Here is a 57,671-nt window from a genome sequence, read left to right on the forward strand (position 1 = left end):
AAATAAAGCGCAATCATTAACCATGATTCTTCAATAGTATCAATCGTTTATTGCCTAAACTTTTATTATAATAACTCTAAGTGCACAATACTAATCCTATAAAAAGAAATCCCAGACTAATCCAAAGTTAATATTATAGTGTATTATCTAAATTCTATTTATTTTATAGAAACTTCACTTTGTCTATTATATATATAGGTTTATCTTTGCAAGCTAAAATTTATAACTTATAATGATTAAAATTACTCTACCTGATGGTTCTGTTAGATCTTACGAAAAAGATATAACACCTTTTGAAGTGGCGAAAGATATTAGTGAAGGATTTGCAAGAAATGTAATATCTGCTAAATTTAATAGCACAACTATAGAAATCACCACACCTTTAACCACTGATGGTAGCTTAACTTTATACACCTTTAGGGATGATGCCGGAAAAAAGGCATTTTGGCACTCTTCTGCACATGTGTTGGCTCAGGCTTTGGAAGAACTATATCCTAATGTAAAATTATGGGTGGGTCCTGCTATAGAAAATGGGTTTTATTATGATGTGGATTTAGAAGATGGTTCAATATCTGAGAAAGATTTCAAAGCTATAGAAAATAAAATGATTGAAATAGCTAGAGGAAAACACGATTTTAAGATGAGAAATGTTTCAAAATCTGAAGCGCTCTCCTATTATGAAGGTAAAAATAATTATAAAGTAGACTTAATTAACAACCTTGAAGATGGCACAATCAGTTTTTGTGACCATTCCACATTTACTGATTTATGTCGTGGAGGCCATATTCCTAATACAGGAATTATAAAAGCTGTTAAAATATTAAGTGTTGCAGGTGCTTATTATAAAGGAGATGAAAACAATAAACAGTTAACTAGAGTTTATGGTATTTCATTTCCAAAACAAAAAGAGTTAACCGAGTATCTCCACTTATTAGAAGAAGCAAAAAAAAGAGACCATAGAAAACTTGGTAAAGAATTAGAACTTTTTACTTTTTCTCAAAGAGTTGGTCAAGGTTTACCTTTATGGTTACCAAAAGGAGCTGCTTTGCGAGAGAGATTAGAAAATTTCTTAAAAGCTGCACAAAAAAAGGCGGGTTATGAAATGGTAGTAACGCCACATATTGGGCAAAAAGAGCTTTATGAAACCTCTGGTCATTATGCTAAATACGGAGAGGATAGTTTTCAGCCTATAACAACTCCAGCTGAAGGAGAAGAATTCTTGTTAAAACCAATGAATTGCCCACATCATTGTGAAATCTATAATAGTAAACCTTTTTCATATAAAGAATTGCCAAAGCGATTTGCAGAATTTGGTACTGTGTATAGATACGAACAAAGTGGAGAATTACATGGTTTAACTAGAGTAAGAGGGTTTACTCAAGATGATGCACATATTTTTTGTACCCCAGAACAATTAGATTCAGAATTTAAAGAGGTAATAGATTTAGTTCTTTATGTTTTTGGCTCTTTAGGCTTTGAGAACTTTACAGCACAAGTTTCATTAAGAGATCCTGAAAACCCGGAAAAATATATAGGTACTGATGAAAACTGGGATAAAGCAGAAAAAGCAATTTTAAATGCAGCAATAGACAAAGGTTTAGATTATGTAGTTGAAACTGGCGAAGCTGCATTTTATGGACCAAAGTTAGACTTTATGGTTAAAGATGCCTTAGGAAGACAATGGCAACTAGGCACCATACAGGTAGATTATAATTTGCCAGAACGTTTTGATCTAACTTACAAAGGTAGTGATAATGAAATGCACAGACCCGTAATGATACACCGTGCACCTTTTGGAAGTTTAGAACGTTTTGTCGCTATATTATTAGAACATACAGGTGGTAATTTCCCACTTTGGCTAATGCCAGAGCAAGCAATTATTATATCAATTAGTGAGAAATATGAAAAATACGCCGAAAAAGTTTTAAATGTGCTAGAAAATCACGAAATTCGCGCCCTTACAGACAATAGAAATGAAACAGTGGGTAAGAAAATTCGCGAAGCAGAAATGCAAAAGTTTCCATTTATGATTATTGTAGGTGAACAAGAAGAAAAGGATGAAACAATAACAGTGCGTGAACATGGAGGAGAAGACCTTGGCACAATTACTGTTGAAGACTTTACCAAAATAGTTAATGATAGAGTAAGTAAAAGTTTAAAAACTTTTAAATAGATAAATAAAGTTTAATTTAAATTACAGAAGCCATAGCAATACGTAGAAACAGAAAGAACTATAATAGACGTGTATCTCAAGAAGATAAGCACCGTATTAATTCTAAAATCAGATCTGAAGAAGTAAGACTAGTCGGAGACAATGTAGAAATAGGAGTTTACCCTATAAAAAAGGCATTGTTAATAGCTGACGAACAAGGTTTAGATCTTGTTGAGATTTCGCCAAATGCGACACCTCCTGTTTGTAAAGTTATGGATTATAAAAAATTCCTTTACGAACAGAAGAAAAGAGAAAAAGCGTTAAAATCTAAAGCAACTAAAGTTGTAGTAAAAGAAATTCGTTTTGGTCCTCAAACAGATGATCACGATTACGAATTTAAAAAGAAACACGCTGAGAAATTCTTAAAAGACGGCGCAAAGTTAAAAGCCTTTGTATTCTTTAAAGGAAGATCCATTGTATTTAAAGAACAAGGACAGATTTTATTATTAAAACTTGCCCAAGATCTTGAAGAATATGGAAAAGTAGAACAAATGCCTAAACTAGAAGGAAAGCGAATGATAATGTTCATTGCACCTAAAAAGAAATAAAATCGCTGAACTAATTATTCAGCAATACGATAATAAGCGAAACGTAATATAAAAGAGGACAAAATGCCTAAAATGAAAACAAAATCGAGTGCTAAGAAACGTTTTAAACTAACTGGCACTGGTAAGATAAAAAGAAAGCATGCTTTTAAGAGTCATATTTTGACAAAAAAATCTAAAAAGCGTAAGCTAGCGTTAACTCATGATGCATTAGTTGATAAAGCAGATGAGAACAATATTAAAACAATGTTACGTTTAAAGTAATAATGTTTTAGTCGGTTAAAACAATTTATAAACCCTGGAGTTAGGCAAAATTATTTAGCAAGTGTCATAAACTGACCGCCTACTACAAAAAAACAATTTAGAAATGCCAAGATCAGTAAATTCAGTAGCAAAGAGAGCCAGAAGAAAAAAGGTTCTTAAGCAAGCAAAAGGTTACTTCGGAAGACGTAAAAACGTTTGGACAGTAGCAAAAAATGCGGTTGACAAAGCGATGCAATACTCGTACAGAGACCGTAGAAATAAAAAGAGAACATTTCGTTCGTTATGGATTATGCGTATTAACGCAGGTGCAAGACAACATGGGATGAGCTATTCAAAATTTATGGGAGGATTAAAAGCTAACAATATTGACTTAAACCGTAAGGTTTTAGCTGATTTAGCAATGAATCACCCAGAAGCTTTTGAAGCTATTATAAACAAAGTTAAATAAGGCTTTTAGCCAAATTAATAACAACATTTCGCTTATAAAATCCGGTTCATTAATTTGAATCGGATTTTTTATTTTAACATATTAGTTTTAAAAGCTCTACATATGAAACATATAAAAATGATAGTTACTGACATGGATGGAACACTATTAAACTCTAATCACAAGGTTAGTAAACGTTTCTTTAAAATATTTGAACATCTACAGCAACATAACATCTTGTTTGTTGCCGCAAGTGGACGACCATATTATAGTATTGTTGAGAAATTAAAATCAATAAAAAAAGATATTACAATAGTTGTTGAAAATGGAGGTTTGATTATAAAGGATGAAAACGTCATTCTCGCTCACACTTTAAATTTTAATACATTACGCCAATTATATAATTTAGTGATTAATATTAATGACACCTACCCTATCTTTTGTTCAAAGGATAAAGCATTTATTCTTAAAACCAATGATAGAATGATTGAAACCTTTTCTGAATACTATTCTGACTACACAATTATAGACTCATTAGACGATATAAATAAAGACATTATTAAAATAGCTTTATATCACAGTTTAAATTCTGAAGAACATATTTTTCCATATGTATCACATTTAAGTCCAGAATTAAGTGTTGTTGTATCAGGTAACAATTGGGTAGATATATCTGAGGCTAAAACAAATAAAGGCTATGCAATTACGTTAATACAGAAGCATTATGGAATATCTCCAGAAGAGACTATGGCTTTTGGCGATTACAATAATGATTTGGAATTATTGAAATGTGCTAAGTATAGTTATGCAATGGCAAATGCCCATTCAAATGTTAAGGCTATTGCTAATTTTGAAACTTTGAGCAATGACAATTTTGGAGTAGAGATGGTATTAGAGAAATTAATTTCCGAACGCAGTTATAACTAAATTTCTTCCTCTAGCGTTATTTCTATGTTCACATAGATAAATACCTTGCCAAATTCCTAAGTTTAATTTACCATTTGTTATTGGAATAATCACGGAATGCCCCATTAATGATGCCTTTATATGTGCTGGCATATCATCTAATCCTTCAAACGTATGTTTATAATAAGGTTGGTTTTCAGGAACCATTTTATTCATGTGACTTTCAAAATCTAATCTTACAGTATAATCAGCGTTCTCGTTTATAGTTAAACCTGCAGATGTGTGTTTAATAAAGACTTGAAATTGCCCTATCTTAAACTTACAAATTTCAGGCATTACACTTAGAACATCATCTGTTATTATATGAAAACCTCTAGAATAAGGCTGAAGTCTAATTTCTTTCTGAAAGAATTCCATATCATTTAAGTTATATTCACTACAATATTACTCTGAAATTTGATTAATTGCTAATAAAAATTCTTCCTAATTAACAAGTTCATCACCATCTTGATCATAACCTTCAATTAGCTTTGAAGACACCTTACCACGAATAAAACCATTAATTTCAGCTTTTTTTTAAAATTTTACGATTTCTTTCTTATTTAAAGTACCATTTCCATCCTTATCAAAAAAGTTAAAGGCGCATTCTGGTGTTTCAAAATGACTAGTAAATAGAATTTGAATTTTACTGACAACAGCTTTTTTAGTAGTCATAAAGTTTTGATTTCAACTCTTAAATTAAGTTTTCTGCTTCTTCTTTTTAGCAGCAGGAAATAATACATTATTTAAGATTAAACGGTAGCCTGGTGATGTTGGGTGAAGGTCTAATTCGGTTTTTGGGTCTCCTACTCTATGTGTATAATCTTCTGGGTCATGACCACCATAAAATGTAAAAAAACCTTTTCCTTTTATGCCATGTATGTATTTTGCCTCACCATTTGTTCTGTTTTCTCCCATTACTAAAACATTAGATTTAATCTCTTCTCTTGTAAAAGATGTGGTTTGTCCCATAAAACCTTTAACTAAAGCTGTGTGGTTTTGAGTTAACATCGTTGGTATTGGATCCCACTTAGCCGAATATTCCATTAAAGAAAAATAATCAGTTGTTTTAGGGATTTTACGTTTTTGAGTCATATCTATCGAAGAAAACTCGTAAACGTTTGGGCTTCTTTCTAATGTAAAATCTTTGAAAGCAAACGTTGGTGAATAATCTATTTTAGATTGATAACCTGGATCGCTAGCATCACCATCAAACATTGGCTCACAAATATCTACACCTTCTGCAGATAATGCTATATCAAAACTATCCGTTGCAGAACACATGGCAAACATAAAACCACCTCCTACTACATAATCTCTAATTTTTAAGGCGACTGCTAATTTCTCTTCGGACACTTTAGAATAACCTAATTTATTTGCTAAGGCTTCCGCATTATTCTTTTCTTCTATATACCAAGCTGCGGAACGGTATGTTCTATAAAATTTACCGTATTGACCTGTAAAGTCTTCATGATGTAAGTGCAACCAATCGTAAAGTAACAATTCATCATTTAAAACCTCTTCATCATAGATAGTTTCATAAGGAATTTCTGCATAAGTTAAAACCATAGTAACTGCATCATCCCAAGGTTGTTTTCCGTTAGGTGTATAAACTGCTATTTTAGGTGCTTTTTCTAATACTACCGCTTCTTGATTAACTGAAGGGCTAGCAATATCTTTTAGTATTTTTTCTACTTGACTATTAGAAATTACTTCAAATGATACACCTCTAATTTGACATTCTCTCTGAATTATTTCTGCATCTGGTAATAAAAAAGAGCCTCCTCTATAATTTAATAGCCATTTTACTTTAAGCTCTCTTTCTAGTGTCCAATAGGTTACACCATACGCTTTTAAATGATTTTTTTGTGTTTCGGCATCCATTGGTATTAGTATATAAGATGCATAAGTCTTTATACTTAACAGCAATAAAAAACTGAATATTATAATTTTTTTCAATTTCATTAATATTTAACGAAATATAACTATTATTTAGTCTATAACTATAGATTTTATCATTCTTTTAAGAGGACAGAAATGAAACTTGTTACAAATTAAATTTCTTAAAACTTTTTATTTCTCTATTTAATCGAATTGAGATTCATTACCAGAGAGTAAGCTTGCGATAAGTTTAGTACCTTCAAACTGTTCTAAAATAATTTTTATAAAAACGGTTATTGGTATTGCCATAATTAAACCTGGAATTCCCCAAAGGAAGCCCCAAAACATCAGCATTACCAATACTGCAATAACATTTATAGAAAATGATTTTCCCATAAAAATTGGTTCTAATATTGCTCCAAATGTTACTTGCACCATTGATATAGCAACAATAAAGAAAAACAAAGTACTTGTTGGGTCTAGTTCTACAAATGCAAAAATTGACAATAATATTACAGAAATAAAGGAACCAACCATTTGAACAAAGTTTATAGCAAATGCAAATAATCCCCAAAATATAGGAAAACTAACATCAAAAAACACACACATTAAACCTGTAAACAAGCCCGTTAATGCACTGACCAAAAACTTCACTTTAATGAATTTAATTAAATCATTCTCTATCTTCATAAACGTTTTTACAGAAGTATGTTTGCGTTTTAATATGGTATTATTTAGTAGTTTATGAACATTAATAGATTCTGCAAGCCAGAGTACTACAAAGAATACTGTCATTAACAAACCCGTAAGAAATGAATTTAAAAAACCTAAGGTAGAACCCAGATTATCCTTAGCAAAAAATTGACCAATAAAGCTATGCTCTTGTTCAAATTCTATTCCAAAATTATCGAATAAATAAACCTTTAAGTCTGCTAATTTTAACTCTGCTTTAGATAAAAACTCAGTGTTATTAGCCAAAATTTGTCTACTAGATAATTGTATTAATTCTACACCTATTTTTAGACCAATTGATACCAAAAGCAACACAATAATTATACTTACTACTTTAGGTATATTTCTTCTACTAAGCCATCTCATAATTGGCAAAAATAGTAGAGCTATAAACATTGAAAAAATCAATGGTATAAAAATAAATGAGAGAATCTTTAGTAAATAAAATACTAAAGGAACCGCTATAATTAGCAATAAAATATTAGTGGTACGTCTTTGATCTAACATGAGACAGATTTGGATTTTAATAAGCTGTCAAAGATAGGTTAAATTACCTATTTATATTCCTTAAAAAGTTGTTAAAAAGGAACTCCATCATCTTCTGGAGCATCAAAAGCATCAGAAGGAGAAATAAAACTATCTGGTGTAAAAGTATTATCATTTGCAGCTTCATTCATTTTAGAATGATATTCTTCTCCAAAAGGCGTGTCGAAATCATCTAAATTATCAAATTTACCTAAATGACCTAAGAACTTTAATCTAATGTTTTCTAAACCACCATTTCTATGTTTTGCTACAATAAATTCACCTTGTCCTGCTGTTGGAGAACGTTCTTCATCATCCCATTCATCAATTTTATAATATTCTGGTCTGTATATGAAGGATACAATATCTGCATCTTGCTCAATTGCCCCAGATTCACGTAAATCAGATAATAAAGGTCTTTTACTACCACCACGGGTTTCTACAGCTCGAGATAACTGTGATAATGCTATAACTGGTACATTTAATTCTTTAGCTAATGCTTTTAAGTTACGCGAAATCATGGATATTTCTTGTTCTCGATTACCTCCTTTTTGACTGCCACCGGCTGTCATTAACTGCAAGTAATCTATCATAATCATTTTTATTCCGTATTGCGATGCTAAACGACGTGCTTTTGCTCTTAAATCGAAAATAGATAACGAAGGTGTATCATCTATAAATAATGGCGCTTTTTCTAAAGTTTTAACTTTTACGTTAAGTTGTTCCCACTCGTGTTTTTCTAATTTTCCTGTTCTTAATTTTTCTGAGGACAAGCCAGTTTCACTAGATATTAAACGTGTAATTAACTGTACCGATGACATTTCTAAGGAGAAAAATGCTACAGGTGTATTAGTGTTAACTGCAATGTTTCTTGCCATTGTAAGGGTAAACGCTGTTTTACCCATACCAGGACGAGCCGCTACAATTACTAAATCTGAAGGCTGCCAACCAGATGTTAATTTATCTAATTTATCAAAACCAGAAGCAATACCGCTCATTCCTTCTTTATTAGAAATCTCTTCAATCTTTTTCTTGGCTTGTATTACTAAACTTTGTGCAGATTCAGTAGATTTCTTTACATTGCCTTGGGTGACCTCATACAATTTAGCCTCAGCTGTGTCTAAAAGGTCAAAAACATCTTTAGTTTCATCATAAGCTTCCTCAATTATTTCGTTTGAAATTTTAATCAAACTTCTTTGAATAAACTTTTGAAGAATTATACGTGCATGAAACTCAATATGCGCAGATGATGATACACGTTGGGTTAATGAAATAAGATAAAAATCACCTCCTATAACATCAAGTTTCTGGTCTTTTTTTAATTGGCTAGATACGGTTAATAAATCTATAGGTTCGCTGTTTTCAAACAACTTAAAAATAGATTCAAAGATAAATTTATGTGCTTCTTTATAAAATGCATCTGGACTTAAAATATCAATAACCTCATCAACACCTTTCTTATCAATCATCATAGCGCCAAGTACAACTTCTTCTAAATCAGTTGCTTGAGGCGGTATCTTACCTTTCTCTAAATTAATTAGAGTACTTTTATCTACTTTATAGCCAGTTAATGGATTGGGTTGTTTCATAAGTAACAAAAATAACTAAATAGTAAAGATGAAATGCTTAAGATGGGTTTACAATCTTAACATGTCATCAACAATTTAACTGTTAATAACTTAAATATATTGTTGATAGTGACAAAAAAAACCGAAGTCTAAACTTCAGTTTTTTTACGTTGCCTATGTTTAGTGTAATTAGTCTTTATAGACTCCCATTGCATCGTATTTTTCCATACGTTGATTCACTAAATCATTTGGTGATAAGTTTTTAAGTTCTTCATAAGACTTTACTATAGCATCAGTTACAGACTTAAAAGTTTTTGTTCTATCTCTATGTGCACCTCCTAATGGTTCTTTAATAATTTGATCCACTAGTTTCATGCGTTTCATATCTTTTGCTGTTAGTCTTAAAGCTTCAGCTGCTTGTTCTTTATACTCCCAACTTCTCCATAAAATAGATGAACAAGATTCTGGAGATATAACAGAATACCAAGTATTCTCTAACATCATTACACGATCACCGACACCTATACCTAAAGCTCCACCAGATGCACCTTCACCAATAATTATAGTGATAATTGGTACTTTAAGACGTGCCATTTCTAATATGTTTCTTGCAATTGCTTCACCTTGCCCACGCTCTTCTGCTTCTAAACCAGGATATGCGCCTGGTGTATCAATAAGAGTAACAACCGGAATTCCGAATTTCTCTGCAGATTTCATTAAACGCAATGCTTTACGGTAACCTTCTGGATTAGACATTCCGAAATTACGATATTGCCTAGTTTTAGTATTAAAACCTTTTTGTTGACCAATAAACATATATGTTTGGTCACCAATTTTGCCTAAACCACCTATCATGGCTTTGTCATCCTTTACATTTCTGTCTCCATGTAATTCTAAAAAAGTATCACCACAAAGTGCTGTAATATAATCTAAGGTATAAGGTCTGTTTGGATGCCTAGACATCTGCACACGTTGCCATGCCGTAAGATTTTTATAAATATCCTTTTTTGTAGCCTCTAATTTTCTTTCAATCTGTTTACAGGTTTCTGAAACATCTACTTCACTTTCCTTTCCAATAATTTCACACTTATCAAGCTGTTCTTCAAGCTCTTTTATTGGTAATTCAAACTCTAAGTATTCCATACAATTTGAAGTTAGTTTTTTTGTTTAGTTAGTTGGTTACAAACCTACGTATTCTTATTCACTTTTAAGAAAAATTATTTTAATAAGTCGGTTCAATTTCTTTGAACATCAAAAATAGGCATTATCACAGACACTATAAAAACTTTAACTTGTAATTTCGTTTGATTTAATTTTTCTGCTTTTATAATTTTTAAAAATGGCATCAAACAAAACAGTGATTAATATAAGGATTGCGCCAAGATAAAATTGTGATGACATTTTTTCTGTTTCTGGAAATAAAACTAAAGCAATGGCTATACCATAAATAGGTTCTAGGTTATAACTTAATATTACAGTAAAAGGACTTATATAGCGCATAACATCTACCGAACCTATAAATGCATATGCTGTGCATACTGATGCCAAAATGAATAAGTACAACCAATCTTCATTGGGTAATGTAAAGAACTCTGCATTAAATCTTTTACCAGATAATACTATAAATATTGTTAAAAACACCACACCACTAACAAACTCATAGAAGGAGATAACTGTTGCTCTATATTGCTCAATAAACCTACCGTTTATTACCGCAAATAATGTAGAGAATAATGCCGAAAATAACCCTAAGATGATTCCGTTTATGTAGCCCATTTCGCTACTTGTTATTAAAAGTACACCCAAAATTACAACTACACCAAAAACAATCTCATAACCTAAGATTCGTCGTTTAAAAAAAAGAGGTTCTATAAACGAAGCAAAGAAAGCTCCTGACGAAAACATTGCTAACGCAATAGAAACGTTGGCCTGATTAATAGCTTCAAAAAAAGTAATCCAATGCAATGCTATAATGACACCTGCTATGGAAAATTGCAATAAAGTTCTTTTAGATACCTTAATATTTAGTTTAATAATCTTTATAAAAATAAACATTATAATACCAGCCATTGCCATTCTATACCACACAAGTTCTAAGGCACCAATGGTAATTTTTTTACCTAATATAGCCGTAAAGCCAGCTATAAGAACTAGAAAATGTAAGTGTAAATAGTACTTTAATTTAACGTTTGGCATTACGCAATAGATAGATTGCTAAAATACCAAATATTAGATTAGGAAACCAAACCGCTATAATTGCTGGGAAGTTAGATTGCTCTGCCATAACCCCAAATACTTTATCGAAAAAGACATAAATCATAGCTATTGCAATACCAAAGGCGAGATTTACACCCATTCCTCCTCGTCGTTTAACGGAAGACACTGCTACCGCAATAATAGAAAGTATATAAATAGAAACAGGTAAACTCCATTTTTTTAATTTAACCACTTCATATCTGCCAATATTTGGTGAGCCCCTTCGTTTTTCTGCCGCAATAAAATCTAGCAATTCACCGTAAGGTTTTGTTTCTGCTGCGTATTCAACTGGAGTTAAATCTTCGAGTTCAAAAGGAAAATCCATATTTCTTTTTCGTTCCTTTTCAACGGTTTCAATACCATTTTCAAACGACCTTTTAATAAAAGTAGTAAGCCTATATGTGCTATCTTCTTCATTATAGCGAATATTATCTGCAAAAATTTTATATTTTAACTCATTACCTTCAAAATGTTCGTAGGTAAAATTAACACCACTTTTATTACTTGGCACAAAATTACTTACATAGATATAATCATTATCATTGATTTGCTGATAGACATCTCTCGTTTGTTGAACATTTTTATTCTTTTTTAAGTACTTAAACTTAAATTCATTAAAACCTTTACTCGCAATAGGTGCCAAATACATTCCTAAAAACAATGCAAAAGCTGCCACAATTGTTGCGCCAATCATATAAGGTCTTAAAAATCTTGAAAACGATACACCAGAACTTAAAAAAGCAACGATCTCAGTATTATTCGCCAACTTAGAAGTAAACCAAATAACCGATAAGAATAAAAATAATGGAAATAAAAGATTTGCAAAATAAACTGTAAAATTGGCATAATAGAAAGCAACCTCTCCAAATGGTGCATTGTTTTCTAACATTTTACCTACTTTTTCAGCTAAATCTACTGTTATTCCGATAGGAACAAACAGTAATAACATCATTAAAAATGTAAATAAATAGCGTTTTAATATGTACCAATCTAAGATTTTCAATTTGCTTATTTTTTAAATAAAAATATATAAATTTTATAGTCGGTTGTCCATTTGCTTAACCATTTTTTCTTTCCATGCTCTAAAATCACCAGCAATAATATGCTTTCTCGCTTCTCTTGTTAGCCATAAATAGAATCCTAGGTTATGTATGGTAGCAATTTGCTTTCCTAATAATTCATTAACGGTAAACAAATGTCTTAAATATGCTTTACTATATTCTGTATCTACAAAAGTTATACCCATTTCATCTATTGGCGAAAAATCATTGGCCCATTTTAAATTTTTAATATTTATAGATCCATGAGCTGTAAATAACATGCCGTTTCTTGCATTTCTTGTAGGCATTACACAATCAAACATATCTACGCCTAACGCAATATTTTCTAATATATTGATAGGTGTACCAACGCCCATTAAATATCGCGGTTTATCTTCTGGTAAAATGTTACAAACAACTTCTGTCATGGCATACATTTCCTCTGCTGGCTCACCCACGGAAAGCCCTCCTATGGCATTACCTTCTGCGCCTGCATTAGCAATATACTCTGCAGATTGTTGCCTTAAATCTTTATAGGTACTACCTTGTACTATAGGAAAAAACGTTTGGTTATAATCATAACTTAATGGTGTTTTCTTAAGATGCGTTAAACAACGTTCTAACCAACGATGCGTCATATTCATAGAACGTTTTGCATAGTTATAATCGCATGGGTAAGGCGTACACTCATCAAAAGCCATAATGATGTCGGCACCTATTTTACGTTGAATTTCCATAACATTTTCAGGTGTAAATACATGGTAGCTTCCATCTATATGAGATTTAAACTTTACACCTTCTTCCTTAATTTTTCTATTAGAAGATAAAGAGTAAACTTGGTAACCACCAGAATCTGTTAAAATGTTTCTATCCCAATTCATAAATTTATGCAAACCACCGGCTTGCTCTAAAATTGGCGTTTGCGGTCTTAGATATAAATGATAGGTATTACCTAAAATAATATCTGGATTAATATCATTTTTCAATTCTCTCTGATGCACACCTTTTACAGAAGCTACTGTACCAACAGGCATAAAAATTGGTGTCTCTATGGTGCCATGATCTGTAGTTATAGAACCCGCTCTAGCTTTTGTTTCTTTATCTGTTGCTACTCTCTTAAATTTCATCTATTGTACTTATTGCTTTGTCGCGAATATGAGTTGTAAATAATTAAATATTTCAATTATTTTTGAATGTAAATTACCTATATCCTATTCATTAAATATAAGTTGGACGGCAAATATATAGAACTCTTTAAGAATCCGTCTTAAATTAAATTTAAATTGCAATAAGAATTTTAGAAATATTCATTTTGTTAGCAAATATTGTATTTAGTTAATAAGTGCATTAAATCTACTTTTGAAAGACCTCTGTAATAAGTTATTTTTGTAGCATAAAACATAAGCAACATAACATGCCAAACATTAAAGAATTAAACGATTTTACAACTCAAGTTCGTAGAGATATTATACGAATGGTACACAAAGTAAACTCTGGTCATCCAGGTGGATCACTAGGTTGTGCGGAATTTTTCGTTTCTCTATATCAAGATATATTAGATACCAAAGATGGTTTTGATATGGATGGTATTGGAGAAGATTTATTCTTTCTCTCAAACGGACATATATCTCCAGTTTATTACAGTGTTTTAGCTAGATCTGGATATTTTCCGGTAGAGGAATTAAACACCTTTAGATTACTAAACACAAGATTACAAGGTCACCCAACTACTCACGAAGGTTTACCTGGAGTGCGTATTGCTTCTGGATCATTAGGGCAAGGTATGTCTGTTGCCATTGGTGCAGCACAAGCAAAAAAGCTTAATAACGACGACCACCTTGTGTATAGTCTTCATGGAGATGGTGAGTTACAAGAAGGACAGAATTGGGAGGCAATAATGTATGCTTCTGCTAAAAAAGTAGATAACTTAATTTCTACTATAGATTTAAACCAGCAACAAATTGATGGTTCTACAGATGATGTTCTACCAATGGGAAGCTTAAGAGCAAAATTTGAAGCTTTTGGATGGCTTGTTATTGATATTGAAAAAGGAAACGATATTGAAGCTATTTTAAAAGGAATGGCTGAAGCGAAATCTTTAACAGGTAACGGAAAACCAGTTTGTGTCTTATTACATACAATAATGGGTAATGGTATCGATTTTATGATGCATACTCACGCTTGGCATGGTAAAGCACCTAACGATGAGCAACTGGCTACTGGCTTAGCTCAAAATCCTGAAACTTTAGGAGATTATTAAAAAAAGACTAATTAAACATATACCCGCTTTTGTGGGCATTATTATGAAAACATACACATATACAGAAAAAAAAGATACAAGAAGTGGATTTGGAGCAGGTTTAGCAGAACTTGGTAGAACAAACCCAAATGTGGTTGCCTTATGTGCTGACCTTATTGGATCTTTAAAAATGAATGAATTTATTGATGAAAATCCTGAGCGTTTTTTCCAAATAGGTATTGCAGAAGCCAATATGATGGGTATTGCTGCTGGTTTAACCATTGGTGGAAAAATTCCTTTTACTGGTACATTTGCTAATTTCTCTACTGGTAGAGTTTACGATCAGATTCGTCAATCTATTGCTTATTCTGGAAAAAATGTAAAAATTTGTGCATCTCACGCAGGACTAACTTTAGGTGAAGATGGTGCAACACACCAAATATTAGAAGATATTGGGTTAATGAAAATGTTACCAGGAATGGTTGTAATTAATCCATGTGATTACAACCAAACTAAAGCAGCAACTATTGCAATTGCAGATTATGAAGGTCCTGTATATTTAAGATTTGGTCGTCCATCAGTACCTATTTTTACACCTGCTGATCAGAAATTTGAAATAGGAAAAGCTATTCAACTTACTGAAGGTACAGATGTAACTATAGTGGCTACAGGTCATTTAGTTTGGGAAGCATTAGAAGCTTCTAAAGTATTAAACGAAGCAGGTATTTCTGCAGAAGTTATTAATATTCATACTATTAAGCCATTAGATGATAAAGCAATTTTAGATTCTGTAGAAAAAACTGGTTGTATTGTTACCGCAGAAGAACACAACCATCTTGGTGGATTAGGTGAAAGTGTAGCTAGAGTTTTAGCGCAACACAAACCAACACCTCAAGAGTTTGTTGCAACTAACGATACCTTTGGAGAATCTGGCACACCTGCTCAGCTTATGGAGAAATATGGATTAAACGCTAATGCCATTGTTAAAGCGGTAAATAAAGTAATCAATAGAAAATAATTTTGTTTTGGCATCGTTTTTGAAAGTACATACTTAAATCTAAAAAAAACGAACATTATGAGAAATTTAAAAAAATCAGTTATTTCAACTGCACTTTTACTATTTATTGGGTTAGGTTTATCTGCCCAAAACAAAAGTTCATTTGGTTTTAAAGGTGGTTTAAACTATGGTGCCAATGGCGATTATTTTGATTCAGTGAATCTTAATTATAACAATCCTGATGAAAATATTGGCTATCATATTGGTATTTTCGGTAAAATTGGTAATAAAATTTATTTAAGGCCAGAAATTGTTTATACAGTTACCAAAAGTGATTATGAGAATAATGACTTTAATATAAAAAAAATAGATGTTCCTGTTTTAGTAGGTATTAAAGTATTAGGACCAGTAAGTGTATTTGCAGGACCGTCTGCACAATATATACTTGAAACTGATTTTCATGGCATTGATATTGATGATCTACAAGACGATTTTACGGTAGGGCTTAACTTTGGGATTGGCTTAAATTTCAATAAAATAGGAATCGATTTAAGATACGAAAGAGGATTTGGTGAAAACGAGGCCTCATTTATTGAAAATAATATCACTTCTATTAACAGTAGAATTGATACAAGACCAGAACAATTGATACTTAGTTTATCTATTGGACTTTAATTATAAAATAAGATAAATAAGAAAAGCCACTCTAAATTGAGTGGCTTTTTTTATGTCTATTAAAAAATACTTTTATTCTTCCTCCTCCTCATTATAATCTATTGCAATTGTTGCATCTAAATAATCTGGTGTTCCGTCACCGTTAGAATCAACAACCGTTACTGTATTAATGGTAATTACACCAGCAACTTCTGATCGAGAATACTCGTATTCATTCGTAGCAAGTATTGGTTCTTCTTCATTCTCGTTAGTATCAACTACATATTCCGTAGATATTAATTCATTAAAGGTAGAAACATCATCTCCATCATCATCAAAATCTATATAATTAGGAAAACCATCTTCATCTGTATCATCATCAAAAGCTTCTGTATTATCATCTAAATCTTCTAAATATGACGGTATCCCATCATTATCATGATCTTCTAATTCATATTGTAATAATTCAAATTTAAACATTAAATTATCATAAGAAGAGCCTGTACTTGTTCCTGCAAAGTAACCTAAACCAGAAGGTACAAACATAACTCCTAATCCAAAATTATTATAATCAACAATACCATCAACCAAATCAAAACCATCTGCAGTGTTAAACATTGGCATTACCAATTGCCATGCTCTGATGGTACCAAAAGTAGAAAACCCATCTCCTTGTAATAATAAATCTCCTGGTGTTGTAATAACATCAAATATACCTCCATCATCGTTTATAGAAGTTCCTTCGTAACGCACTCTAACTTCATCTGTAAAATTTGGTGAGTCACCACTACCCTGATTTAAATGTAAAACATAATATTCGTAATCTGCCTCTAAATAAGTGGTTGTATAAGTAGTAACAGCATCTATTAATAACGTGTTATTATCTGGGTCTGGCATATCTAAATACTCACCTGTAGTCTCATCTATTGGTAACTCAGTAATAATAATATCCGTGTATTTTGGATTTGTACTAGATGCTATGTATGCAGAATTGTAATAATGTGTAGATAAATACAATACTATAGAATCGTTATCTTTAACTTGTTGTTCTGTTCTATCTTCTAACTCTACCGTTGTAGTTCCGCCATCATCATCGTTGTCACAAGAAATTAATAAAGAAAATAATGCAAGAAATATAATACTTAATCTTAAGGTTTTTACTTTCATAAAATTCAATTTAATATGTTTAAAACTACCACAGTTTTAAAACGTCGTTCATTATTGCTTAATTTTAAGTCGCAAGATACAATAATATAATATTTTTGCACTCATCTATGAAAGTAGTTTTTTATTAAAACATTATGCGAATTGATAAATATTTATGGTGTGTACGTTATTACAAAACACGCAGCATTGCAACCAAAGCGTGCAAAAAAGGACAGGTAAAAGTAAATGGTGCTGCAGTTAAACCATCGAGAGAAATTTACCCAACTGATAAAATTGAACTTAGAAAAGACCAGATTACATATCAATTAACGGTGAACGATTTACCTCCAAACCGCGTTGGTGCTAAACTTGTAGATATTTACAGAGTAGATACAACACCTAAGTCTGCTTTTGAAGCTAAAGAATTACTTAAATACAGTAAAGACTATTATAGGAAAAAAGGCACAGGCAGACCTACTAAAAAAGACCGTAGAGATATCGACGATTTTTATGATGAGGAAGAATAATCACAATATTACATATTGGAAAAATCGGTATAATAATAAAAAAACAGGTTGGAATATTGGTAAAATTTCAACACCTTTAAAAGTATATATCGATCAACTTAAAGACACATCTTTAAAAATATTAATTCCAGGTGCAGGCAACAGCTATGAAGCAGAATATCTATGGAAAAAAGGTTTTAAAAATGTATATGTACTAGATTTTGTAAAACAGCCTTTAAATAATTTAAAAGCTAGAGTATCTAACTTTCCAGATAATCAATTATTACATATTGATTTTTTTGAACTTGAAAATCGTTTCGATATCATTATAGAGCAAACTTTTTTCTGTGCTTTAAACCCTAACTTAAGAAAAGCCTATAAAAATAAAATGTTAGACCTTCTTAAACCAAAAGGAAAACTAGTGGGATTACTTTTTAATTTTGAATTATCTAAAAATGGACCTCCATTTGGCGGCAGTAAAAACGAATATAAAGACCTATTTAGCATACAATTTAATATAAAAACATTAGAACCTTCAATTAATTCTATAAAAGAAAGAGAAGGTAAAGAACTGTTTTTTATCTTTGAAAAAAAGACCTAATGGCACTAACAAAAAATACAATTTTAAGTCATAAACAAATTGAACATAAAATAAAACGAATTGCATATCAAATATATGAAAGTAATGTTGATGAAACAGAACTTATTATAGCTGGTATAGAAAGCAACGGATTTATTTTAGCTAAAAAAATAAAAGAACAATTAGATAAAATTTCTTCCATTGAGTCTACACTTTGTAAAGTAAGTATAAATAAACCCGAACCTACTAAACCAATTAAAACTTCTATAAAAAAAGAAGATTACGCCAATAAATCTCTTGTACTTATAGATGATGTATTAAACTCAGGAAGTACATTAATTTATGGTATTAAACATTTTTTAGATGTACCCTTAAAACAATTTAAAACAGCTGTTTTAGTAAATAGAAATCATAAAAAGTTTCCTGTTAAAGCAGATTTTAAAGGTATTTCTTTGTCCACTTCATTATTTGAGCACGTGCATGTTAATCTATCTAAGCAACCTTATGAGGCTTATTTAGATTAAATAGGTTAAAATGTTTTCTAGTACTTGTTTTAAAGACTGATTATCTGTACTAATTGTATGTTTTGCAGTCATATAATAAGGTGAACGTTCAAATAAATGTTTACCAACAAACTCTAACATATCTTCTTCTGAGTTAATATGACTTATTAATGGCCTATCTACTTTTGCAGCAAATAAACGTTTTGATAAAAGCGGAATAGATAGTTTTAAATAAAATGAAACCACATTAGAATTAGAATTTATTAAATTCATATTATTGCTATAACAAGGCGTCCCTCCTCCTAACGATAAAACTATATTATCTAATTGGTCGATAATTTCACTCAAATAATGCGTTTCCTTTTTTCTAAAATAAATTTCGCCTTTAGACTGAAACAAATCTGTAATTGTAGTATTCTCTTTTTCAGAAATAAAGTCATCTAAATCTAAAAAATTATAGTTTAATACAGATGCTAATTCTTTACCAAGTGTAGATTTACCCGAGCCCATATATCCTAATAAAACTATAATCATAATACTTAAAAATTGATTATTAAACCTTTACGCTTTGAAGGAACAAAAAAACAAAAAAAATCCTAAAAATGTATTGTTAAATTAAAGAAAGCTTATATATTTGCACCCTCGTTAGAAAAACGTAACGACCAGTTAGCTCAGTTGGCAGAGCATCTCCCTTTTAAGGAGAGGGTCCTGGGTTCGAGCCCCAGACTGGTCACTAAAAAGTTAAGCTACCAAGCTTAGCTTTTTTTTTGTGCAAATTCTAATTTAAATTGTAGTAAAACTAACTTATCATTTTAATTTTTATATAAATTAGAGAAAATTACACAAAACCAAAAAAAAACGCTTAAAACACTCAATAACAACACATTAAAAAGAATAAAATCAAATTTATAATGGCATAAAAATTGAAACTTCAAAAAAAAAATAAATTTTTATAAAATCTATTCTTTCTATTTATATAAAGGTTTTATATTTGCACCCGCGTTGTTAAAAATATAACGACCAGTTAGCTCAGTTGGCAGAGCATCTCCCTTTTAAGGAGAGGGTCCTGGGTTCGAGCCCCAGACTGGTCACTATAAAAAGTTAAGCTACTAAGCTTAACTTTTTTTTATCTTATTGCATGCATTTTTGCGCACGTGGCGGAATTGGTAGACGCGCCAGCTTGAGGGGCTGGTGGACATTAGTCCGTGGAAGTTCGAGTCTTCTCGTGCGCACTTTTTTCTAGGTATTCCTTATTCTTTTTACTACATTCTATAAAATGTTCTTTTTACATTTTATTTAAAATATCGGTTTTTAAAATGGCTAAAAACTTGGGTATCTAGTCCAAATCTTTAAAATTTCTAATCCTGAAGACAAATATAAAATTCATAAATAATCTTTAAAATTAGTTAACTTATAAAAATATAATGTATTTTTGTTTAACTTATTTTATAAATAAATGAACAATATTAAAAATCGTTTCAGTATTAAAGACTTAGAAAACCTAACAGGTATTAAAGCACATACTATTAGAATATGGGAGAAACGATACAATTTGTTAGAACCTAAGCGAACTGATACCAATATCCGTTATTACGATTTAGAGAATTTTCAAAAACTATTAAATATTAGTTTTCTTAATAATAACGGTTATAAAATATCAAAAATTAGCAAAATTAGTGAGCCCGAAATTTTAGAACTCGTTAAAACTATTGCCATAAACGAAGATTCTAACAATCATGCCATTAATTCTTTTAAACTGGCAATGCTTAATTTTGATCAAAAGTTGTTTTTTAAAACATACGATTCCCTGTTAACAGAAAAACCTTTTAGTTATATTTTTCATGAGGTTTTTGTACCAATGCTTAACAGTATAGGTATTCTTTGGCAAACCGATACTATAACACCTGCCCACGAACATTTTATTTGCTCCTTAATTAGACAGAAAATAATCTCTAATACCGAAAAAGCACACCAAAAATCCGTTAATGAGTCTAAAAAGACTTTTGTTTTATACTTACCAGATAACGAAATACACGAGTTAGGTTTATTATACATAAATTACGAAATTATAAATAATGGTTTTCACTCCATTTTCCTTGGACCAAGTGTTCCTGTAGAGAACCTAAAACATCTTCAAGACTTTTACAACGATATTACATATATTTCTTACTTCACAATTAAGCCAGAGAAAGAAAATGTAATACAGTATATTGAAACTTTTACAAACGAAATTCTAAAATCTAGTAATTCTAAATTTTGGATTTTAGGACATATGTTAACTCAAGTTAATCTTGAAAATTTGCCAGAAAGCATAAAAACCTTTAACAGTATTAAAACGTTAACTGAAACCCTATTAATAAATGACTAAAACAGTAAGTATTATTGGTTCAGGATTTTCTGCATTATCAGCATCTTGCTATTTAGCAAAAGCTGGTTTTAAAGTTTCGATTTATGAAAAAAATGCCACTGTTGGAGGAAGAGCCAGACAATTAAAAAAAGAAGGTTTTACTTTTGATATGGGTCCAAGTTGGTATTGGATGCCAGATATTTTTGAAAAATTCTTTAATGATTTTGGTAAAAAAACAAGTGATTTTTACGAACTAGATAAATTAAGTCCGGCCTATAAAATATTCTTTTCAGATGATGTTATAACCATAGGTGACCAAATGGATAAAATCTGCACGGAATTTGAACGTATTGAACCTGGGAGTTCTAAACCATTACGTAAATTTATAGCTAAAGCCCAAGACCATTATAATATTGCTATAAACAAAGTAGTTTTAAAGCCTGGTCTTTCACCATTTGAATTGGTTACAAAAGAAACCATAACACGCTTAGATCAATTTTATAAAACCATTAGTTCTGAGGTTCGTAAAAAATTTAAGAATCCAAAATTGATATCAACTTTAGAATTTCCGGTACTATTTCTTGGCGCTAAACCAAATAAAACACCATCGTTTTATAGTTTTATGAACTTTGCCGATTTTGGCTTAGGAACATGGCATCCCAAAGGTGGTATGTACCAAATTGTAATAGCCATGAAATCTCTGGCCGAAAGTTTAGGTGTCTCAATGCATACCCATTGTGCTGTTGAAAAGATTGGTGTAAATAACAAAAAAGCAAAATATATAATTGTTAATGGTGAAACTATTCTATCTGATGTTGTTTTAAGTGGAGCAGATTATCATCATTCTGAAACACTGTTAGACTCTAAACATAGACAGTACACCGAAGAATATTGGAAAAGTAAAACTTTTGCACCATCTTCTTTACTGTTTTATGTTGGTTTTAATAAACAATTAAAAAATGTAGAACACCATAATTTGTTCTTTGACACTAATTTTGAAGCACATGCAAAAGACATTTACGATAATCCAAAGTGGCCAAAAGACCCTCTTTTTTATGTAAACTTCCCTTCGGTAACAGATAAAAGTATGGCACCAGATGGCTGTGAAACTGGATTTTTTTTAATTCCAATTGCTCCAGGACTAGAAGATACAGAAGAATTAAGACAACAATATTTAGATATTATTTTAAACCGATTAGAAGACCGAACTAAACAAAGTATTAAGAATAATATTCTATTTATTGACTCTTATTGTGTTAATGATTTTATTGAAGATTACAATTCTTATAAAGGGAACGCATACGGAATGGCAAATACATTAATGCAGACTGCTTTTTTAAGACCTAAATTAAAAAGTAAAAAGGTTGAAGCATTATATTTTACGGGTCAACTAACCGTGCCAGGACCAGGTGTACCACCAGCATTAATATCAGGTAAATTAGTTGCAGAACTTATTGAAAAAAATGAACTATAACACCACCAAAACATAACTAAATTATGAAATCAATTTTCGACAATGTATCTAAAGAATGTAGTAAAGCTGTAACAAACGCCTACAGCACGTCATTTTCTTTAGCTACCAAAATGTTATCAAATAGTATTAGGCAAGATATCTATAACATTTATGGGTTTGTAAGATTTGCAGACGAAATTGTCGACTCTTTTCACGATTATAATAAAGAGGTTTTATTTAATAATTTTGAAAGAGATTTAGAAGATGCTTTAGAAAATAAGATTAGTCTAAACCCTATTCTAAATGCTTTTCAAGAAACTTATCATACCTATAAAATTGATAAGCATATGGTAGACTCATTTATGGATAGTATGCGCTTAGACCTTCATAAAAACAATTACCTAACACAACAAGAATTTAAAGATTATATATATGGTTCCGCTGATGTTGTTGGACTAATGTGTTTAAAAGTTTTTGTTAATGGTGATAATGACAAATACGAAAGTCTTAAAGATTCCGCAATGAGTTTAGGTTCTGCGTTTCAAAAAGTGAACTTTTTACGCGATTTAAAAGCTGATTTTGAAGATTTAAACCGCTCCTATTTTCCCAATACAGATTTAAGTCAATTAAATGAATCTTCAAAAAGACAAATTATAACAGAAATTGAATCTGATTTTGCAAAAGGACTAGAAGGTATTAAACGTTTACCTCTTGAAGCAAGATTTGGTGTTTTTATGGCATACCGCTATTACAATAAATTATTAGAAAAACTAAAGAAAACACCCGCTCTACAGATAAAATCTACAAGAATTAGAGTACCCAATTATAAAAAAGTTGAGTTACTTACTCGTAGTTATGTAAAATATCAATTAAATTTACTTTAATATATAGTATAGCTATGCAAACCATTTTTTGGATAATAATTTTTTTAGGAACATTTTTTATTATGGAGTTTAATGCTTGGTTTACGCACAAGTATATAATGCATGGATTTTTATGGAGTTTGCATAAAGACCATCACCATAAAGACCATGATAGTTGGTTTGAGCGCAATGACACGTTTTTCATTTTTTACGCCATTGTAAGTATAACTTGTTTTTATTTATGGAGCTATGGAGACGTATGGTACACTTTACCTATTGGTCTTGGAATATTAGTTTATGGAATAGCTTATTTTATTGTACATGATATATTTATCCATCAACGTTTTAAATTGTTTAGAAATGTGGATAATAAATATGCAAGAGGCTTAAGACGTGCTCATAAAATTCATCACAAACACCTTGGTAAAAAAGATGGAGAAAATTTTGGAATGCTTATAGTACCATTTAAGTACTTTAAATAATTATTCTGAAAGTAATGCGTTGAGTTGATTTTTTACTTTCTCACTATTCCAGTTAACAGCGCCAGTTTCATCAATAACAATTTCTCCTTTTTTATTTATTACCAATGTTCTTGGTATAGAACTCGTTTTTAATTCTGAAGGCGTCGTTATTAAAGGATTAAACACCTCAAAATTAAAATTCCGCTTTGTTTTAAAGCTTTCAACTGTTTCAAACTTATCTTGTGTAACAAATAGGAATACTACTTTATCACCATAATCGTTATACAAATTTTGTAAACTTGGCATTTCTGCTATACAAGGAGGACACCATGTAGCCCAAAAATTAATTAATATTACTTCACCTTTTAAATCTTCAAAGTTCAAGGTTCTATTCCTATCTGATTTTAATAACCATTTTGAATTTGTTATTGTTAATCTATTCTTTTCCTCTACTATAGATGAATGATTTACATAACTTAATCCTTTATGCATCCATACTTGAATAAATTGTCTAGACTGTGGTATAATCATTAAAATTATAAATAACAGAAAAATAAAATTTACGATTTTACTCTTTAATGATTTAGTCATTTTAAAAATAATTTAAATAGAAGAAGCGTAATAACAAACAAATGTTATTACGCTTCAAATCTAACAAATTAAAACTTAATTTAATTTCTCGTTACAACACCAGAAATAACAGAAACTGGCCCAGCCTCTAAATCAATTGTTGTATGTACCATAGCATCAGTAGGAACCATATCTGCTAACGGCTTTAGAGTAAAAGGTAGTTCACTATTATCTGGACTTGGCTCTACAGAAATTACAATTGTAGTACCTCTTAAATCCGTTGGAAAAGTAAATCCATCTGGTGCATTTTGTAAATAATCTTCTCCAGGATATGCTGGTCCATCACTTGTATCTCCTTTAAACATAGAAGTTGAGGCATTATCATCTGCTGCTGCTGGGTCCGTAAAAGTACCCGTACTTATCGGTGTACCATCAATAACAGCCCAACCTTCATAAACCCAACCAGCGGTTAATGTTGGTAAATTTAAACCTGTAACTGCTGCTCCACTAGAGTTATCTAGAAACCATACTCCACTTTCTTCATTTGAATCGTCTGCATCTGTTGGTGTAGCCAAAATGTAGGTTCCTGTAGACGTGCTAAAATCTGCTACAATACCATTTGAATCTACACTTGCTGTTACACCAGAAAAATCGCCAGCTAAAATTTTTGTATCTGCTGGAGCTGGATCAGTATCTACTGCTGGTTCTATAGAAAGCACAAAAGTTGTTGCGTTATCTAATTGCTCCGAATCTACAGAAAAAGTTTGTGGAAAATCTACACTACTAAATGTTCCTGTTGATACAGGTGAACCATCTACAATTATCCATCCTTCATAAACATAATCGTCTCCTAAAGCCTCTAAACCATCAAAATTAAGGATTAAATCTGAATTTGAATTAACAACATTGTTGTCGTCGTCGTCACTACATGAGCTGGCAAAAATCCCTAATGCCAAAGCTGCTAAAATCATTTTTTTCATTGCTTGTTTGTTTTTAATTATAAGTCAAAATTAAAAAAGCAATTTCCTATAAAATGTTAGGTAGCTAACATTAGGCAGATTTTTTTAAGATTCTTATTTCTTTTCTGTTAAAATCTAAGTAATTTTCTTCTTTTAATTCATTTAAAAGAATATTTATAGTTGGTCTCGAAGTCCCTATTAAAGACGCTATATCTTTTTGCGTATAAGGATGATTTATAATATGGTCACCCGTTTTCTCACAGTCGTAACCAAAATCTAAACAAAGTTCATTTAAAAATTCCATCAACCTAGTTTTTGTGTCCTTAAATAATAGTAACTGAAGCCTACGCTCTAACTTTTTAAATTTAAGACCAATAAATTTATAGACTTTAAAACTAAAAGTTTGATTGTCTCGCATTAAGTTATGCATGGTGTCAACACCTATTGAACAAATAGATGTACTATTATCAATAGATTGTGCAAATTCATCTCGTTTTTCGTCACCTAGTATGGCTTTTTCTCCAAACAGCTCACCTTTAGTAAGTATAGCTTTTACAATTTCTTCGCCATCTTCACTGTAGTAACCAATTTTTACTTTGCCTTTTTCTATGAGGTATAGTTTATTGGCTGAATCTAATTCAAAATAGATATAATCATTCTTTCTAAAAGCACAAAAATCGTGCTCTTTTTTATAAGCTTTAAATTTATGAGGACAGAGTACCTTAAATAGGTTAACATCGTCAAAGAACCACAGTGACTGCATTATTTTAAGTGTATTTGTTAGATGGATTTTGAGTCGGTCTAAACATCTAAAACTTACAAAATAAAAAAGCCCTTGATTTCTCAAGAGCTTTGTTTAAATTTTTAATATTAATTAAGCATTCTCTTTCTTTATTAAATTTAATGCAGAACCTTCATTATACCAATCAATTTGTGCTTGATTATAAGTGTGGTTTAGAACAATAGTATCTTTGCTTCCATCTGCATGAACAACTTCTACATTTAGAGGCTTATCTGGTGCAAACTCATTTAAATCTAAGAAGTTAAATGTATCATCTTCTTGAATTAAATCGTAATCTGTTTCATTTGCAAAAGTTAAACCTAACATACCTTGCTTCTTAAGGTTTGTTTCATGAATACGTGCAAAAGATTTTACAATAACAGCTACAACTCCGAGATGTCTTGGCTCCATGGCTGCATGCTCTCTAGAAGATCCTTCTCCATAGTTATGATCCCCAACAACAATAGATTTAATATTAGCTGCTTTATATGCTCTTGCAGTATCTGGTACACCTCCAAAATCTCCTGTTAATTGATTTTTAACAAAATTCGTTTTCTTTCCAAAAGCATTTACAGCTCCAATTAAACAATTGTTAGAAATATTATCTAGATGACCTCTAAACCGTAACCATGGTCCTGCCATAGAAATATGGTCTGTTGTACATTTTCCGAACGCTTTAATTAATAATTTAGCTCCTTTTATCTCATTTCCAATAGGTTCAAAAGGGGTTAATAACTGCAATCTCTCTGAAGTAGGGCTAACAGAAACTACTACATTACTTCCATCTTCTACAGGCGCCAAATAACCGTTTTCTTTCACTTCAAACCCTTTAGGTGGTAATTCCCATCCTGTTGGCTCTTCAAACATTACTTCTTCACCATTTTCGTTTATTAATTTATCCGTCATTGGATTAAAATCTAAACGACCTGCAACCGCAATAGCAGCGGTTAATTCTGGAGAGGCGACAAAAGCATGTGTATTTGGGTTACCATCTGCACGTTTTGCAAAATTTCTATTAAATGAATGTACTATACTATTTTTAGGAGCATTTTTTGGGTCACTATATCTTGCCCATTGCCCTATGCAAGGTCCGCATGCATTAGTAAAAATTTTTGCATCTAATTCTTCAAAAATTCCTAAAATTCCATCTCTATCTGCTGTATATCTTACTTGCTCAGAACCGGGATTAATACCTAATTCTGCTTTCATTTTTAACCCTTTATCCAAGGCTTGTTGTGCTATAGATGAAGCTCTAGATAAATCCTCGTAAGATGAATTAGTACAAGACCCTATTAAACCCCATTCTACTTGTATAGGCCAATCGTTAGCTTTAGCCTTTTCTGTCATTTCTTTTCCGGCTGTTGTTGATAAGTCTGGTGTAAATGGGCCATTTAATAACGGGCCTAGTTTAGATAAATCTATCTCTATAACTTGATCAAAATAAGCTTCTGGATTTTCATAGACCTCTGCATCACCCGTTAAATAAGATTTAATTTTGTTAGCCGCATCTGCTATATCTGCTCTATCAGTTGCTCGTAAATAGCGTTCCATAGAATCATCGTATCCAAAAGTAGAGGTTGTAGCTCCTATTTCTGCGCCCATATTACATATTGTTCCTTTTCCTGTGCAAGACATTGCAGTTGCCCCAGGACCAAAATATTCTACAATTGCTCCTGTTCCTCCTTTTACAGTTAAAATTTCTGCCACTTTTAATATAACATCCTTAGGTGCTGTCCATCCCGATAGTTTTCCTGTTAATTTAACACCAATTAATTTAGGGAATTTAAGTTCCCAAGGCATGCCGGCCATTACGTCTACTGCATCTGCTCCACCTACTCCAATAGCTACCATTCCTAATCCACCAGCATTAACAGTATGAGAATCTGTACCTATCATCATACCTCCAGGGAAAGCATAATTTTCTAAAACTACTTGGTGAATAATACCTGCGCCAGGTTTCCAAAAGCCAATTCCGTATTTATTAGATACCGACTCTAAGAAATTAAATACCTCGCTACTAGTATTATTAGCATGTTTTAAATCTGTCTCAGCTCCATCTTTTGCTTGTATTAAATGATCACAATGCACAGTTGTTGGTACGGCAACTTTAGGCTTACCAGCTTGCATAAACTGTAATAAAGCCATTTGTGCAGTTGCATCTTGACATGCAACACGATCTGGAGCAAAATCTACATAATCTTTTCCTCTTGTGAATTCTGTACTAGGTTTTCCGTCCCATAAGTGTGAGTAAAGAATCTTCTCTGAAAGCGTTAAAGGCTTACCAACAATTTCCTTAGCTGCATCAACACGCTCTTTTATTTTGCTGTAAACACCTTTAATCATATCAATATCAAATGCCATAGTATTTTATTTTTTTTATTGTTTCCACTAATATACAAAATGCAATATGACTTTAAAAGTGAATAACATATATATATCAGTATAGTAGCATAGGTATAATCTATTACTAATATTTTTAAATTGATCTACTACCGATTACCTACATTATTAAATTTTAAATAAAAAAAAGCTCGAATCAATGATTCGAGCTTTTGTTAATAATTATTATAAATACTTATCTTACTAATTGCTTCGTAGAAGGCTTAAATTTTGTTAATACAATGCCATCTACTGCAGCTTCATATTCCGCCATTGTAGGTGTTCTTCCTAAAATAGTTGAAAGTACAACTACTGGAGTAGATGATAGTAAAGATTCTCCTTTTTTATCACCAGTATCTTTTACAACTCTACCCTGAAATAAACGTGTAGAGGTTGCCATAACCGTATCTCCAGGTTCTGCTTTTTCTTGATTACCCATACAAAGGTTACATCCTGGACGCTCTAAATATAACATATTCTCATACTTAGTACGAGCTAATCCTTTTGGAGCATTGTCATCAAACTCAAACCCTGAATATCTTTGTAGTACTTCCCAATCTCCTTCTTCTTTTAACTCATCTACAATATTATAAGTAGGTGGCGCAACTACTAATGGTGCTTTAAATTCTACTTTACCATGTTGTGCTTCAACATTTTTTAACATTTGCGCTAATATTTTCATATCACCTTTATGAACCATACAAGACCCTACAAATCCTAAGTCTACTTTTTTGGTTCCTCCATAATAAGATAAAGGACGAATATTATCATGTGTATAACGCTTAGAAACATCTTCATTATTAACATCTGGATCTGCAATCATTGGTTCTGCAATCTCATCTAAATCAATAATAACTTCTGCATAATATTTAGCATCTGCATCTGGTCTTAAAGAAGGCTTAATGCCTGTTTTAAGCTCTGTTATTCTCGTTTCTGCTTTATCTACAAGTCCTTTAAGTACTTGTTTTTCATTATCCATACCCTTTTCAATCATGATTTGGATACGACCTTTTGCTATTTCTAATGATTCAATTAAAGTATCATCTTCAGAAATACAGATTGAAGCTTTAGCTTTCATTTCTGCAGTCCAATCTGTGAATGTAAAGGCTTCATCTGAAGTCAATGTTCCAATATGAACCTCAATCACTCGACCTTGAAATACATTTTCACCACCAAATTGTTTTAGCATTTGTTGTTGTGTAGCATGTACCACATCACGGAAATCCATGTATGACCTCATCTCACCCTTAAAGGTAACTTTTACTGATTCAGGAATTGGCATACTTGCCTCACCCGTAGCTAATGCTAATGCTACTGTACCTGAGTCTGCTCCAAAGGCAACACCTTTAGACATACGTGTATGTGAATCTCCTCCAATAATAATATCCCAATCACCAACAGTTATATCATTAAGAACTTTATGGATAACATCTGTCATTGGAAAATATTTTCCTTTTGGATCACGACCAGTAATTAGACCAAAGTCGTTCATAAACTTCATTAATCTAGGAATATTGGCTTTAGATTTATCATCCCATACTGATGCAGTATGACAACCAGATTGATAAGCTCCATCTACAATTGGAGAAATAACTGTTGCAGCCATCATTTCTAGTTCTTGTGACGTCATTAAACCAGTAGTATCTTGAGAACCTACAATATTTACTTCTGCACGTACGTATGATCCTGCATGCAATGTTGCACCTGAAGTACCAACAGCATTTTTATTAAATATTTTTTCTACAGCTGTTAAACCTTGACCTTCTATAGACACTTCTTTTGATGGCGCGTAAACTTGCGGTACATCTATACCTAATACTTTACATGCAAAAGTTTGTAATTTTTTACCAAAAACTACGGCATAAGACCCACCAGCTTTCATGAACTCCATTTTTTGAGGCGTAAATGCTGCTGACACGTCTTTTAACTCAACATTACCGTGGTATAATTTTTTCTCTTTTGTATTTATGGTTAATATAGTACCAGTTTCTACAGAATACATTTGTTCTAATACTGGTTCTCCATCTTCATCAACAATAGTGTTTCCGTTTTCATCTTTTTTAGATACCCAGTTTTTAAGATCTAAACCAATACCTCCAGTTACTCCAACAGTAGTTAAAAATATTGGTGCTATACCATTTGTACCTGCAATTACTGGAGCAATATTAATAAATGGCACATAAGGACTAGACGGAATCCCTGTCCATAATGCCACATTATTGACACCTGACATTCTAGAAGAACCAACTCCCATGGTTCCTTTTTCTGCAATTAACATTACACGCTTATCTGGGTGTTTTTCTTTTAATGCCAATACTTCTTTTTGCATTTCTTTATTATGCTCAAAAATACATTGTCCGTGTAATTCTCTATCTGAACGCGAATGCGCATCACCACCTGGAGATAATAAATCTGTAGAAATATCTCCAACACCAGCTATATAAGTTACAACTTCAATTTTTTCTTCTACATCTGGAAGTTTTGTAAAAAACTCTGCTTTAGAATAACTGTCTATAATGTCTTTAGCTATTTCATTTCCATTATTATAAGCTTCTTCCAATCTGTCTGTATCTGCTTCGTAAAGAAATACCTGAGTTTTTAAAACTTCGGCAGCTTGTTTTGCTATATTTTTGTCATCCCCTAAAGCTATATCTAATAATACTTTAACAGATGGTCCTCCTTTCATGTGAGATAATTGTTCAAAAGCAAAATCAATTGAAATTTCTGGTATAACAGATTCACCTAAAATTATTTCTTTTAAAAACTTAGATTTTACCGTTGCCGCGCTTGTGGTACCTGGTAAAACGTTATAAATAAAAAAGTTTAAAGACTCTTCTCTATACTCATTATTTGCGTCTTTAATTTGATCTATAATAGCACTTAATAAATCAGCGCCATCAATTGGTTTTGGATGAAGACCTATAGCTTTTCTGTCTTCAATCTCTTTTAGATAATCTTTATAAATGTTCATATATTAGAGTTATTTCTTTTTAAAAGGACACAAATCTACAAATTAAAAGAGTAATTAAAAAATATGTAACAAAATTGGAGTGAGAATAAAAAAAAACCACAAATAATCTATTTTCTTTGAGGGCAAATAAGTATTTAACAGAAAATATTATTAATACTCAATATTTTAACAAATTTGCAAATTTTCACAATTAATACGTTATAGTTATTAAATTATAACGATTATAAATAGCTACAATAAAGGTAGAGTTTAAAATAAATTTTGAATAATAGCTTCGTCTGTAATACCTTCAGCTTCGGCTTTAAAATTTTTAATAATACGATGTCTTAAAATACCAATGGCAACAGCTTGGACATCTTCTATATCTGGTGAAAATTTTCCTTTTGTTGCTGCATAGGTTTTTGCACCTAATATTAAGTTTTGAGAAGCTCTAGGGCCTGCGCCCCAATCTATAAATTCTTTTACAATTGGCGCTGCAGTATCTTCCTTTGGTCTTGTTTTAGCTACTAAAGACACCGCATACTCTATAACATTATCTGCCACGGGAATACGACGTATGACGTTTTGAAAATCTATTATTTCTTCTGCCGTAAACAAAGCATTTACAGTTGTTTTCACGTCTGTAGTGGTAGCTTTTACAACATTAACTTCTTCTTTAAATGTTGGGTATTTTAAATTTATAGCAAACATAAATCGGTCTAATTGGGCTTCTGGTAAAGGATATGTACCTTCTTGCTCAATAGGATTTTGAGTTGCTAAAACAAAATAAGGCAAATTTAACTTATATTGATGCCCAGCCACGGTAACGGACCTTTCTTGCATTGCTTCTAATAAAGCAGCCTGTGTTTTTGGAGGTGTTCTATTAATTTCATCTGCTAGAATAATATTGGAAAAAATAGGTCCTTTTATAAACTTGAACTGTCTATTTTCATCTAAAATTTCACTACCAAGTATATCACTTGGCATTAAGTCTGGTGTAAATTGAATACGTTTAAAATCTAATCCTAATGCTTTAGATATTGTATTTACCATTAAGGTTTTTGCTAAACCAGGAACACCTATTAAAAGTGAATGTCCTCCAGAAAAAATAGATATTAATATTTGATCTACAACCTCTTCTTGACCAATAATAATTTTAGCTACTTCCTCTTTTAAAGCAGCAAATTTCTTTACAAAGTTTTCAATTTTAGCAACGTCAGACATAAGCTATTATTTTTTTAACCAGTTACTTTGAAAATCACAATCTCTATACTCACCATTAATTTTAATGTAAGTTTCTGAGATGGTTTTTTTCTGCCATTCTTCAACAGCTTTAATCTGTTTATCTTGTAATGCTAAATTTTTTATTTTTAAATAATCTTTTGCAAAGTCTGCTTCATGATCATCAATACGATCTGTTACCGTTAAAATCTTAAATTTAATTCTATTAATACGATCCTCATCTTGTAAAACTTCACTAATTTCTCCATCTTTTAAATCTTGAATTTGAGAATATAATTCTGGCTCAATTCTTGTTAATTCAAAATTAAAATCTTGGGTCGTAGGATTTGTTAATTGGCCTCCTTCGTATTTAGATTCTTCCTCATCACTAAACTCTCTTGCAGCTTCAGCAAAAGTTAAAGTTCCGTCTAAAATTTTCTTTCTAACTTCTTCTATTTCATCCTTTGCTTTTTTAATAGCTTCTTGAGTTATTTCTGGACGCAATAAAATGTGCCTAACATCGTACTCTTGCCCTCTAATTTTCTCTAAATAAATAATGTGAAAACCAAAGTCCGTTTCAAAAGGCTCTGAAATTTCGCCTTCTTGCATAGAAAAAGCAACATTTCTAAACTCTTTAACCATTCTTGGCCGTTTTCTGTTTAGTGTGTATTTACCACCTGTTGATTTAGAAGCTGTATCATCTGTATAAAATAGAACTTTAGTTGTGAAGCTAGATCCGTTTTCTTCAACATCTGTTTTAAACCCTTTTAGTTTATCTATTACAGCTTGTTTTGCTTCTTCTGTTACCTCAGGTATAACAACAATTTGGGCTATTTTTAACTCTGTACCAAATGTAGGTCTTTCGTCTTTTGGAATTTCATTAAAAAATGTACGAACCTCTTCTGGTGTTACTTCTATATCACCTGTAACTTTAGCCTGCATTTCTTGGGCGAGATAATTGTTTTTGTTTATCTCATACATTTCATCTTTTAAAGCTTGCTCGGAGTCTTTTTTGTAATACTCTAGCATTTTCTCTAAATCACCATTAAGTTGACTTAATATACCCTGAAATTGCTGATCAACACGCGATTGAATCTGTAGTTCATTTACCATTATACTATCTTGAATAGCTTGGTGTGCATATAATTTACTTTCTAGCAAACTACCAAAAAGCTCACATCTTGTTAAATCTCCTAAATCTGCTCCTTGCGCCTTAAATTGCTCAATTTCTCTATCTAAATCAGACTCTAATAATATAAAATCGCCAACAACAGCTGCTACACCATCTGCTTTAATACGTGTTTTATTAGAAACAGTGTCTTTAACTTTTTCTAAAGTTGGTTTTTCGTCTTCAATAATCTCTTGAGCATTGATAAAACCGAAGAACATAATGCAAACCAAAAAGGTCGCTTTAGTTATAAATTTGAAATTGATTGTTTTTAATAGCATCTTTTGTAATATCATTTTCTAATTGCTTGATGAGCTCTAATTTCCTTTTGTTAATAACAATTTTTTTTATCGATGAATTTACATAATTCAAAGGTGCATAATCATTTTGAAGTCGCACGTCATTAACTTGCATCAAATATAGGTTTAATGAATCTTTGAGTTGTAAGAAATTAGTTTTTTTTAACAGTTGATTTTTATTAGCTTCAGTTATTATAGGAATTTTATCTGCTACACGATTCAGTTTTAACCAAAGTGAATCATTTAAAGCATACGAAACAAATTGTACCGAAATAGAATCTAAATAGCTCTTATCTTGTGCTTTAAATCGTTTAAATCGTTTTTTTATAGTGTCTAAATTTACCGGATTTAATGGTAAACTAATATATCTAAATTGTATTAAATCGTCATTAAGCTTGAAAGATTCTTTATTTTCTTGGTAAAACAATTGTGCTTCTTCTGGCTGCACTAACGTATCAATATTTTTTTTTACTAAACCTTCTAAATATGCCTTTGTAAATAAATCTACTTTGTATTGCTCTACTAATTTAGAAAAATCGGACTGCTTTTCTTCAGATAAATTAACCAAGGCACCATCCATTAAAAGTAATTGTCTTGCCCATCGATTTACATAAGCATTTACTATTAGTGTACTATCTTCTTTAGAAGTTCCTTTTGGCACAATGTCTTCTAAATCTTCTTTATAAAGATAAGTTTCATTAACTCTAGCAATAGGCTTACGGTCGTCAGATTTTTTAAAAAAATCACAACTTGTAAAAAGTAAACTTATTAGTACTATGTATATAATATTTTTCAATTAAACGTATTTAATTTATTAATTTAGATTTAACTGATTTTAATACACCATCGTTTATTTGCACATTATAACGACTGTATAAATCTTGAATCCAATTTGATTCTAATACGGCTTGATAATCATTAACAACAAGTCCTCTCGCTTCCTCAAACGTTTTAACTCTAGAAGGTATTACTTCTTTAACGTTAATAATATGATAGGCTTCATTGTGATTGTTATATACATCTGAAAGTCCTTGTTTTGCTTTAAAATCTGTTGGTAGTATAGGATTGGTAACGTTATAAATCCCTTTAGTAAATATCACATTTTCTTGATCATTTTTATTTAAGGCTTCCTTTATTTCTTCTTCAGATTTTCCTTTTTTCATAAGTTTGCGGAGCTTCTTTAAATTAGATTTATCTGAAGAAGTTGCTATTACAACATCTACTCTATCTTCCCACTTATAGTTAGATTTATTATCGTTATAGTAGGTTTCTAAACCTAATGTGTCTTTAGACGCTTTGTTCCAGATTTCTTTTTCCATTAAATCAAACAATAAAAGACCATCTCTATACTCCTTTAAAATATTTGCATAATCCTTGTTTTCTAATTCTAGATTCTCCTCTCTGTATTTAAAAACAGAGGTTTCAAAAAAGGCATCAAATTCTTTATCTACAATGGTAGCAAAAGGTAATTTATTATTTGCATAAAGACGTTGAGAATTAAATAGGTGTTTTGCAAAAGCGTTGTAAGTAAAAGGACTGTTATTAATAGTAAAAATTGGTTCTGCTTTATTTAAATCTTTTGGTACTTCCCAGCCACGTGTATAAAACTTATCATTTAATAAATTAGTAAAATAAGATTTTGCCTTTGAGTTATACTCTATTTTGTATTTTTTCTTCAGCTTAGCAAGCATTGCCTCATTAATTAATTTAGACCTAGAGTCTCTTTTTACACGTGTTACTAAAAATGCTTTAACATCTTCAAAAGGTGCTATTTCTTTTAAATCTATGCGTTTTACAATGTGCCAACCGTAAGCAGTTTTAAACGGTTTGCTGTAATCTCCATTATTTTTTAAACTAAAGGCTTCATCTTCAAATTTAGTAGAACTCAACTGACCACTTTTAAAAGGTGTTAACTTACCACCATTATTAGCAGAGCTTTTATCTTCTGAAAATTGCTTCGCTAAGGCTTCAAATGATTCACCTTGATTTAACTTTTTATAAATAGTCTGAATTCGATTTTCAGGATTTGTAAGAGAATCTTTCTGAGATTCACTAATCATTATATGTGCTGCAGTAATAGTTCCTCTTGATGTACGCTTATCATTTATCATTACAACATGATACCCAAATTGGGTTCTAAATGGCATAGAAATTTCACCTACAGGTGTGTTATAGGCAGCCGATTCAAAATCATAAACCATTTTAAAAGCAGAAAAATAACCTAAATCTTCTAAGAAAACTGTTTCACCATTGTGCATGTCTGCCTGTACAGTTTTGTAACCTTCTTTTAAAACTCGATCTCTTATCGCCAAAACTTGGTTATATGCAGCAATTGTATCTTTAGCATTTGCATCTAAGCGAACTAGTGCATGTGATGCGTTTATATCTATTTTACTTCGCTTATAAGCTTCTTCAACTAATTCATCGGTTACTTTATTTTCTGAAATGTAATTTTTTATAAGTTGCTTTTTATATCTTGTAAACTCGCGTTTATAATTTTTGTCTTCATCTAGTTTAAGATGTTTTGCCTCCTGAAGTTTTAGTTGATATTCCGTGAATAATTTTAAATAACCATCTATATCTTTTTGGCTTTCATCTTTTACTAAATCAAGGTTTTTATTATAAACTCTTAAAAACTCTGATGCCTTAATAGACGCATCACCTACTTTCAGTAAAACTTCATCGTTTTCTTGAGAAAATGAAATGTTTAGTACCAAAAGCACTACAAATAACCACTTAAACTTTAATGACTTCATTTAAACTAACTTTTAATTTGAAACTTAATGAATTTGACTAATTTTTTGAACTGAGCAAAAATAACATAAATAGCTAATCTTACAAGGTCTTTAAAATGCAATATTTATTCAATCATTGCTAGTTACGTAGTAAAAACCATACCAGTTTAACAACTCTAAAGTTTTAACGTTTATTTTAACAAATAAAACTATACAAACATCGATAAGTCAAAATAATTGTTTGCTCTTTTTCTACATTTGTTTAAAATCCCTTAGTATGCAATACGTAACCGAAGTCCTTATTAAGAAATCGATTTCAGAAGTTATAGAAAAACTAGACTCTATAGATAATTTAAAACATTGGCAAGAAGGTTTAGTAAGTACCGAACATATTTCTGGAGTACCAAGTGAACTTGGATCAATAATGCGATTAAGATATAGTTTTGGTAAACGTAAAATGGAAATTATTGAAACCGTAACTAAGCAAAATTTTCCTAATGAATTTCATGCCTCTTACACTACAAAAGGTATGCGTAACATACAAGAAAATTATTTTAAGTCTACACAAGAAAATTATACAAAATGGACGTCTAAAAACGAGTTTCAACCTACTAGTTTTAAAATGAGTGCTATGCTATTTTTAATGCCAACAGCTTTTAAAAAACAAACGGAAACATACCTCAACAATTTTAAAAATTTTGTTGAAAACGGCATTTCAGTTTCTACATCTGTTTAATTTTATCACTCAATATGCGATTATTAAAACTGATTTGGGATTTTAGAGGGCCTGCAGCTAAAAAAACAGCAGAGCACCATGTAATACATCTTAAAGAATATATCGATATTAATCATTTAGACATATCTATTGTAGATATTGAAACTGTAAGTGAGATGCATACTCTTGCCTATTTAGTGGTTGCAGAATCTAATATGAAACCAATTAGAGATGCTTTAAAACCACATAGAGGACAGGTTTATTCTGGTAATTAGATGGTTAGATGGTTAGATGGTTAATTTGAAAAAAATATTTAATTAACCTTTATCTAATAAAGAATAGGCGTTTAAAAAATGCTTGAATAAATCGTTTTGGCGGAACAGATACAATAATTTTTAAATCTTCAAGCAAAGTAGATTCTTCATCTAAAAATCTAAAAATAGTTTTAAAGTTTGCCTTCTTAAACATTGACGTAAACATTGTAGCTCCTTCATCATTATGGTTTGCTAAAACATCTAGAAATATTAAATCGTAAAACCAAAATTTCGATTTAATATGAAACTTAGACAAATCGTTTTCCGCTTTTAAAAATGAAATTAGTTTATTTGTTTTTTTAGACGTGTTGGTAAACGTATAACCTGTACTGGCTTTTGTCCATCCTCCTGAAGTTCCTATATTTAAAACATGCTTTGAATTTAAGTCTGAAAATTTAAAGGACGTCATTGGTATATTTCCTTTTTCAGTTTCTAAAACCTTATACTCTGTTATTTTTTTTTTCTTTAAATAATCTTTAATAGCATCTTCGTATTCAGATTGTTCTAGGAGTGTTTTAGAAAACAATGTATATTCAAACAATGCTGTTTTTTTATCAATAGGTAAAACATACATAAAGCGGGTATTACCTTTTTGGGCTACTGAAAAATCCATAAAAGTTGCCGTAGTATCATCAAATAATTCTTCGTAAACTTCTACAACCCAGCCAACAAAATGTTGATGTATCAGTGGGTATTTTTCTTGTTGGGAATACGCTTTAGTATTAGGCAAACTATTAAATAATTTAAGTCCTAAATAATTCCCTTTTTCTGTTATAACCTCAACCTTATTTTCTAATTCTGTAAAGTACTTAACACCATCTTCAACAAAAGTAAAATTTGGTTTCTCGTTAATAGTTTTCCAAAGCGAAGTATAAAAAGCTTCACTTCTAATCATTTTATACTGATATGATGAAATAGGAATAGTTTTAGAAAACTGTTCGCCTCCAAAATAAATATGAGACCACGTTTTAGAAACCAACTTATCCCATTCTCCCGTAGATTCTTCCCAAAAACACCAAGTTCTATCGTTTCCTTTATTAGAAAATTTATCAATAATTAATACCGATTTATCACTAAAAAACATATCATTAGCCATACGATATGCCAACATTAAACCTGCCGCACCTGCTCCTAAAATAATATAATCGTATGTTTTCAAGGTTATAAAATGGAAATTGAAATGTAAAATTAGCGGATTTATTCTTAAAAAGGGAATTAGATTCTGGCACAAAGGCTAATATTATTTTATTTAACTTTATTTTAGATTAAAAAACAACCTATTAACTTATGTGTTACGATATTAAAGCTAGTACAGAAACGCAACTAAAACGTGCAGAACGCAAAGGCGATTTAGCAGCCGTTAGCGAAATTTTAGAACGCTTAATTCCGCTTACAGATTTACCACTTTTTCATGTGTCTGGCTTTACGCACCCAGAGCTTTTAATATACACTAATGATTCGCCATACTTTCCAGTAGTAGCAACTTGGGGATTAGTACCTCAATGGATAAAAGACAATGCACATAAACAAAAAATATGGAATAGCACGCTGAATGCGAGAGGAGAAACTATTTTTGAAAAACCATCCTTTAAACAATCTGCAAACCATAAGCGCTGTATTATTTATGTAGATGGCTTTTATGAATATCACCATTTCAATAATAAAACATATCCGTTTTACATTCAGAGAAAAGATGAGCAGCCCATGGCTTTAGCTGGTTTATGGAACGAATGGATAAACCCTGAACATGGTGGAAAAATGAACACATTCTCTATTGTTACCACAGTAGGAAATACTTTAATGACAAAAATTCATAATAACCCTAAACTAAAAGGCCCAAGAATGCCTTTAATTTTAAAAGATGAATTAGAAGAACAATGGCTTCAACCAATTGCTAAAAAAACTAACCAAAAAGCACTAGAAAACCTAATTAAAAGCTATCCAGACAACCAGTTAAAAGCCCATACAGTTAGTAAACTTAGAGGCAAAAGTTATATTGGTAATGTAGAAGAAATCTCTGAAGAAGTATACTATAAAGAATTGGTTTTTTAGTGATACAACAAAAAGACAAGCGCTTAAGCACCTGGCAGTTTAATGGTAAACTTAATTTGAAATTGTAAAAAAATTCTGCTAAATTCGTTCTACCTTCAACCATACAAATTTGAAGTCCAAAAACCGCTTTAAACTTTCTAAACTAATAATTAATGAGAAAACTTCTACTACTATTGCTCATAGCGTTAACTTCTAACTTAGTTGAAGCCCAATTTATTAAAGAAAAATCAATAACGGCCTCAATTGGTTATGGCATTACTGTACCAGAACATAGTTATGATGATGTTTCATCTGGAGGATTTTTTATACAAGGTGAATATATTTTAAAAATTCGCAGTTGGATAGACTTAAAACCTTATGCTGGTTTTGTTATTACAGACTCTGATGGAAAAGATTTAAATGGTAATCCCTCATCTGAATTTGCGCAAACAACCGCGTTTTTATTAGGTGGAAAAGTAAGATTTAAAGCACCAATTCCGTATGTAGCACCTTTTTTAGAATTTGGCTTTGGTGCCTCTATTGGTAAATTTGAAACTTTTACAGCCTTTTCAGACATCAATCGAACTGGTATTGCCTATCATATCCCTTACAGTATTGGGCTAGAATTAGGTAAAAACCATGGCGTAGATTTAGGATTTTCTTATTTCAACCAACCAGGTGTAGAACAAGTAACAGGTGCGATAAATGTAGGCATTAATTTTCCATTAGACTCTAAATAGGTTTATATCCTTAAACTTTAGTTTTGAAATTTGAAGGACTAACACCAACATTTTTTTTAAAAAATCTCGAAAAACTACTCCCTGAATCAAAGCCTAGTTTAAAAGCTAGCTCTTTGGTTGTTATTTCACTTTTTACCAACTGACGTTTTGCTTCAGTTATTTGACGTTGCTGAATCACTTGCTTAGCTGTTAAATTTAATTTTTCCTTTAATATTTGATTTAATCGCTTATTACTTACACCAATTTTATTAGCATAATAATCGGTTGAAGTTTCTATTAAAAAATGTGTTTCCATAAGTTCTAAGAACTCAAAAACCCGCTTCTGGTTTAAATCTTGTTCTAAAAACCCATTGTTTTGATACCTTATTAAATGTAAAAGAAAAACCTTCAATACGCTTTTAAACATTACATAAGAAGATATCTCATTTAGATACTCAGCCTTTAATAAATCAATTATTTGATTAATTTGATAGACTTCCTCAGAAGCCGATAATACAAATTGTGGATACTTATTAAAAAGCGCAAAAACATCTAAAGCATATTCAATATCATCCTCATCGATAAGGTCGCGTTCAAAATTTATTAAAACACCTGTATTATCATTAAACAGTTCAACTTTAAAGACTTCATTTAATGGTTTAAAATGCACCATTAAAGAACCATTTGGTCTTTTCTCTACATAAATACCCATGGAATTATCTGAAAGCAACGCAGTGTTACTTTCAAATTTATCGCGCATCAGTATTCTATTTTTCCAAAGTTTATGGTTCATTTACTTTTAAAGTATACTTCAAAAGTAATAAGAATTAATTCAAGTTTAAGCTTTCCTTATGTTTTGAAACATAATAAAAATCGTAATAGCAATTATAAAAGCCAATGCAGATGCAATAGAATAAATAGCTAAATAGTTTTCTGAAATATATTCTATAAACGTAGATAAAAACTGACCTCCAAAAACACCCATAGAAAACAAGCCTAAATTTTTACCTTGATTATGAGGAGAACTAATTTCTACCATCATATGATTTAGTAACGGTATTGTAAACCCAAAACCAATTCCTATAAAAATTGCAGTAAGCATTAAAAATGGTAAACTTGTGGCTAATGCAAGTACTAAATAACCAAGCATAAAAAACAAGAATCCGGTTGATACGGTTTTATCTGCTCCAATAGTTTTTACCATTCTTGGCATTTGGCTCGCTGTAATAATAGCTATTAAAGAAATAAATGCCATAAGATAACCCGTTTGAGACTCGGTAAAACCAAATGAATTTGGCAAATAAAGCGGCAAAGTAACAAACCCAATAAAAAAAAGCATCATCGCTAATAACGATGCCGCAAATATTAATTTAACTTGTGCTTTACTTTTAGTATTACTGCCTAATGTTGCTTCTTCATTATAATTTTTAGTCTCTGGTTTTGGTAACGTCTTTAATACCAAAATTAAACAGAGCAGCGCAATTAAATAAATGTAAAAAGGATATTGCCAATGTAATTCTCCTAATACACCTCCAATTGCTAAAAACACAACGCCTCCTAACTCAATAGACATACCTTGCCAAGCAATCATTTTCATTCTTTGTTCGCTAAGAAAAAACTCGGCAATATAAGCTGTAGAAGCAACCTGTAGTGCAACTGTTGCTGCACCTAATAAAATTCTATCTAAAATTAAGAGGTAGTCATTAGCAATAAAAGCACCAATTAATCCTAATACAGCATATGGTATAAGTCCGAAGCATAATAATTTTATAATGCCTAATTTATTAAGTAATCTTCCTATTAATGGTGCAAAAATAACAACACCTAATGATGGTAGTGTAATTAACCAACTAGGAGAAAAGCTTAAATTTTTATGTATTGATATAGCTGATAATGAAGGTGCTATTACAGTACCAACCATTATAGTTAAACTACTAACTAATAGTAGTGTGAAGATGCCAAAGTTTGATATTTTTTTCATGATGCAAATTTCAAACTATTATGGCGAAATGAGATTACCGATTTTCTAAGATGATATGCAAAAATGGAAATTCAAGATTTTTGGATGTTAAGATAAAATCACTTTGGTAAAGGTACACTTCAAATTAAAGCATAAAAAAACAGCACCTTAAAGATGCTGTTTCAATTTTATATAATTAAATCTAAATTATTAACGCGAATAATTAGGAGCTTCCTTTGTAATAGTAACATCGTGAGGGTGGCTTTCGTTAATACCAGAACTAGTAATTTTTACAAAGCGTCCATTCTCTTTTAAGGTAGCAACATCTTTTGCACCACAGTAACCCATTCCGGCTCTTAGTCCACCTACAAATTGATGAATACTTTCTACTAATTCACCTTTATATGGCACACGACCTACAATACCTTCTGGCACTAATTTTTTAATATCATCTTCAACATCCTGAAAGTAACGATCTTTACTTCCTTGTTTCATGGCTTCTACAGAACCCATACCTCTATAAGACTTAAATTTTCGTCCTTCGTAAATAATAGTTTCACCAGGACTTTCTTTTGTACCTGCTAAAAGTGAACCTAGCATAACTGTATCTGCGCCAGCTGCAATAGCTTTAGGAATATCACCTGTATAGCGAATTCCACCATCAGCAATAACTGGGACACCAGTTCCTTTTATAGCTGCAGCAACTTCTAAAACTGCAGAAAATTGTGGGAATCCAACACCTGCCACTACTCTAGTTGTACAAATAGAACCTGGACCAATACCAACTTTTACAGCATCTGCACCAGCTTCTACTAAATATTTAGCGGCTTCACCAGTTGCAATGTTTCCTACAATAACGTCTAACTTTGGAAATTTCTTCTTTATTTCTTTTAGTACCATAACCACACCTTTGGTGTGTCCGTGTGCTGTATCTATAATTACAGCATCTACACCTGCATTTACTAATGCAGATGCTCTTTCTACCGCATCACCAGTAACACCAATGGCAGCTGCAACACGTAATCTTCCGTAAGAATCTTTATTTGCATTTGGCTTCTGTGTAACCTTGGTGATGTCTCTAAATGTAATTAATCCTTTTAAAATAAAATTATCATCAACAATAAGTAATTTTTCAATTTTATTCTGTTGAAGAATTTTTTCAGCATCTTTTAAAGACGTCCCAACGGCAGCAGTAACTAAATTCTCTTTAGTCATTACTTCAACTATAGGTTTTGCATTCTCATGCTCAAAACGTAAATCTCTATTGGTAACAATACCTGTAAGCTTTCCGTTTTCATCTACAATTGGTATACCACCAATACTATGTTCTGCCATATTAGATTTGGCATCAAAAACAGTAGCTGTTAGTGGTAATGTTACAGGATCTATAATCATTCCGCTTTCTGCACGTTTTACTCTACGCACTTTATCAGCTTGCTGCTCAATAGTCATGTTTTTGTGTAACACACCTATGCCTCCTTCTTGTGCCATGGCAATTGCCATTTTACTTTCTGTAACCGTATCCATAGCTGCAGAAATTATGGGAACATTTATGGTTATGTTTTTAGTGAATTTTGATTGAATATTAACTTCTCGAGGAAGAACTTCAGAAAAAGCTGGGACTAAGAGTACGTCATCGTAAGTAAGACCTTCTCCAAGTATTTTATTTTCGTGTGCTGTCATGGCAATTAAGATATAATTGCGTGCAAATTTACGCTTTTTTTTGACATAATAGCCACATTAATGAAACGATAACATAAGCGCCTAAGAATTTAATATTTAGCAAAAATTTGAAACAAAATTTCATTATTAACACATTATTTAAATTTAGTCTAAATAAAGTTGTTTTTCTAAACTATTAAAAATAGATTTGCCGTTTTAAACACTAACAATCATATTTAAAATGAAAAGAAATTCAATTTTATTATTAGCCTTATCTCTTAGTTTAGTTTTCGCTTGTTCAAGTGATGACGATAACAACAGCAGTAACAACGATGTTTCAAAATCAGCTGTTGTGTCTAACTATGCAGATATGGTATACCAATCTTATTTAGATAGTTATAATGCAGCAGTTACAATGCAAACTGCTATTGAAGCCTTTGTTGCCAACCCTTCTGAAGCTACATTTACAGCTGCCAAAGATGCGTGGTTAGACGCTAGAGAGCCTTACGGACAAACTGAGGTTTACAGAGAAGCCAATGGTCCTGTTGATACAGAATCAGACGCTTGGTCTTTAGGTACAGAAGGACAAATGAATGCTTGGCCAATTGACGAAAGTTATATTGATTATGTAGCTACAGGAACAGAAGATTACGCTGGAGATTACGGAAGTATTATTGGTGATACAAGTATTACCATAGACGAAGCTACAATTGCTGGATTAAATGAAGGTGTCGATGATAAATCTATTAGCACAGGATGGCACGCTATTGAGTTTTTACTTTGGGGACAAGATAATACAGTACCTGCAGATTATTTAGCTGGTCAGCGTTCTTATACAGATTACACTACTGCTGATAATGCAGACAGAAGAGCATTATATTTAACAGTTTCTACAGATTTATTAGTTGGTGACTTATTAGATCTAGTAAATACATGGGCAGAAGGTGGAACTTACAGAACTGTTTTTGAAAGTTTAGATACTGATACTGCTTTACAACAAGCTATAAATGGTGCTTTCTTTATTGCTGGTGATGAGTTAAGTTCTGAGCGTATGATTGCGCCTGTTGACTCTACTGACGGTATTGATGCAAGTGGACAAGAAGATGAACATTCTTGTTTTTCTGATAATACAAACAGAGATGTTTATGCTAATGCACAAGGTGTAATTAATGTTATTTATGGGTCTTACGGATCTATTGAAGGTGCTTCTTTTTACGATTTAGTAAACCAAGCAGACGCTGCACAAGCATTAGCTTTACAAACTGCTGCCACTGATGCCATGACAAAAATTAATATTATTGGTGATAATGCACTTCCTTTTGATTATCTAATTACTCAAGAAACTTCTGATGACCTTTCTGGTCCTGTAATGCAAGCTGTTGAAGCTTTATTTACATTAGCAGATGAAATTAGTGCATCAGCATCTGTAATTGGTATTAACCTTAACTAATATATTTTAAATATTTATTTTAGTATACATGGATAAATCCCGAGCTTTGCGCTTTGGGATTTATCCATTTTAAAACCTTTTAGATTTTGTTTAAGAGATACACACAATTGATATTTTTATTAGCTATTACAATCGGACTTACTTCTTGTAAATCTGAAGATGATAATTACTCATCTGTAGGAGACCTTTACGAAGAAGGTGAAGAGTATTTAACAGGAACATTAGGTGTTAATAGTACTAGTGCCAATGCATTTGGTTTTGAAATTGATGGCTTATCTTTTACCGAAATCGGACAATTCTCTACAGGTAATTCTTTATTTAATCAAAATTGGGTGTCCGCACCAGCTTCTACCACAGCAAGAGATGGACTAGGTCCTACTTTTAATGCGAGAGCTTGTGCTGGATGTCATTTTAAAGATGGACGAGGTGGTCCTTTGGTTAATGGCCAAAATTCAGATGGTTTTTTAATGCGAATTAGTATGCCAGGACAAGATATTTATGGCAATAATAATCCTGTTCCTAATTACGGAACGCAACTACAAGATAGAGCTAATAATGATATTCCGTATGAAGCTAAAGTTAATGTTACCTATGAATACATTAATGGAGAATACGCAGATGGCACTACTTACCAATTACAAAAACCTATTTATTCTTTTTCAGATGAACAATTTGGGAGTTTAGCAGGTGTACAAATGTCTCCAAGAGTAGCACAACAAACTATTGGTTTAGGTCTTGTAAGCGCCTTACCAGATAGTGAAATATTGCAGTTTGCTGATGAATTTGATGCTGACAATGATGGTATTTCAGGTAAACCTAATTACGTATACGATGTAGAGACTGAAACTGATAAAATTGGAAAATATGGTTGGAAAGCCAATATGCCTACGTTAAAACAACAAATTGCAGGCGCTATGAGTGGCGATATGGGTTTAACAACGTCTCTTTTTCCGGAAACAATTTGTCCTTCACCTCAACAAGATTGTATCGATGCGCCTAATGGAGGAGAACCAGAAGTTACAGATGAACAATTAGAACGCGTTTTATTTTACCAATCTACATTAGCAGTACCTAATAGACGTAACGTTACAGAAGAATCCGTATTAAAAGGAAAAGTCCTTTTTAACGCGTTAAATTGTATTACTTGCCATGCTATAAACCAAACTACAGGGACTTCTGCGGTAAGTTCACTTTTAGAAAATGTTACTATAAGACCATATTCAGACTTTTTATTACATGATATGGGAGACGATTTAGCAGATAACAGGCCAGATTTTGATGCCAATGGAAATGAATGGCGCACACAACCACTTTGGGGAATTGGCCTCATTTCTACTGTTAACGACCATACTTTTTTACTGCATGATGGCAGAGCACGTAATGTAGAAGAAGCTATACTTTGGCATGGTGGTGAAGCTGAAACAATTAAAAATGCATTTAAAAATTTAACAGAAGCAGAACGTCAAAACGTTATTGACTTTGTGAACTCATTATAATTATCATGAAAAAACTATCATTCATTTTAACCTTTTCATTACTCTTATGTTTTAATTGTAATAGTAATGACGACTCTAACGATGGATTTAAAGTTAACACTCTATTAGAAGATTTAACTAACCAACAGATAATACCTTCAATAGACGCATTTGTAAATGCTAGTAATTCTTTTGAAATAGCTATACATAATTACATTGATAATCCTACAACTTCTAATTTAGAAATTGCAAGAAATGAATGGCAACTGACTGCTATTGCTTATGAAAAAACTTATGTACATCACATAGGCAGTGCTAGAGACCAATTTATACACACGTCAATCTACAATTGGCCAACAGTAGAAGGTGCCATAGAATTTTTTATATCAGATAATGATACTATAGACGAGGCGTTTATGGCAACAATTAGTGCTCAAGCAAAATCACTTGCAGCTATAGAATATCTATTGTTTGCAGAAGATGAAGCAACAACAAACACTAGCTTTATAGATTCTGAAAAAAGACGTAATTACCTTAGTTTATCTGCTGCTTATTTAACATCTAGAGCTGAGAAACTTCAAGATATATGGTCTACTACTGGTGAAAATTATGCAACAACGTTTATTAACAGTGATGATTCTGGAATTCAAGGTTCCTTTAACCAATACTATAACGGCATACATAATGCTTTAGATGTTACCAAAACAACTAAGGTTGGTAAACCTGCTGGTTTAGAAAATTCTCAAGTTATAAACCCAGAACTTACCCAAGCGTATTATAGTGAAACTTCAAAAGCGCTTGTACAAGCGAGTATTGAGAGTGTAGAAACAGCTTATTTTAACCTTGAAGGTATTGGTGTAGATGATTATGTATTTTCTATTACAAATACAACCGATTTAAATGATGCTATACAAAACAAAATCAACGAAATCTATGTTGCGCTTAATGCTATTACAATTCCACTAAACGAAGCTGTAGAGCAAAACCACGACTTAGTAGAAGACTTACATTCTAAACTTGAAGAATTGCGTATTCTTTTTGCTGTAGATGTAAGAAGTATTTTATCTATTGTTATTACAACTACAGATACAGATGGCGATTAAATTTTAATTTCTAAAGTTGCATACCAATTTCTCGGTGGCGATGGTAATATTCCAGGACCTGGATAACCGGTTGCGCGCCGTGTAAAATAAGTGTTATTTAAAAGGTTATTGATACCTGTCTCTAGTTTAAATTGTTTGTATTGATACGATAGAGAAAAGTCTAAAATATCATATTCTGGTATTAAACCAATAATACCAGAGCTTCCTAGTGGATCACTCCCTGAGTTTGGTGCATCAGAAAATTGGTCAGAAATATAAGTGTATTGCACACTGGTTTGAAAATTTTGATACCCGAACTTTAATCCAGTCTTTAAGTTAAGTTGCGGTACAAATTCTACCTGGTTCCCTTCTATGCCTGTTTCTTCAGACTTTGTATATTCTGAATGAATCAAAGATGTATTTATAAAATAGTTAAATCTATACTTACTGCTATCTATAAAGAGTTTATTTAAATTAAAATCAATTAAAGATTCTAAACCAAAAATAAACGCATCTCCTATATTATCTCTTACTTTTCTAACACTATTATCATTTTGTACTTCTAATGTAATACCAATTCTATCGTTGTAGAACAAACTAAAGGCGCTAATATCAAAAGAAACCATGCCTTTATAATTACCTCTAAAACCTAAATCTCCTGTTAATCCTGTTTCATCTTCTAAAGGTCTTACACTAAAATTAGGATTAACTAAATTAATATCAGAAAAGGTTACTGACCTGTAATTCTGTGAAGCATTAGCATAAAACTCTACATTTTCATTTGGCTTGTAACTTGTGCCTAAGCCAAATAACACAAAAGAACGTTCGTTTAGCTCATCGGAAAACTCTGTTTCATTAAGAATAACGTTGCCTGCTCCATCTAAGTTAATACGTTTAGAATAACCATCACTTTCTGTTTTTATATACTCTAATCTAAATCCTGGTGTAACTGACCATTTATCATTTAAATAAAAAATATTCTCACCAAAAACAGCCACATTAAGATTAGGGTTACTAAAGTTAGATTGGTTTTCATAATTTGGATAGTCTTCTAATTGTAATTGGAAATCTGGACCGATTCCATCAGAACCTGGCCCTTGTATTGAAGTATTATCTGCTTTATAGAATTTTGTTCCTATAAGCGCTGTGGCTTCTTTTCCGAAGAACTTATATTTATTTAATAGTCTTGCTTCAAAACCAAAATTGTTATACTCGCCTATTATTAAGTCGCGCTCTTCAAAATTATCAGGAATATCCTGTCTGTTGGTTCTAAAACCTAAAGCATTTCGTTCTGCATCTAATCCAAAAAAGTTGAATGTAAAGTTGGTATTTTCAGAAAACTCATGCGCTATTTTAAAACTATAAAGTAACCAATCTACCTGAAACCAATTTCGGGTTCTATTACTTTGAAATGCGTCTTCATTAAACATAGCATCACTTAAACCACCTGCTTGCTGTGCTAAATAGCGCATGTATGTTAATTCGCCAGAAAGCTTTGTTTTATTAAACAATTGATAGCCCAAATGCATAAAGGCATTTTTAGATTCAAATTCAGAGTTTGGTCTAAATCCATCGCCTTTTTTATAATTGAAATAGGTATAATAACTGAACTTTTCTTTAGTACCACTTAGACTTGTAAAGTTGGTATACAATCCGTTGCTTCCAAAGGTGTTTCTGGTAATAAATTCAATAGTTTTATTAGGGTTTGGCTTTTTAAATATAAAATTAATAAGCCCTCCAAATTGTGTTCCATACTGTAAAGATGCTGCACCTCTTACCACTTGAATTTGCTCTAACGCTTCAGCAGGTGGAGTGTAATAACTCTCTGGATATCCTAAAACATCTGCACTAATATCATAACCATTTTGTCTAGTGTTAAAGTTAGACGTTCGGTTTGGGTCTAAACCTCTACCTCCTATATTTAATTGCAAGCCTGCATCATCATTCTGAAAGATATTTAATCCTGCCACTTGACTATATATTTGTCTAGCATTATTAGAAGCTAAATTCGCCATAGATTGGCCAACTAAAATCACTTCTGTTTTCTTGCCTGCGTAAATGGCTGTTTCTTCAACATCATTTAATCTACTCAATTCAAAAACTTTGGCTTTTCGAGCTGTAATTTCTACAGCTGTAAGTTGTTCTCCTAAAGCTACAAGGGATTGATTTACAGTTGTGTCTCCATTTACCGAAACAACAACTTCCTCTACTTGAAATTCATAAGAAAAGAACACTAATGTTATTTTTTGTTTGGTAGTTGTAAATTCAAAATAGCCTTTATTATCAGTCTTAGCTAACAAGCCAGAAGCTTTTTCAAATATTTCAACATTAGATAATGCTGTGTTAGATTCTTGTGATGTTACAAATCCCGAAACTTTACTTTGAGCTAAAGCCGCAGAAATTGTAATTAATACAAGTAATAATGTGTTATAAACCTTTAATTTCATCATTGAATGGTAGTATCCAGTTTTTATGTTTAAATGATTCTTTCTCTTGGTATAAATCTACATTTGGGTCAATATAAGGCTGACTCAGTCTTCCGTTTAATGCTACAAAACAATCTACAAATACCTGAACATTTTGATGACCTTGACTTTTAAAATGATCGCCTAGATAGTGAGCGTATTCCAAAATAAAATCGGGTTGAAAGCTCATTTGTTTTTCTTGAAATGGCGTTAAAAAATCGAGATTATCTACATAGAAAAAATCTTTTGTTTCGCTATTTACAATTTTGAAATTAGCGTAGCCTGCTTTTTCCATAAGCATTACGCGCCATGAAAATCTATAGCCTTCCTCTGTCCAAAACAACTCATTAGGATACAATACATATCGCCAAGGGAACACAAGTTGAACTACAAAAAACAAAGCTAATATTGGAATGATAATTTTTCTTTTTGAATAGAAATAAGACTGTTCGCTCAACCTACGAGTTTTCAATTTTAAAGATTGTATTACACCTCTAAATACATTAAGAATTTTCTCGTGAACATTAGCATCAAAGAATATTAATGTCGAGATTATCATGATATACGGAAACATGCCAATTGGAAACAATATCCTTGTAAACACATGAAAAATAACCACCAATACAAAGGCTAGTGTTCTCGTTTTCTTATAGAGCAATAAAAATGGTATTGCCAAATCATATAACATACCAGACCAACTCATGGCAAAGTGAAACCACTCTTTGTGCATTAGGGTTTGACCAATAATAGGAATATCATACTTAGAGGGCAACCAAATTTTTAGAGGCATAGCTTTAAACAACCAATCGCTATTTAGTTTTGCTAAGCCTGCATAAAAATAAACTGTTCCGAGTAACAGTTTGATGATATCTATAGTCCATTTTGGGATTTGCTTATAGTGTGTCTTTTTTAGATATGCATCTACAGAAAAATAAGCATTTGCAGGCAAAAAGCACATTAAAAAACTGAGTACACTTATAAAATAATAGTGATTGAGATAGGTGGTTTTATCCATTAACTCAATGTACGTAAAACTCAGAAAGAAGGTAATAATTGCTATTCTGTATTTAAAACCAATAAGAATAAAAAGAGCCGCTAGACCACATAAAGCAAATAGCAAATATGTATAGCTACCAATAGGTTTTACCCATTGAAAACCGTAGTAAGAAAACTGAAATTTTGGTTGCAGGTACAATTTATCTATCCAACCCAAGCTCCAAAATCTAATAATGCTTGCTAACATCATAACACCAAACCCAATCCTAAACACAGCCAAAGGCGCTGCATTTGTATTAGAGTCTAAATACAATTTTAATTTTGCAAGCATTTAATTTTAAATACAAAAAGAGGTTGCCATTAGACAACCTCTTTGGTTAGTTTTTTATAATCAATTAATCGCCATCACCATCTACATAATCAATAACAAAATTTAAAGCTTGTTTCATATCAACTTTTAATTTTGGTACGGCAGCTTGAATAATATCATAAGCAGCTGTCATTTGAATACTGTTATCACTTAACTGTTGCGTATAATCATCATTAAGACTGTTAATAGCATTTCGTCCTGCGGCAAACTGATTATTAATTTCAGTAACTAAATCTTCTCGGTCTAAAAATTCTAAATACACACTAAAAGATGAGCCGCTAATAGAACTTACACTATTATATGGTATGCCATTAAATAAATTCTCAATTCCTGATAATGCCTCTAAACTTAATTCTTTTGAAACATCCTTTTTATAAAATGCCTCAACGGTTTCTGGAAGTGTACCACCATTAGAGAAAATACCTGCAGGAATTCCTATTTTTTGAGCTCTAAAATCTTTCTCATAAGAATAAACAATATCATTAGCTAACTTATTAAAAGACCCATTAACGCCACTATCTGTATTAGCAATAAATGTACTTCTAAAACTCGATTCCCAGTTATTAATTATCGCAGTATTTAAGGTTATCATTTGATTAACTACATCTGTTAAATAGGTAGTAAAACCTTCAAAATCGCTATTTGTAGTAAATTTATCTAAAGGTAAAGTATCATTAGTTGCTACACCATGAATTAAAAAATCTAAAGCCGGAAACCCTTGAGCATCATGATAATTAGCAGTATTTAAATCATAACTTCCAGTGTTTACTGCATTTTCAATATCAGCCACAGTTACAGGATAAATATTAAAGAAACTTACAAAGCCTCTTTCTCCTCCACCTAAATTATCTGCTTCGCCTAAATTATAAATTTGTACATGTTGCCAAACTTTATACGCTTCTAACCAAGCGTCGCTTAAAGCATCTAAATTAGCCGTAGACTTATCAGTTATAAAACTGGTTGTGGCCGCATCTACAGAAGCTAGTTTAGATTGTAAATCTTGAAATGCTGGCATGATAATATTATCAGCCACATTAGTAAGCAATGCAGTTCTGTCAAAACCATCATCATTATTAGAGCTTCCATTATCGTCTGATGAACTACACGAAATAGCTATAACAACAATTACAAAAAGTATAATTTTTTTTAACATCTGTATTTTTCTTTTTCGGGTGCAAAGATAAATAAGCATAAGCTTTCAACCTAATGAAAACTTATGCTTTAAAATTTTAGTTTAATTATTTAACGTTTAGCTTGCTGCTTCAGTTACAGTAAAGCTAAAACGATCGGCAATATCTTCTGAAATACTGTCTAAAGTTTCTGTGGTTACGTCCCAAAATCCATTACCTTCTAAAAGTTCTGACATAAAAGCATCTACTTCAGTTTTTGACAAATATGGTACATCTGTTCCTGGTTGACGTGTAAATTGTAAACTATAAACAAAACCTAAACCTTCTGATAAATCGTGGAATACAGATGCATAATCTGATCCTAAACCAGCCTTACCTGCTTGCAAGTAATATACGGCTCTAACTCCTATAACTATTGATATTTTTTCTCTGATAATTGCCGCTTGCTCATCTCTTACCTCATAGTTTTTAGCAACAATTGCTGCTCGCCCTAATTTAAAGGCATCATAGATGTCTTGTGCTATGCCTGCAAAATCATCATCGCCTTCTACACGAGATAAATATTTATTTAGAAAACTATCTACATTTAATTGTGGTGCTAATGCATCATCCACTCCATATAAATAACCAAAGGCTTCGTCCCATTTATGCTCCATAGTAGTATAGTTATTAGTACCATCTAAGACATCATTATCATTGTCTTCTACATTATTACCGGCATCTAAAACTGCTGTACTTAAGTAATTATTAAGGATTTGGTCTGCCATTAAACCACCAATTAGACCTTTAGTAATTGCTTGATTAAACTCTACTCCTTTTGCACTAACATAACGCGTTGAGCCACCGCCTGCTTCTTGTATTTTTCCTGCTGTACCAGCAACAGCATCTGTGTTCCAATTAGGAAACACTTCACTCACTTGACTAGCAATCCATGCATCAAATTGTGCCTTTATAGCCGTAGCATCTGTAGTATTAGCAGAAAAATAATCTGTTGAGGCTGCTGTTTTACTTCTAATATCTTTTCCTGAGGTGTTTAATTCACTTGTAGAAAAATAATCTCCTGTATTTGTAAACATACCATCTAACTCAGCTTCAGATTTACTTGCATCACTGAGTGCTGACACCAACTCCTCACCCATTTCTATACGTGTTGTTTGTCCTCCGTAATTTACAGTGGTTATTCCATTTCTTTCAAATTGATAGGTTGCTGGCGCTTCTACTTGCGGTTCTGTTGTTCCATTGTCATCATCGCTAGAACATGAGGTTAAAATAGCTCCGACTACTAATAAACTTAATACAATTTTTTTCATTTTTGGTTGATTAATTATTCTTATTTAGACTTGATATGAATTACTTTGTCTGAAATTACAAATGTATAACAGAACATCAATTCTGCAAATTTTATTTAGATTAATTTTAAATAGAATATATGGTTAAGAATTAAAACGAAATGAAAAAACTACTACAGGCACGTTCACCTACTAGATAAGAAATAAATTACTAATGATACGTTGAGAAAATTTTAGTAGCCTCATTGTGAGAACTTTCAAAACACATGGCATTAAGATTGTGTGCTTTTTTCTGTGTGAAGTAAGACAACATTTTTTCCGTTGGCATGTTTCCTGTTAAATCATCTTTTGCCATTGGGCAACCACCATAGCCTTGTATAGCTCCATCAAATCTAAGACAACCAGCATTGTAGGCTGCATCAATTTTTTCAAACCACGTGGTTGGTGTGGTATGCAAATGCGCTCCAAATTCTATCTTGGAATAGGCAGGAATTAAATTTGAAAACAAATAATCAATATTCTCGGCATCTGAACTACCAATGGTATCGCTTAAAGACAGGATTTTTACACCCATTTTAGATAAGCGCTCTGTCCACTCACCTACGATATCTACATTCCAAGGATCACCATACGGATTACCAAATCCCATAGAAATATACACTACAACTTGCTTATTATTCTTATCTGCAATTTCTAAAATCTCAGAAAGTGTAACTACAGATTGTGCAATAGTTTTGTGCGTATTCCGCATTTGAAAATTCTCTGAAATAGAAAATGGAAAACCTAAATAGTCAATCTCTGCATGTTTTGAAGCATCTACTGCACCTCTTGTATTAGCAATAATAGCTAATAACTTACTCACTGTTTTACTTAAATCTAATTGCGCTAAAACCTCCGCCGTATCTACCATTTGCGGAATGGCTTTTGGAGATACAAAACTTCCAAAATCTATAGTATCAAAACCAACTCTTAGTAAAGATTGAATATATTGTACCTTCTTTTCGGTTGGTATAAATGCCTTAATACCTTGCATAGCATCTCTAGGACATTCTATAATTTTAACAGGTTTATTCATTGGTTCAAATATACGGTTAAGTATACTGATTTAAAAGCCAATTTTTGAATTGAAAAATGCAGCACCTAAAAACCCAAACCAGATAGAATAACCTAAAATTCCACCTATTAATCCGGAAATAATAAAGGTAAATCTAAATTTTAAAGGAATAATCTTAAAAACCACATAACACGAAATCGCAAATCCTATGATTACAGTTATTATAGGTATTATCCAATCATTAAATCCTAAATATCTCGAAATTCTAAATTCATCACCATAAAAATTCAACTTATCATAAAGTAATGAACTGTGTGAGGCACTTACAAAATTAAAGATTTCACGTAATGCAAATAATGCCATAAAAACGGCAAGCCAGTCAATTAACTCAAAAGCTTGTTTCCATTTTTTTCGTCGTACAAATAATATAAGTAATCCTATACAACTTGTCATAAGTGTTTGTGCTGGTCCTCCAATGGTTATCAAAATGGTATGACTTTCTTTAATTGGAGGATATTTTTTTTCTAATAACAGGCTTAATTCTTCAACTTTAGACTTTACTTCAGCTGGCCAATTATTGTAATTATTATAATCATACTTATCTACAAACTGATTTATCTCCTTTAAATTTTCATCTTCCAAATAACCGTTTCTATAATAATTAATACTACCATAGTCTAATGTGGTATCGTAACCAAAATATTTTGCTACTGCTATGTGTCCAAATTCATGAGTGAGTGTTCCAATTATAATAAATAGAATAAAAGAGGTAACAATAATTAATGAGAACTTAGGTAGAAAATTAAATTTTAGCATTTTACTAAGTTAATATAAAAACCGCAATACCAATAAATACAACAATCTGCAGCCATTTTAAAATTAACCCAGAATTATTATGGTTTAGGGTATAACTTTTTATTTGACCTGCCAACAAAGCAATTGAAGAAAAAACCAAAAACGATACCAGCATAAAAATGCCTCCTAAGATATAAAATTGAATGACAGTACTCATGGTCTCACTAAACAAAAAACCAGGAAAGAAGGCCAAAAAGAAAATGGTTACTTTAGGATTGAGTACATTCATAAAAAAACCTTGCACAAATAATTGTTTCAAACTTTTTTTAGGCACATTTTCTGCCTTTAAACTAATACTAGCATCAGATTTAAAAACCTTATATGCTAAGTAAAGCAAGTAACAAGCACCTAAAAATTTAATAGTAAAAAACAGATTTTCATTGGCACGTATTATGGCAGAAACACCAAATGCCAATAATGTAGTATGTACTATACAACCTGTAATTAAACCACAAACGGTTGCCATACCATAAGATTTACCGTTACTTATACTTTGTACTAACACGTATATATTATCTGGTCCTGGTGAAATAGCCAAAACAGATGTAGCCAATGCAAATGATATAAGAATATCTAAACTCAAATAAGAATACTAAGAATAAAATAATTTATTTCAACAACGCTTTATTAATGCGTTTTATCAAAGTAGGTCCTTCATAAATAAATCCTGTATAAACCTGTACCAAATCTGCTCCTGCATTAATTTTTTCTAACGCATCTTCAGCAGAGTGTATACCTCCAACACCTATAATAGGAAATGCTTTATTGCTTTTATCTGCTAAGTACTTAATTACTTTGGTAGATTTTGATTTTATGGGTTGTCCGCTTAAACCTCCATTACCAATAGCTTCTAATTGTTGCGTCGAAGCTTTTAAGCCTGTTCTGTCAGTAGAGGTGT

The 57,671-nt window shown here is 31.7% G+C and carries 54 protein-coding genes and 3 tRNA genes (1 of these 57 running past the window's edge); 25 read left to right on the top strand and 32 right to left on the bottom strand.

All coding sequences use genetic code 11. The annotated features are described in order from the left end of the window. Positions 1 to 232: 232 nt before the first annotated feature. The 5 genes from thrS (at position 233) to GN138_RS14960 (ending at position 4,375) form a co-directional block, all read left to right on the top strand. The gene (thrS, locus tag GN138_RS14940; RefSeq protein ID WP_157364805.1) at positions 233 to 2,173 is read left to right on the top strand and encodes a threonine--tRNA ligase; all 1,941 of its coding nucleotides are present in this window, start codon (positions 233 to 235) and stop codon (positions 2,171 to 2,173) included. A gap of 38 nt (positions 2,174 to 2,211) precedes the next feature. After that, complete coding sequence (infC, locus tag GN138_RS14945; RefSeq protein ID WP_317162765.1) at positions 2,212 to 2,760, top strand: translation initiation factor IF-3; 549 nt, start codon at positions 2,212 to 2,214, stop codon at positions 2,758 to 2,760. 63 nt (positions 2,761 to 2,823) lie between these two features. After that, positions 2,824 to 3,021, top strand: a complete 198-nt coding sequence (gene rpmI, locus GN138_RS14950) for a 50S ribosomal protein L35 (protein ID WP_157364806.1) — start codon at positions 2,824 to 2,826, stop codon at positions 3,019 to 3,021. 103 nt (positions 3,022 to 3,124) lie between these two features. Next, the gene (gene rplT / locus GN138_RS14955; protein WP_114309713.1) at positions 3,125 to 3,469 is read left to right on the top strand and encodes a 50S ribosomal protein L20; all 345 of its coding nucleotides are present in this window, start codon (positions 3,125 to 3,127) and stop codon (positions 3,467 to 3,469) included. 102 nt (positions 3,470 to 3,571) lie between these two features. After that, positions 3,572 to 4,375 (top strand): HAD family hydrolase, encoded by an 804-nt coding sequence (locus GN138_RS14960; protein ID WP_157364807.1) that lies wholly within the window; start codon positions 3,572 to 3,574, stop codon positions 4,373 to 4,375. Here the strand turns inward: GN138_RS14960 and GN138_RS14965 are convergent. The 9 genes from GN138_RS14965 to tgt form a co-directional block, all read right to left on the bottom strand. Continuing rightward, the gene (locus tag GN138_RS14965) at positions 4,349 to 4,771 is read right to left on the bottom strand and encodes a secondary thiamine-phosphate synthase enzyme YjbQ (RefSeq protein ID WP_157364808.1); all 423 of its coding nucleotides are present in this window, start codon (positions 4,769 to 4,771) and stop codon (positions 4,349 to 4,351) included. The two genes, GN138_RS14960 and GN138_RS14965, sit on opposite strands and share 27 nt — an antisense overlap. A 159-nt stretch (positions 4,772 to 4,930) precedes the next feature. Beyond that, positions 4,931 to 5,068, bottom strand: a complete 138-nt coding sequence (locus GN138_RS16220) for an EF-hand domain-containing protein (protein ID WP_231743091.1) — start codon at positions 5,066 to 5,068, stop codon at positions 4,931 to 4,933. Positions 5,069 to 5,092: 24 nt separating this feature from the next. Further along, positions 5,093 to 6,277 (bottom strand): asparagine synthetase B, encoded by a 1,185-nt coding sequence (locus tag GN138_RS14975; RefSeq protein ID WP_157364872.1) that lies wholly within the window; start codon positions 6,275 to 6,277, stop codon positions 5,093 to 5,095. A 201-nt stretch (positions 6,278 to 6,478) separates the two neighbouring features. Then, on the bottom strand, positions 6,479 to 7,513 hold the full coding sequence (locus GN138_RS14980; protein ID WP_157364809.1) for an AI-2E family transporter: 1,035 nt from the start codon (positions 7,511 to 7,513) through the stop codon (positions 6,479 to 6,481). 71 nt (positions 7,514 to 7,584) lie between these two features. Then, positions 7,585 to 9,120: a replicative DNA helicase gene (dnaB, locus tag GN138_RS14985; protein WP_157364810.1), complete on the bottom strand. Its 1,536-nt coding sequence runs from the start codon at positions 9,118 to 9,120 to the stop codon at positions 7,585 to 7,587. A 168-nt stretch (positions 9,121 to 9,288) separates the two neighbouring features. Then, a complete protein-coding gene (locus GN138_RS14990; protein ID WP_157364811.1) occupies positions 9,289 to 10,242 on the bottom strand; it encodes an acetyl-CoA carboxylase carboxyltransferase subunit alpha in 954 nt (317 codons plus the stop codon). Between the two features lie 144 nt (positions 10,243 to 10,386). After that, complete coding sequence (locus GN138_RS14995; protein WP_157364812.1) at positions 10,387 to 11,295, bottom strand: DMT family transporter; 909 nt, start codon at positions 11,293 to 11,295, stop codon at positions 10,387 to 10,389. Continuing rightward, positions 11,282 to 12,358, bottom strand: coding sequence for an LptF/LptG family permease (locus tag GN138_RS15000; RefSeq protein ID WP_157364813.1), 1,077 nt, complete (start codon positions 12,356 to 12,358; stop codon positions 11,282 to 11,284). The genes GN138_RS14995 and GN138_RS15000 overlap by 14 nt, the downstream gene beginning before the upstream one ends. A gap of 33 nt (positions 12,359 to 12,391) precedes the next feature. Then, a complete protein-coding gene (tgt, locus tag GN138_RS15005) occupies positions 12,392 to 13,522 on the bottom strand; it encodes a tRNA guanosine(34) transglycosylase Tgt (protein WP_157364814.1) in 1,131 nt (376 codons plus the stop codon). 287 nt (positions 13,523 to 13,809) lie between these two features. Between tgt and GN138_RS15010 the strand changes: the two genes are divergently transcribed. Genes GN138_RS15010 through GN138_RS15020 form a run of 3 tightly spaced genes read left to right on the top strand, consistent with a single transcriptional unit; the run spans position 13,810 to position 16,306 of the window. After that, entirely contained in the window at positions 13,810 to 14,655 is an 846-nt protein-coding gene (locus GN138_RS15010) for a transketolase (RefSeq protein ID WP_157364815.1), read from the top strand. 43 nt (positions 14,656 to 14,698) lie between these two features. After that, positions 14,699 to 15,652 (top strand): transketolase family protein, encoded by a 954-nt coding sequence (locus tag GN138_RS15015; protein WP_157364816.1) that lies wholly within the window; start codon positions 14,699 to 14,701, stop codon positions 15,650 to 15,652. 57 nt (positions 15,653 to 15,709) lie between these two features. Continuing rightward, positions 15,710 to 16,306 carry an outer membrane beta-barrel protein gene (locus GN138_RS15020; protein ID WP_157364817.1) on the top strand — a complete coding sequence of 199 codons (597 nt, stop codon included), beginning with the start codon at positions 15,710 to 15,712 and terminating at the stop codon, positions 16,304 to 16,306. Positions 16,307 to 16,378: 72 nt separating this feature from the next. Here GN138_RS15020 and GN138_RS15025 read toward each other — a convergent pair whose 3' ends face one another. Beyond that, entirely contained in the window at positions 16,379 to 17,452 is a 1,074-nt protein-coding gene (locus GN138_RS15025; RefSeq protein WP_157364818.1) for an FKBP-type peptidyl-prolyl cis-trans isomerase, read from the bottom strand. Positions 17,453 to 17,586: 134 nt separating this feature from the next. On the opposite strand from GN138_RS15025, the gene GN138_RS15030 reads away from it, so the two are divergent. Genes GN138_RS15030 through GN138_RS15040 form a run of 3 tightly spaced genes read left to right on the top strand, consistent with a single transcriptional unit; the run spans position 17,587 to position 19,041 of the window. Beyond that, a complete protein-coding gene (locus GN138_RS15030; protein WP_157364819.1) occupies positions 17,587 to 17,958 on the top strand; it encodes an RNA-binding S4 domain-containing protein in 372 nt (123 codons plus the stop codon). Next, on the top strand, positions 17,945 to 18,538 hold the full coding sequence (locus GN138_RS15035) for a methyltransferase domain-containing protein (protein ID WP_157364873.1): 594 nt from the start codon (positions 17,945 to 17,947) through the stop codon (positions 18,536 to 18,538). The genes GN138_RS15030 and GN138_RS15035 overlap by 14 nt, the downstream gene beginning before the upstream one ends. Further along, positions 18,538 to 19,041, top strand: a complete 504-nt coding sequence (locus tag GN138_RS15040) for a phosphoribosyltransferase family protein (RefSeq protein WP_157364820.1) — start codon at positions 18,538 to 18,540, stop codon at positions 19,039 to 19,041. The genes GN138_RS15035 and GN138_RS15040 overlap by 1 nt, the downstream gene beginning before the upstream one ends. On the opposite strand, the gene GN138_RS15045 is transcribed toward GN138_RS15040, so the two are convergent. After that, complete coding sequence (locus GN138_RS15045) at positions 19,033 to 19,554, bottom strand: shikimate kinase (RefSeq protein WP_157364821.1); 522 nt, start codon at positions 19,552 to 19,554, stop codon at positions 19,033 to 19,035. The two genes, GN138_RS15040 and GN138_RS15045, sit on opposite strands and share 9 nt — an antisense overlap. Positions 19,555 to 19,680: 126 nt before the next feature. Here GN138_RS15045 and GN138_RS15050 point away from each other — a divergent pair. The 7 genes from GN138_RS15050 to GN138_RS15080 all read left to right on the top strand — a co-directional run bounded on the left by GN138_RS15050 (position 19,681) and on the right by GN138_RS15080 (position 24,165). Beyond that, positions 19,681 to 19,753 (top strand) — tRNA-Lys (locus GN138_RS15050). Positions 19,754 to 20,038: 285 nt separating this feature from the next. After that, positions 20,039 to 20,111: transfer RNA gene (locus GN138_RS15055), tRNA-Lys, on the top strand. 57 nt (positions 20,112 to 20,168) lie between these two features. Next, a tRNA-Leu gene (locus GN138_RS15060) sits at positions 20,169 to 20,252 on the top strand. 224 nt (positions 20,253 to 20,476) lie between these two features. Then, the gene (locus tag GN138_RS15065) at positions 20,477 to 21,388 is read left to right on the top strand and encodes a MerR family transcriptional regulator (RefSeq protein ID WP_157364822.1); all 912 of its coding nucleotides are present in this window, start codon (positions 20,477 to 20,479) and stop codon (positions 21,386 to 21,388) included. Continuing rightward, on the top strand, positions 21,381 to 22,841 hold the full coding sequence (locus GN138_RS15070; protein ID WP_157364823.1) for a phytoene desaturase family protein: 1,461 nt from the start codon (positions 21,381 to 21,383) through the stop codon (positions 22,839 to 22,841). Before GN138_RS15065 ends, GN138_RS15070 begins: the two co-directional genes overlap by 8 nt. A 23-nt stretch (positions 22,842 to 22,864) precedes the next feature. Beyond that, complete coding sequence (locus GN138_RS15075) at positions 22,865 to 23,704, top strand: phytoene/squalene synthase family protein (protein WP_157364824.1); 840 nt, start codon at positions 22,865 to 22,867, stop codon at positions 23,702 to 23,704. Between the two features lie 14 nt (positions 23,705 to 23,718). Beyond that, positions 23,719 to 24,165: a sterol desaturase family protein gene (locus GN138_RS15080; RefSeq protein ID WP_157364825.1), complete on the top strand. Its 447-nt coding sequence runs from the start codon at positions 23,719 to 23,721 to the stop codon at positions 24,163 to 24,165. Here GN138_RS15080 and GN138_RS15085 read toward each other — a convergent pair whose 3' ends face one another. From GN138_RS15085 to GN138_RS15125, 9 genes are all read right to left on the bottom strand, one after another. Then, positions 24,166 to 24,735 carry a TlpA family protein disulfide reductase gene (locus GN138_RS15085; protein ID WP_157364826.1) on the bottom strand — a complete coding sequence of 190 codons (570 nt, stop codon included), beginning with the start codon at positions 24,733 to 24,735 and terminating at the stop codon, positions 24,166 to 24,168. An 80-nt stretch (positions 24,736 to 24,815) separates the two neighbouring features. Continuing rightward, complete coding sequence (locus GN138_RS15090) at positions 24,816 to 25,694, bottom strand: anti-sigma factor (protein ID WP_157364827.1); 879 nt, start codon at positions 25,692 to 25,694, stop codon at positions 24,816 to 24,818. 70 nt (positions 25,695 to 25,764) lie between these two features. Continuing rightward, on the bottom strand, positions 25,765 to 26,436 hold the full coding sequence (locus GN138_RS15095; protein ID WP_157364828.1) for a Crp/Fnr family transcriptional regulator: 672 nt from the start codon (positions 26,434 to 26,436) through the stop codon (positions 25,765 to 25,767). A gap of 111 nt (positions 26,437 to 26,547) precedes the next feature. After that, complete coding sequence (locus tag GN138_RS15100; RefSeq protein WP_157364829.1) at positions 26,548 to 28,815, bottom strand: aconitate hydratase; 2,268 nt, start codon at positions 28,813 to 28,815, stop codon at positions 26,548 to 26,550. A 214-nt stretch (positions 28,816 to 29,029) separates the two neighbouring features. Beyond that, positions 29,030 to 31,804: a bifunctional aconitate hydratase 2/2-methylisocitrate dehydratase gene (locus GN138_RS15105; protein WP_157364830.1), complete on the bottom strand. Its 2,775-nt coding sequence runs from the start codon at positions 31,802 to 31,804 to the stop codon at positions 29,030 to 29,032. 249 nt (positions 31,805 to 32,053) lie between these two features. Beyond that, complete coding sequence (locus GN138_RS15110) at positions 32,054 to 33,007, bottom strand: AAA family ATPase (RefSeq protein ID WP_157364831.1); 954 nt, start codon at positions 33,005 to 33,007, stop codon at positions 32,054 to 32,056. Positions 33,008 to 33,013: 6 nt separating this feature from the next. Further along, positions 33,014 to 34,468, bottom strand: a complete 1,455-nt coding sequence (locus GN138_RS15115) for a peptidylprolyl isomerase (RefSeq protein WP_157364832.1) — start codon at positions 34,466 to 34,468, stop codon at positions 33,014 to 33,016. Beyond that, positions 34,416 to 35,267 carry a peptidyl-prolyl cis-trans isomerase gene (locus GN138_RS15120; protein ID WP_157364833.1) on the bottom strand — a complete coding sequence of 284 codons (852 nt, stop codon included), beginning with the start codon at positions 35,265 to 35,267 and terminating at the stop codon, positions 34,416 to 34,418. Before GN138_RS15120 ends, GN138_RS15115 begins: the two co-directional genes overlap by 53 nt. 10 nt (positions 35,268 to 35,277) lie before the next feature. Then, the gene (locus GN138_RS15125; RefSeq protein WP_157364834.1) at positions 35,278 to 37,227 is read right to left on the bottom strand and encodes a peptidylprolyl isomerase; all 1,950 of its coding nucleotides are present in this window, start codon (positions 37,225 to 37,227) and stop codon (positions 35,278 to 35,280) included. Between the two features lie 256 nt (positions 37,228 to 37,483). Here GN138_RS15125 and GN138_RS15130 point away from each other — a divergent pair, with 256 nt between their 5' ends. Continuing rightward, positions 37,484 to 37,942: an SRPBCC family protein gene (locus GN138_RS15130; protein ID WP_157364835.1), complete on the top strand. Its 459-nt coding sequence runs from the start codon at positions 37,484 to 37,486 to the stop codon at positions 37,940 to 37,942. Positions 37,943 to 37,956: 14 nt separating this feature from the next. Next, positions 37,957 to 38,196, top strand: a complete 240-nt coding sequence (locus GN138_RS15135; protein WP_157364836.1) for a hypothetical protein — start codon at positions 37,957 to 37,959, stop codon at positions 38,194 to 38,196. A gap of 49 nt (positions 38,197 to 38,245) precedes the next feature. Here GN138_RS15135 and GN138_RS15140 read toward each other — a convergent pair whose 3' ends face one another. Further along, on the bottom strand, positions 38,246 to 39,394 hold the full coding sequence (locus GN138_RS15140; RefSeq protein WP_157364837.1) for a lycopene cyclase family protein: 1,149 nt from the start codon (positions 39,392 to 39,394) through the stop codon (positions 38,246 to 38,248). A 128-nt stretch (positions 39,395 to 39,522) separates the two neighbouring features. On the opposite strand from GN138_RS15140, the gene GN138_RS15145 reads away from it, so the two are divergent. Together GN138_RS15145 and GN138_RS15150 are read left to right on the top strand one after the other, a co-directional pair. Further along, entirely contained in the window at positions 39,523 to 40,287 is a 765-nt protein-coding gene (locus tag GN138_RS15145) for an SOS response-associated peptidase (RefSeq protein WP_157364838.1), read from the top strand. A gap of 152 nt (positions 40,288 to 40,439) precedes the next feature. Next, positions 40,440 to 41,006: a hypothetical protein gene (locus GN138_RS15150; protein ID WP_157364839.1), complete on the top strand. Its 567-nt coding sequence runs from the start codon at positions 40,440 to 40,442 to the stop codon at positions 41,004 to 41,006. Between the two features lie 10 nt (positions 41,007 to 41,016). Here GN138_RS15150 and GN138_RS15155 read toward each other — a convergent pair whose 3' ends face one another. From GN138_RS15155 to guaB, 3 genes are all read right to left on the bottom strand, one after another. Next, positions 41,017 to 41,778 carry a helix-turn-helix domain-containing protein gene (locus GN138_RS15155; protein ID WP_157364840.1) on the bottom strand — a complete coding sequence of 254 codons (762 nt, stop codon included), beginning with the start codon at positions 41,776 to 41,778 and terminating at the stop codon, positions 41,017 to 41,019. Between the two features lie 45 nt (positions 41,779 to 41,823). Continuing rightward, entirely contained in the window at positions 41,824 to 42,966 is a 1,143-nt protein-coding gene (locus GN138_RS15160; protein WP_157364841.1) for an MFS transporter, read from the bottom strand. Positions 42,967 to 43,155: 189 nt separating this feature from the next. Next, positions 43,156 to 44,628 carry an IMP dehydrogenase gene (gene guaB, locus GN138_RS15165; protein WP_157364842.1) on the bottom strand — a complete coding sequence of 491 codons (1,473 nt, stop codon included), beginning with the start codon at positions 44,626 to 44,628 and terminating at the stop codon, positions 43,156 to 43,158. 220 nt (positions 44,629 to 44,848) lie between these two features. On the opposite strand from guaB, the gene GN138_RS15170 reads away from it, so the two are divergent. The 3 genes from GN138_RS15170 to GN138_RS15180 all read left to right on the top strand — a co-directional run bounded on the left by GN138_RS15170 (position 44,849) and on the right by GN138_RS15180 (position 48,635). After that, positions 44,849 to 46,057, top strand: coding sequence for an imelysin family protein (locus tag GN138_RS15170; RefSeq protein ID WP_157364843.1), 1,209 nt, complete (start codon positions 44,849 to 44,851; stop codon positions 46,055 to 46,057). 107 nt (positions 46,058 to 46,164) lie between these two features. Beyond that, on the top strand, positions 46,165 to 47,553 hold the full coding sequence (locus GN138_RS15175; protein ID WP_157364844.1) for a di-heme oxidoreductase family protein: 1,389 nt from the start codon (positions 46,165 to 46,167) through the stop codon (positions 47,551 to 47,553). Positions 47,554 to 47,558: 5 nt separating this feature from the next. Next, positions 47,559 to 48,635 carry an imelysin family protein gene (locus GN138_RS15180; protein WP_157364845.1) on the top strand — a complete coding sequence of 359 codons (1,077 nt, stop codon included), beginning with the start codon at positions 47,559 to 47,561 and terminating at the stop codon, positions 48,633 to 48,635. On the opposite strand, the gene GN138_RS15185 is transcribed toward GN138_RS15180, so the two are convergent. The 8 genes from GN138_RS15185 to GN138_RS15220 form a co-directional block, all read right to left on the bottom strand. Then, positions 48,632 to 51,061 (bottom strand): TonB-dependent receptor domain-containing protein, encoded by a 2,430-nt coding sequence (locus GN138_RS15185; RefSeq protein ID WP_157364874.1) that lies wholly within the window; start codon positions 51,059 to 51,061, stop codon positions 48,632 to 48,634. The two genes, GN138_RS15180 and GN138_RS15185, sit on opposite strands and share 4 nt — an antisense overlap. Next, positions 51,042 to 52,406, bottom strand: coding sequence for an HTTM domain-containing protein (locus GN138_RS15190; protein WP_157364846.1), 1,365 nt, complete (start codon positions 52,404 to 52,406; stop codon positions 51,042 to 51,044). The genes GN138_RS15185 and GN138_RS15190 overlap by 20 nt, the downstream gene beginning before the upstream one ends. Before the next feature lie 64 nt (positions 52,407 to 52,470). After that, positions 52,471 to 53,598, bottom strand: coding sequence for an imelysin family protein (locus GN138_RS15195; RefSeq protein ID WP_197429363.1), 1,128 nt, complete (start codon positions 53,596 to 53,598; stop codon positions 52,471 to 52,473). Between the two features lie 96 nt (positions 53,599 to 53,694). Then, entirely contained in the window at positions 53,695 to 54,885 is a 1,191-nt protein-coding gene (locus GN138_RS15200) for a DUF4856 domain-containing protein (protein ID WP_157364848.1), read from the bottom strand. 190 nt (positions 54,886 to 55,075) lie between these two features. Then, on the bottom strand, positions 55,076 to 55,939 hold the full coding sequence (locus tag GN138_RS15205) for a hydroxymethylglutaryl-CoA lyase (RefSeq protein ID WP_157364849.1): 864 nt from the start codon (positions 55,937 to 55,939) through the stop codon (positions 55,076 to 55,078). A 30-nt stretch (positions 55,940 to 55,969) separates the two neighbouring features. After that, on the bottom strand, positions 55,970 to 56,734 hold the full coding sequence (locus GN138_RS15210; protein ID WP_157364850.1) for a hypothetical protein: 765 nt from the start codon (positions 56,732 to 56,734) through the stop codon (positions 55,970 to 55,972). A 4-nt stretch (positions 56,735 to 56,738) separates the two neighbouring features. Then, positions 56,739 to 57,356 (bottom strand): LysE family translocator, encoded by a 618-nt coding sequence (locus GN138_RS15215; protein ID WP_157364851.1) that lies wholly within the window; start codon positions 57,354 to 57,356, stop codon positions 56,739 to 56,741. A 25-nt stretch (positions 57,357 to 57,381) separates the two neighbouring features. Continuing rightward, positions 57,382 to 57,671: the final stretch of a quinone-dependent dihydroorotate dehydrogenase gene (locus tag GN138_RS15220; protein ID WP_157364852.1), read on the bottom strand. It continues 739 nt past the right edge of the window; only the last 290 of its 1,029 coding nucleotides appear in the window; the start codon falls outside the window, past its right edge — the gene reads right to left on this strand; it ends in the stop codon at positions 57,382 to 57,384.

Source organism: Winogradskyella endarachnes, assembly GCF_009741275.1.
Classification (GTDB): Bacteria; Bacteroidota; Bacteroidia; order Flavobacteriales; family Flavobacteriaceae; genus Winogradskyella; species Winogradskyella endarachnes.

Bases quoted from the DNA above. Each gene is read 5' to 3' on its own strand.
- thrS (WP_157364805.1), top strand. From the start codon at position 233: ATGATTAAAATTACTCTACCTGATGGTTCTGTTAGATCTTACGAAAAA.
- rpmI (WP_157364806.1), top strand. From the start codon at position 2,824: ATGCCTAAAATGAAAACAAAATCGAGTGCTAAGAAACGTTTTAAACTA.
- rplT (WP_114309713.1), top strand. From the start codon at position 3,125: ATGCCAAGATCAGTAAATTCAGTAGCAAAGAGAGCCAGAAGAAAAAAG.
- GN138_RS14960 (WP_157364807.1), top strand. From the start codon at position 3,572: ATGAAACATATAAAAATGATAGTTACTGACATGGATGGAACACTATTA.
- GN138_RS14965 (WP_157364808.1), bottom strand. From the start codon at position 4,771: ATGGAATTCTTTCAGAAAGAAATTAGACTTCAGCCTTATTCTAGAGGT.
- GN138_RS16220 (WP_231743091.1), bottom strand. From the start codon at position 5,068: ATGACTACTAAAAAAGCTGTTGTCAGTAAAATTCAAATTCTATTTACT.
- GN138_RS14975 (WP_157364872.1), bottom strand. From the start codon at position 6,277: ATGGATGCCGAAACACAAAAAAATCATTTAAAAGCGTATGGTGTAACC.
- GN138_RS14980 (WP_157364809.1), bottom strand. From the start codon at position 7,513: ATGTTAGATCAAAGACGTACCACTAATATTTTATTGCTAATTATAGCG.
- dnaB (WP_157364810.1), bottom strand. From the start codon at position 9,120: ATGAAACAACCCAATCCATTAACTGGCTATAAAGTAGATAAAAGTACT.
- GN138_RS14990 (WP_157364811.1), bottom strand. From the start codon at position 10,242: ATGGAATACTTAGAGTTTGAATTACCAATAAAAGAGCTTGAAGAACAG.
- GN138_RS14995 (WP_157364812.1), bottom strand. From the start codon at position 11,295: ATGCCAAACGTTAAATTAAAGTACTATTTACACTTACATTTTCTAGTT.
- tgt (WP_157364814.1), bottom strand. From the start codon at position 13,522: ATGAAATTTAAGAGAGTAGCAACAGATAAAGAAACAAAAGCTAGAGCG.
- GN138_RS15010 (WP_157364815.1), top strand. From the start codon at position 13,810: ATGCCAAACATTAAAGAATTAAACGATTTTACAACTCAAGTTCGTAGA.
- GN138_RS15015 (WP_157364816.1), top strand. From the start codon at position 14,699: ATGAAAACATACACATATACAGAAAAAAAAGATACAAGAAGTGGATTT.
- GN138_RS15020 (WP_157364817.1), top strand. From the start codon at position 15,710: ATGAGAAATTTAAAAAAATCAGTTATTTCAACTGCACTTTTACTATTT.
- GN138_RS15025 (WP_157364818.1), bottom strand. From the start codon at position 17,452: ATGAAAGTAAAAACCTTAAGATTAAGTATTATATTTCTTGCATTATTT.
- GN138_RS15030 (WP_157364819.1), top strand. From the start codon at position 17,587: ATGCGAATTGATAAATATTTATGGTGTGTACGTTATTACAAAACACGC.
- GN138_RS15035 (WP_157364873.1), top strand. From the start codon at position 17,945: ATGAGGAAGAATAATCACAATATTACATATTGGAAAAATCGGTATAAT.
- GN138_RS15040 (WP_157364820.1), top strand. From the start codon at position 18,538: ATGGCACTAACAAAAAATACAATTTTAAGTCATAAACAAATTGAACAT.
- GN138_RS15045 (WP_157364821.1), bottom strand. From the start codon at position 19,554: ATGATTATAGTTTTATTAGGATATATGGGCTCGGGTAAATCTACACTT.
- GN138_RS15065 (WP_157364822.1), top strand. From the start codon at position 20,477: ATGAACAATATTAAAAATCGTTTCAGTATTAAAGACTTAGAAAACCTA.
- GN138_RS15070 (WP_157364823.1), top strand. From the start codon at position 21,381: ATGACTAAAACAGTAAGTATTATTGGTTCAGGATTTTCTGCATTATCA.
- GN138_RS15075 (WP_157364824.1), top strand. From the start codon at position 22,865: ATGAAATCAATTTTCGACAATGTATCTAAAGAATGTAGTAAAGCTGTA.
- GN138_RS15080 (WP_157364825.1), top strand. From the start codon at position 23,719: ATGCAAACCATTTTTTGGATAATAATTTTTTTAGGAACATTTTTTATT.
- GN138_RS15085 (WP_157364826.1), bottom strand. From the start codon at position 24,735: ATGACTAAATCATTAAAGAGTAAAATCGTAAATTTTATTTTTCTGTTA.
- GN138_RS15090 (WP_157364827.1), bottom strand. From the start codon at position 25,694: ATGAAAAAAATGATTTTAGCAGCTTTGGCATTAGGGATTTTTGCCAGC.
- GN138_RS15095 (WP_157364828.1), bottom strand. From the start codon at position 26,436: ATGCAGTCACTGTGGTTCTTTGACGATGTTAACCTATTTAAGGTACTC.
- GN138_RS15100 (WP_157364829.1), bottom strand. From the start codon at position 28,815: ATGGCATTTGATATTGATATGATTAAAGGTGTTTACAGCAAAATAAAA.
- GN138_RS15105 (WP_157364830.1), bottom strand. From the start codon at position 31,804: ATGAACATTTATAAAGATTATCTAAAAGAGATTGAAGACAGAAAAGCT.
- GN138_RS15110 (WP_157364831.1), bottom strand. From the start codon at position 33,007: ATGTCTGACGTTGCTAAAATTGAAAACTTTGTAAAGAAATTTGCTGCT.
- GN138_RS15115 (WP_157364832.1), bottom strand. From the start codon at position 34,468: ATGATATTACAAAAGATGCTATTAAAAACAATCAATTTCAAATTTATA.
- GN138_RS15125 (WP_157364834.1), bottom strand. From the start codon at position 37,227: ATGAAGTCATTAAAGTTTAAGTGGTTATTTGTAGTGCTTTTGGTACTA.
- GN138_RS15130 (WP_157364835.1), top strand. From the start codon at position 37,484: ATGCAATACGTAACCGAAGTCCTTATTAAGAAATCGATTTCAGAAGTT.
- GN138_RS15135 (WP_157364836.1), top strand. From the start codon at position 37,957: ATGCGATTATTAAAACTGATTTGGGATTTTAGAGGGCCTGCAGCTAAA.
- GN138_RS15145 (WP_157364838.1), top strand. From the start codon at position 39,523: ATGTGTTACGATATTAAAGCTAGTACAGAAACGCAACTAAAACGTGCA.
- GN138_RS15150 (WP_157364839.1), top strand. From the start codon at position 40,440: ATGAGAAAACTTCTACTACTATTGCTCATAGCGTTAACTTCTAACTTA.
- GN138_RS15155 (WP_157364840.1), bottom strand. From the start codon at position 41,778: ATGAACCATAAACTTTGGAAAAATAGAATACTGATGCGCGATAAATTT.
- GN138_RS15160 (WP_157364841.1), bottom strand. From the start codon at position 42,966: ATGAAAAAAATATCAAACTTTGGCATCTTCACACTACTATTAGTTAGT.
- guaB (WP_157364842.1), bottom strand. From the start codon at position 44,628: ATGACAGCACACGAAAATAAAATACTTGGAGAAGGTCTTACTTACGAT.
- GN138_RS15170 (WP_157364843.1), top strand. From the start codon at position 44,849: ATGAAAAGAAATTCAATTTTATTATTAGCCTTATCTCTTAGTTTAGTT.
- GN138_RS15180 (WP_157364845.1), top strand. From the start codon at position 47,559: ATGAAAAAACTATCATTCATTTTAACCTTTTCATTACTCTTATGTTTT.
- GN138_RS15185 (WP_157364874.1), bottom strand. From the start codon at position 51,061: ATGAAATTAAAGGTTTATAACACATTATTACTTGTATTAATTACAATT.
- GN138_RS15190 (WP_157364846.1), bottom strand. From the start codon at position 52,406: ATGCTTGCAAAATTAAAATTGTATTTAGACTCTAATACAAATGCAGCG.
- GN138_RS15195 (WP_197429363.1), bottom strand. From the start codon at position 53,598: ATGTTAAAAAAAATTATACTTTTTGTAATTGTTGTTATAGCTATTTCG.
- GN138_RS15200 (WP_157364848.1), bottom strand. From the start codon at position 54,885: ATGAAAAAAATTGTATTAAGTTTATTAGTAGTCGGAGCTATTTTAACC.
- GN138_RS15205 (WP_157364849.1), bottom strand. From the start codon at position 55,939: ATGAATAAACCTGTTAAAATTATAGAATGTCCTAGAGATGCTATGCAA.
- GN138_RS15210 (WP_157364850.1), bottom strand. From the start codon at position 56,734: ATGCTAAAATTTAATTTTCTACCTAAGTTCTCATTAATTATTGTTACC.